Source organism: Microtetraspora glauca, assembly GCF_040656155.1.
GTDB lineage: Bacteria > Actinomycetota > Actinomycetes > Streptosporangiales > Streptosporangiaceae > Microtetraspora > Microtetraspora glauca.
In genome coordinates, this window is sequence record NZ_JBFALK010000023.1 from 1 (window position 1) to 57,671 (window position 57,671).

General features: G+C 70.7%; 47 protein-coding genes (1 of these 47 running past the window's edge). 7 read left to right on the forward strand and 40 right to left on the reverse strand.

Annotated features, from left to right (window positions below):
- Positions 1-661: 661 nt before the first annotated feature.
- A complete protein-coding gene (gene tyrS, locus AB0I59_RS33615) occupies positions 662-1,927 on the reverse strand; it encodes a tyrosine--tRNA ligase (RefSeq protein WP_061257249.1) in 1,266 nt (421 codons plus the stop codon).
- 243 nt (positions 1,928-2,170) lie between these two features.
- Here tyrS and AB0I59_RS33620 point away from each other — a divergent pair, with 243 nt between their 5' ends.
- Positions 2,171-2,557: an arsenate reductase family protein gene (locus AB0I59_RS33620; RefSeq protein ID WP_061257248.1), complete on the forward strand. Its 387-nt coding sequence runs from the start codon at positions 2,171-2,173 to the stop codon at positions 2,555-2,557.
- A gap of 31 nt (positions 2,558-2,588) precedes the next feature.
- Here the strand turns inward: AB0I59_RS33620 and AB0I59_RS33625 are convergent, their stop codons facing one another.
- The 9 genes from AB0I59_RS33625 to argC form a co-directional block, all read right to left on the reverse strand.
- Entirely contained in the window at positions 2,589-3,620 is a 1,032-nt protein-coding gene (locus tag AB0I59_RS33625; protein ID WP_358139318.1) for a DNA-3-methyladenine glycosylase, read from the reverse strand.
- Positions 3,602-5,041 carry an argininosuccinate lyase gene (argH, locus tag AB0I59_RS33630; protein WP_358139321.1) on the reverse strand — a complete coding sequence of 480 codons (1,440 nt, stop codon included), beginning with the start codon at positions 5,039-5,041 and terminating at the stop codon, positions 3,602-3,604. The genes AB0I59_RS33625 and argH overlap by 19 nt, the downstream gene beginning before the upstream one ends.
- Positions 5,042-5,103: 62 nt before the next feature.
- Positions 5,104-6,303 (reverse strand): argininosuccinate synthase, encoded by a 1,200-nt coding sequence (locus AB0I59_RS33635; protein ID WP_358139324.1) that lies wholly within the window; start codon positions 6,301-6,303, stop codon positions 5,104-5,106.
- A 160-nt stretch (positions 6,304-6,463) separates the two neighbouring features.
- Positions 6,464-6,970 (reverse strand): arginine repressor, encoded by a 507-nt coding sequence (locus AB0I59_RS33640; RefSeq protein WP_061257245.1) that lies wholly within the window; start codon positions 6,968-6,970, stop codon positions 6,464-6,466.
- Entirely contained in the window at positions 6,967-7,986 is a 1,020-nt protein-coding gene (gene argF / locus AB0I59_RS33645) for an ornithine carbamoyltransferase (RefSeq protein ID WP_358139328.1), read from the reverse strand. Before argF ends, AB0I59_RS33640 begins: the two co-directional genes overlap by 4 nt.
- The gene (locus AB0I59_RS33650) at positions 7,979-9,124 is read right to left on the reverse strand and encodes an acetylornithine transaminase (RefSeq protein WP_358139531.1); all 1,146 of its coding nucleotides are present in this window, start codon (positions 9,122-9,124) and stop codon (positions 7,979-7,981) included. The genes argF and AB0I59_RS33650 overlap by 8 nt, the downstream gene beginning before the upstream one ends.
- Positions 9,125-9,192: 68 nt before the next feature.
- The gene (gene argB / locus AB0I59_RS33655; RefSeq protein ID WP_358139330.1) at positions 9,193-10,149 is read right to left on the reverse strand and encodes an acetylglutamate kinase; all 957 of its coding nucleotides are present in this window, start codon (positions 10,147-10,149) and stop codon (positions 9,193-9,195) included.
- Positions 10,146-11,300, reverse strand: coding sequence for a bifunctional glutamate N-acetyltransferase/amino-acid acetyltransferase ArgJ (gene argJ / locus AB0I59_RS33660; RefSeq protein WP_358139333.1), 1,155 nt, complete (start codon positions 11,298-11,300; stop codon positions 10,146-10,148). The genes argB and argJ overlap by 4 nt, the downstream gene beginning before the upstream one ends.
- Before the next feature lie 79 nt (positions 11,301-11,379).
- The gene (gene argC / locus AB0I59_RS33665; RefSeq protein ID WP_061257242.1) at positions 11,380-12,402 is read right to left on the reverse strand and encodes an N-acetyl-gamma-glutamyl-phosphate reductase; all 1,023 of its coding nucleotides are present in this window, start codon (positions 12,400-12,402) and stop codon (positions 11,380-11,382) included.
- Positions 12,403-12,596: 194 nt separating this feature from the next.
- On the opposite strand from argC, the gene AB0I59_RS33670 reads away from it, so the two are divergent.
- The 3 genes from AB0I59_RS33670 (at position 12,597) to AB0I59_RS33680 (ending at position 16,271) form a co-directional block, all read left to right on the forward strand.
- On the forward strand, positions 12,597-14,261 hold the full coding sequence (locus tag AB0I59_RS33670) for a class I adenylate-forming enzyme family protein (protein ID WP_358139337.1): 1,665 nt from the start codon (positions 12,597-12,599) through the stop codon (positions 14,259-14,261).
- A 227-nt stretch (positions 14,262-14,488) separates the two neighbouring features.
- A complete protein-coding gene (locus AB0I59_RS33675; RefSeq protein WP_061257240.1) occupies positions 14,489-14,857 on the forward strand; it encodes a nuclear transport factor 2 family protein in 369 nt (122 codons plus the stop codon).
- A 106-nt stretch (positions 14,858-14,963) separates the two neighbouring features.
- The gene (locus tag AB0I59_RS33680) at positions 14,964-16,271 is read left to right on the forward strand and encodes an MFS transporter (protein ID WP_358139340.1); all 1,308 of its coding nucleotides are present in this window, start codon (positions 14,964-14,966) and stop codon (positions 16,269-16,271) included.
- Between the two features lie 25 nt (positions 16,272-16,296).
- Here the strand turns inward: AB0I59_RS33680 and AB0I59_RS33685 are convergent, their stop codons facing one another.
- The 18 genes from AB0I59_RS33685 to AB0I59_RS33770 all read right to left on the reverse strand — a co-directional run bounded on the left by AB0I59_RS33685 (position 16,297) and on the right by AB0I59_RS33770 (position 40,718).
- A complete protein-coding gene (locus tag AB0I59_RS33685; protein ID WP_358139343.1) occupies positions 16,297-17,817 on the reverse strand; it encodes a DUF2079 domain-containing protein in 1,521 nt (506 codons plus the stop codon).
- A 109-nt stretch (positions 17,818-17,926) separates the two neighbouring features.
- The gene (locus tag AB0I59_RS33690; RefSeq protein ID WP_435831152.1) at positions 17,927-21,055 is read right to left on the reverse strand and encodes a penicillin acylase family protein; all 3,129 of its coding nucleotides are present in this window, start codon (positions 21,053-21,055) and stop codon (positions 17,927-17,929) included.
- A gap of 280 nt (positions 21,056-21,335) precedes the next feature.
- Complete coding sequence (locus AB0I59_RS33695) at positions 21,336-23,897, reverse strand: phenylalanine--tRNA ligase subunit beta (RefSeq protein WP_061257238.1); 2,562 nt, start codon at positions 23,895-23,897, stop codon at positions 21,336-21,338.
- The gene (gene pheS / locus AB0I59_RS33700; RefSeq protein ID WP_061257237.1) at positions 23,897-24,997 is read right to left on the reverse strand and encodes a phenylalanine--tRNA ligase subunit alpha; all 1,101 of its coding nucleotides are present in this window, start codon (positions 24,995-24,997) and stop codon (positions 23,897-23,899) included. Before pheS ends, AB0I59_RS33695 begins: the two co-directional genes overlap by 1 nt.
- A 131-nt stretch (positions 24,998-25,128) precedes the next feature.
- Positions 25,129-26,223, reverse strand: coding sequence for a sensor histidine kinase (locus AB0I59_RS33705; RefSeq protein WP_358139350.1), 1,095 nt, complete (start codon positions 26,221-26,223; stop codon positions 25,129-25,131).
- A gap of 97 nt (positions 26,224-26,320) precedes the next feature.
- Positions 26,321-27,160, reverse strand: coding sequence for a TrmH family RNA methyltransferase (locus AB0I59_RS33710; RefSeq protein WP_358139353.1), 840 nt, complete (start codon positions 27,158-27,160; stop codon positions 26,321-26,323).
- Positions 27,161-27,225: 65 nt separating this feature from the next.
- Positions 27,226-27,606, reverse strand: coding sequence for a 50S ribosomal protein L20 (gene rplT / locus AB0I59_RS33715; RefSeq protein WP_061257234.1), 381 nt, complete (start codon positions 27,604-27,606; stop codon positions 27,226-27,228).
- A 24-nt stretch (positions 27,607-27,630) separates the two neighbouring features.
- Positions 27,631-27,825, reverse strand: a complete 195-nt coding sequence (gene rpmI / locus AB0I59_RS33720; RefSeq protein ID WP_061257233.1) for a 50S ribosomal protein L35 — start codon at positions 27,823-27,825, stop codon at positions 27,631-27,633.
- Positions 27,826-27,957: 132 nt separating this feature from the next.
- The gene (gene infC / locus AB0I59_RS33725) at positions 27,958-28,641 is read right to left on the reverse strand and encodes a translation initiation factor IF-3 (RefSeq protein ID WP_435831153.1); all 684 of its coding nucleotides are present in this window, start codon (positions 28,639-28,641) and stop codon (positions 27,958-27,960) included.
- A gap of 180 nt (positions 28,642-28,821) precedes the next feature.
- Positions 28,822-29,667, reverse strand: coding sequence for a shikimate dehydrogenase (locus tag AB0I59_RS33730; RefSeq protein ID WP_358139357.1), 846 nt, complete (start codon positions 29,665-29,667; stop codon positions 28,822-28,824).
- Positions 29,664-30,818, reverse strand: a complete 1,155-nt coding sequence (gene mltG, locus AB0I59_RS33735) for an endolytic transglycosylase MltG (RefSeq protein WP_061257230.1) — start codon at positions 30,816-30,818, stop codon at positions 29,664-29,666. The genes AB0I59_RS33730 and mltG overlap by 4 nt, the downstream gene beginning before the upstream one ends.
- Positions 30,819-31,433: 615 nt before the next feature.
- A complete protein-coding gene (gene ruvX / locus AB0I59_RS33740; protein WP_228647077.1) occupies positions 31,434-31,928 on the reverse strand; it encodes a Holliday junction resolvase RuvX in 495 nt (164 codons plus the stop codon).
- Between the two features lie 31 nt (positions 31,929-31,959).
- The gene (gene alaS / locus AB0I59_RS33745; RefSeq protein ID WP_061257228.1) at positions 31,960-34,632 is read right to left on the reverse strand and encodes an alanine--tRNA ligase; all 2,673 of its coding nucleotides are present in this window, start codon (positions 34,630-34,632) and stop codon (positions 31,960-31,962) included.
- 1 nt (position 34,633) lies between these two features.
- Entirely contained in the window at positions 34,634-34,882 is a 249-nt protein-coding gene (locus tag AB0I59_RS33750) for a hypothetical protein (protein WP_358139362.1), read from the reverse strand.
- Positions 34,879-35,256 (reverse strand): DUF948 domain-containing protein, encoded by a 378-nt coding sequence (locus AB0I59_RS33755; protein ID WP_061257226.1) that lies wholly within the window; start codon positions 35,254-35,256, stop codon positions 34,879-34,881. The genes AB0I59_RS33750 and AB0I59_RS33755 overlap by 4 nt, the downstream gene beginning before the upstream one ends.
- 205 nt (positions 35,257-35,461) lie before the next feature.
- A complete protein-coding gene (locus tag AB0I59_RS33760; RefSeq protein ID WP_358139537.1) occupies positions 35,462-36,757 on the reverse strand; it encodes a replication-associated recombination protein A in 1,296 nt (431 codons plus the stop codon).
- A 31-nt stretch (positions 36,758-36,788) separates the two neighbouring features.
- A complete protein-coding gene (locus AB0I59_RS33765) occupies positions 36,789-37,235 on the reverse strand; it encodes a DUF2231 domain-containing protein (protein WP_061257225.1) in 447 nt (148 codons plus the stop codon).
- Positions 37,236-37,439: 204 nt separating this feature from the next.
- Positions 37,440-40,718, reverse strand: a complete 3,279-nt coding sequence (locus AB0I59_RS33770; RefSeq protein ID WP_494410554.1) for a S41 family peptidase — start codon at positions 40,716-40,718, stop codon at positions 37,440-37,442.
- A gap of 149 nt (positions 40,719-40,867) precedes the next feature.
- Here AB0I59_RS33770 and AB0I59_RS33775 point away from each other — a divergent pair, with 149 nt between their 5' ends.
- Positions 40,868-41,731, forward strand: coding sequence for a peptidylprolyl isomerase (locus AB0I59_RS33775; protein WP_358139369.1), 864 nt, complete (start codon positions 40,868-40,870; stop codon positions 41,729-41,731).
- Positions 41,732-41,853: 122 nt separating this feature from the next.
- On the opposite strand, the gene aspS is transcribed toward AB0I59_RS33775, so the two are convergent.
- From aspS to AB0I59_RS33790, 3 genes are read right to left on the reverse strand one after another with little or no spacing between them, the layout of a single operon-like run.
- Positions 41,854-43,614: an aspartate--tRNA ligase gene (aspS, locus tag AB0I59_RS33780; protein ID WP_061257222.1), complete on the reverse strand. Its 1,761-nt coding sequence runs from the start codon at positions 43,612-43,614 to the stop codon at positions 41,854-41,856.
- Positions 43,611-44,867 carry a histidine--tRNA ligase gene (gene hisS / locus AB0I59_RS33785; RefSeq protein WP_061257221.1) on the reverse strand — a complete coding sequence of 419 codons (1,257 nt, stop codon included), beginning with the start codon at positions 44,865-44,867 and terminating at the stop codon, positions 43,611-43,613. Before hisS ends, aspS begins: the two co-directional genes overlap by 4 nt.
- Positions 44,867-45,571, reverse strand: coding sequence for an MBL fold metallo-hydrolase (locus tag AB0I59_RS33790; RefSeq protein ID WP_061257220.1), 705 nt, complete (start codon positions 45,569-45,571; stop codon positions 44,867-44,869). The genes hisS and AB0I59_RS33790 overlap by 1 nt, the downstream gene beginning before the upstream one ends.
- Positions 45,572-45,728: 157 nt before the next feature.
- On the opposite strand from AB0I59_RS33790, the gene AB0I59_RS33795 reads away from it, so the two are divergent.
- Both AB0I59_RS33795 and AB0I59_RS33800 read left to right on the forward strand, forming a co-directional pair.
- Positions 45,729-46,562, forward strand: a complete 834-nt coding sequence (locus tag AB0I59_RS33795) for a peptidylprolyl isomerase (protein ID WP_061257219.1) — start codon at positions 45,729-45,731, stop codon at positions 46,560-46,562.
- A gap of 60 nt (positions 46,563-46,622) precedes the next feature.
- On the forward strand, positions 46,623-47,852 hold the full coding sequence (locus tag AB0I59_RS33800) for a DUF349 domain-containing protein (protein WP_061257297.1): 1,230 nt from the start codon (positions 46,623-46,625) through the stop codon (positions 47,850-47,852).
- A gap of 111 nt (positions 47,853-47,963) precedes the next feature.
- Here AB0I59_RS33800 and AB0I59_RS33805 read toward each other — a convergent pair whose 3' ends face one another.
- From AB0I59_RS33805 to AB0I59_RS33845, 9 genes are all read right to left on the reverse strand, one after another.
- Positions 47,964-50,150, reverse strand: coding sequence for a RelA/SpoT family protein (locus tag AB0I59_RS33805; protein WP_061257296.1), 2,187 nt, complete (start codon positions 50,148-50,150; stop codon positions 47,964-47,966).
- 245 nt (positions 50,151-50,395) lie between these two features.
- Positions 50,396-50,902 (reverse strand): adenine phosphoribosyltransferase, encoded by a 507-nt coding sequence (locus AB0I59_RS33810; protein WP_061257218.1) that lies wholly within the window; start codon positions 50,900-50,902, stop codon positions 50,396-50,398.
- Between the two features lie 98 nt (positions 50,903-51,000).
- Complete coding sequence (secF, locus tag AB0I59_RS33815; RefSeq protein ID WP_358139374.1) at positions 51,001-52,053, reverse strand: protein translocase subunit SecF; 1,053 nt, start codon at positions 52,051-52,053, stop codon at positions 51,001-51,003.
- Positions 52,053-53,777, reverse strand: a complete 1,725-nt coding sequence (secD, locus tag AB0I59_RS33820; RefSeq protein ID WP_358139377.1) for a protein translocase subunit SecD — start codon at positions 53,775-53,777, stop codon at positions 52,053-52,055. Before secD ends, secF begins: the two co-directional genes overlap by 1 nt.
- Before the next feature lie 42 nt (positions 53,778-53,819).
- Positions 53,820-54,245 (reverse strand): preprotein translocase subunit YajC, encoded by a 426-nt coding sequence (gene yajC / locus AB0I59_RS33825; RefSeq protein ID WP_358139379.1) that lies wholly within the window; start codon positions 54,243-54,245, stop codon positions 53,820-53,822.
- 304 nt (positions 54,246-54,549) lie between these two features.
- Entirely contained in the window at positions 54,550-55,605 is a 1,056-nt protein-coding gene (gene ruvB / locus AB0I59_RS33830; protein ID WP_061257294.1) for a Holliday junction branch migration DNA helicase RuvB, read from the reverse strand.
- Between the two features lie 55 nt (positions 55,606-55,660).
- Positions 55,661-56,281, reverse strand: a complete 621-nt coding sequence (gene ruvA / locus AB0I59_RS33835) for a Holliday junction branch migration protein RuvA (RefSeq protein WP_061257215.1) — start codon at positions 56,279-56,281, stop codon at positions 55,661-55,663.
- Positions 56,282-56,363: 82 nt separating this feature from the next.
- Positions 56,364-56,945: a crossover junction endodeoxyribonuclease RuvC gene (ruvC, locus tag AB0I59_RS33840; protein ID WP_061257293.1), complete on the reverse strand. Its 582-nt coding sequence runs from the start codon at positions 56,943-56,945 to the stop codon at positions 56,364-56,366.
- 109 nt (positions 56,946-57,054) lie between these two features.
- Positions 57,055-57,671 carry the 3' portion of a GNAT family N-acetyltransferase gene (locus AB0I59_RS33845; protein WP_061257214.1) on the reverse strand. It continues 541 nt past the right edge of the window, so only the last 617 of its 1,158 coding nucleotides appear in the window; its start codon lies off the right edge, out of view; the stop codon is at positions 57,055-57,057.

Sequence of the window (57,671 nt, forward strand, 5' to 3'; positions counted from 1 at the left end):
CACACCCGAAAGCGCAGGATAGGACGGGGTTGTGCATCATGCACTGGCTTTTAGCACACTGTTGAGTTCTCAAGAAACGGACGCGACCACCATCAAGGCCAGCCATGACGGCCGATCCCTCAGGGGCATCGATCTCGCTTTGTTCTCATCCCGAGAGCTCCTGCCGATCACCGGCTGGAACCCACCATGGGATCCGATCCCCGTTCTCCGGGGCAACCGTTCCAGACTACCTCACCGTCCGCTCCTTGTCCAACCAGCCTGGCGGGCTGAGATCTGGACACGTTACGAACCGGCCGGATGCGGCTCGAGAGCCGGACCCCTGTGGCGTGTCGGAAGTGGCTGGCCCGTGAAGACCCGTCCGCCTCGCGGCGTCCCGGTCTCTCGGGGCGATGAGAACATTAGGCAACACCCGGCCTATCGTCAAATCCGTCCGATTTCGGCTAAACCGCAGGTCAGAGGCTTGATCGGACGTTGCGCGGCGGCTCCGCCACCAGACTGTTACCACCGTCACAGCCACTTTTGACCCGTCAGACGGCCGTCACCGCCCGCGTGCGGCTCGCGTCTTGCCGGTCGCGCCCGGCCCGCAAACGCCGTACGGCACGGCCTCGGGCCGGGACCCGTGAAGCCGTGCCGTACGAAATGAGATGGAACCGAGACGAGGTCAGGCGACCTCGACGCCGCCGACGGTGCGCTTGCCGCGGCGGAGCACGAGGAACCGGCCGTGCAGCAGGTCCTCCTGGGCCGGCGTGTACTCCTCATCCGTGATCTTCACGTTGTTGAGGTACGCCCCGCCCTCCTTGACGGCACGCCGGGCGGCCGACTTCGACTCGACCAGGCCGCTCTCGGCGAGCAGGTCGACGTACGTCATCCCGAGCGCGGGAACCGTCGCCTTGGGCACCTCGGCCAGCGCGGAGTCGAGGGTCCTGGCGTCGAGCTCCTCCAGCGATCCTTGACCGAACAGGGCGCGCGACGCGGCGATCACCCTCGCGAGCTCGGCCTCGCCGTGGACCATGGTCGTCAGGTCCTCTGCGAGCGCTCGTTGCCCGGCACGCGCGGCCGGACGCTCGGCGACGTCCTTCTCCAGCTCGGCGATCTCCTCGCGGGTCCGGAAGGTGAAGACCTTCAGGAACCGCACGATGTCCCGGTCGTCGGCGTTCAGCCAGTACTGGTAGAACGCGTACGGCGAGGTGAGCGCCGGATCGAGCCAGACGGCGCCTCCGGCGGTCTTGCCGAACTTCGTGCCGTCGGCCTTGGTGATCAGCTTGCCGGTGAGCGCGTGGACGTGGGCGCTCTCGACGCGGCGGATCAGGTCCACCCCCGCCGTGATGTTGCCCCACTGGTCGCTGCCGCCGAGCTGGAGCGTGCACCCGTGCCGGCGGTAGAGCTCCAGGTAGTCGTTGGCCTGGAGGATTTGGTAACTGAACTCGGTGTAGCTGAGCCCCTCACCGCCGAGCCGCGCGGACACGGACTCGCGGGCCAGCATGCGGTTCACCGGGAAGTGCTTTCCGACGTCGCGCAGGAAGTCGATCGCGGACAGCTTCGCGGTCCAGTCGAGGTTGCTGACCATCGTCGCGGACGTCGGCCCCTCGTCGAAGGAGAGGAAGTTCTCCACCTGGCCGCGGATGCGGCTCACCCAGTCGGCGACGATCTCCGAGGAGTTCAGTGAGCGCTCGGTGCTGCGGCCGCTGGGGTCGCCGATGAGCCCTGTGGCGCCGCCGACCAGCGCGATCGGCCGGTGCCCCGCCCGCTGGAACCGGGTGAGGATCAGCAGGGTGGCGAGGTTTCCGACATGGATGGACGGCGCGGTCGGGTCGAAGCCCGCATAGACCGTGATCGGACCCTCGGCCAGTGCCTTGCGCAGCGCGTCGGCATCGGTGGTCTGCGCGATGACATCGCGCCATTCGAGCTCATCGAGGATGTCGGTCACGATCCTGGCTTTCGGTTCGATGGATGTACGGCTTTCGCCCCCGTACAAGCCTGCCTGATCACAAAACCCTATCGCCACTCGATACGTGGCCGGTCCTGGCGAGCCAGGAGGTCACGTGCTCCTGAGCCTCACGGGGACGGGGCGCCGACCGGCTTCCTGCCCGGGGTGTCCCGGCCGCCCGGAGGTGGCGAACCATCGCCGGGTTCCGCGACCACGGCGGGGCGTCGCCGGAAGAATGGCGTCATGGAAATCTGGATCAACCCGGCCTGCTCCAAGTGCCGCTCCGCGTTGTCCCTTCTGGACGAAGAGGGCGCTCAGTACACGATCCGCCACTATCTGGAGGAGCCGCCGACCGTACGGGAACTCGAGGAGATGCTCCGGCGCCTCGGCCTGGAGCCCTGGGACATCGCCCGCGTCGGTGAGCCCGTTGCGGCGGAACTCGGCATGGCCTCGTGGCCGTGCGACGAGCGGAACCGCGGCCGGTGGGTCGAGGCGATGGCCGCCCATCCGGTGCTGATCCAGCGGCCGATCATCACCGCGGACGACGGGACGGCGGTCGTCGGCCGATCCCCCGAATCGGTCCGATCGGTCCTGCCCCGGGCCGAGCACCCGGCCGGCGAGCCCTCCTGAACGTCGAGCCCTCCTGAACGTCGCCGCCCGATCAGCGCACGTCGGGCTGGGGTCCCCCGGTCCGGCCACGCCGGCGCGGTACGTGGGGACGGTAGGGCGAGACCGTGGGATCGCCGTCGATCCAGAATCGCCAGGGTGTCTCCGCTCCGGCGGAGACACCCGTGCGGGGCCCCGTCCTGATGAGCGCCGGATCGACGGCGACGCCGGAGAGGACCCGGATCGGCCCGTCGGCGCAGCAGTCGAGTCCGTTGTGCCGCCGTTCCAGATCGAGGGCGACGGCCAGTCGGGCCGGACCCCTGGCCAGGTCCCGGTCGGGGATGCTCCGGCGTCCGCCGGACCGGGTACGGCTCTCGCCCGCCTCAGCCCTGTCCACATCGGCCCTGTCCACATCGGCCCCGCCCGCATCGGCGCTGTCCACATCGGCGCTGTCCGCGCCGGAGGAATCGGAGACAGCGGAAGCGGCCGAAGTCTCGGAAGCAGACGAACGAGAGCGGGACGCGCCGATCGAGAGGCGGCGGCAGCGGGCGGAGTCGGCCCCCGCGATCACCTCGCCGGCCCGCAGGAGCACGGCCGAACCGCTGCCCTCCGGCAGGCAGACGAGATTGGCGCAGAAGTGCATGCCGTACGTGAAATAGACGTATAGGTGGCCGGGATGGCCGAACATCACGGCATTGCGGGGCGTCCGCCCGCGATAGGTGTGCGAGGCCGGGTCCCTGCCCGGCCCGCCGTACGCCTCGACCTCGGTGAGCCGTACGGCCACGGGGCCGTGCACGATCACCCGGCCGAGCAGGTCCGGTGCGACCAGGTGGGACGGCCGGTCGAAGAACTCACGGGGCAGCGCCGTCCCCGCGCCCGGTGCGAGATCGCCGGGCAGGACGATCTCGCGGGCGTCGCCCGGCGCGGAGTGCCGCCCGTGGAGGACCGGGCTCGGCGGCACGGCGCCGTCGGGTGCCACGCCGTCACGCGTGGCACCCCCGGGCATGGAGAGCCCGGAAGCCGGCGGACGGGAGCCGGTCTCCCGCGGAACCGGGCCGGAGGGCATGGTCAGCTTCCGCTCGCCCACGCCGCCTGGACGTCGACGGCCTCGCGCAGGGCGACGAGCTGGTCCATGACCCGGTCGGGAGCGGTGCCGCCGTAGGCCTTGCGGGCCGCGAGGGCGCCGGCCACGTTCAGCACGTCCCTGACATCCGGCGTGAAGTGCGGCGAGACCTTGGCCAGCTCGTCGTCGGTGAGCTCGCCGAGGTCCTTGTCGTTGACCTGGCACCAGACGACCAGGTGGCCGACGGCCTCGTGCGCGTCACGGAAGGCCACACCCTTGCGGACCAGCAGCTCCGCCAGGTCCGTCGCCAGCGCGAACCCGTCGGGGGCGCTCGACTCGAGCTTGGCCGTGTTGACCCGCATGGTGGACACCAGACCCGACACCGCGGGCAGGACCAGGAGCAGCGTGTCGACCGCGTCGAACACCGGCTCCTTGTCCTCCTGCAGGTCACGGTTGTAGGTGAGCGGCAGGCCCTTGAGCGTCGTCAGCATGGTCATGAGAGCGCCGATCAGCCGCCCGCTCTTGCCCCTGGCCAGCTCGGCGACGTCGGGGTTCTTCTTCTGCGGCATGATCGACGAGCCGGTGGAGTAGGCGTCGTCCATCTCGATCCAGCGGAACTCCTGCGAGGCCCACAGGACGATCTCCTCGCCCAGGCGGGACAGGTGCACGCCGATCATCGCCGCGCAGAACAGGAACTCGGCGGCGAAGTCGCGGTCGGCCACCGCGTCCATCGAGTTGGGCGCGGCGGCGTCGAAGCCCAGTTCGGCCGCGACCGCCGTCGGGTCGAGCGGCAGGGAGGACCCGGCGAGGGCGCCGGAGCCGAGCGGGGAGATCGCGGCGCGCCGATCCCAGTCGCGCAGCCGGTCGATGTCCCGCGTCAGCGGGTGCACGTGGGCGAGCAACTGGTGGCCGAACGACACCGGCTGGGCGTGCTGCAGGTGGGTCATGCCGGGAGCGGCGGTCGAGGCGTGCTCCTCGGCCTGGCTCATCAGCGCGGTCTCCAGCTCGACCAGGCGCGAGACGATCGTGCGGACGTGGTCGCGCAGATAGAGCCGCAGGTCGGTGGCCACCTGGTCGTTGCGGCTGCGGCCGGCCCGCAGCTTCCCTCCGAGCGTGCCGAGCCGTTCGAGCAGCCCGCGCTCAAGGGCGGTGTGCACGTCCTCGTCGGCGACCGTCGGCCGGAACTCGCCCGCCTTGCAGGCCCGCTCCAGGTCGTCGAGGGCGCCGAGCATGCGCTCGAGCTCCTCCTCAGTCAGCAAGCCGGCACGGTGCAGCACCCGGGCGTGCGCGCGCGAGGCCAGCAGGTCGTACGGCGCAAGCCGCCAGTCGAACTGCACGCTCACCGACAGGCGGGTGAGCGCGTCCGCCGGCCCTCCCTCGAACCTGCCGCCCCACAGCCGCATCGGCTTGTTGTCCGCCACCGTCGTTCTCCCTCCGAGTTTCATCCGCGACCTTAACCGACGTGCGCCCCGGCTCCGCACCAGAGCCGGGGCGCACGGCGAACCCTCTAGCCCTGGCGGGCGTCGCGGGCAGCCGCGATCTTGCTGGGCAGCGACCAGAGCTGGACGAAGCCCTTGGCCAGCGACTGGTCGAAGGCGTCGCCGGTGTCGTAGGTGGCCAGCGAGAAGTCGTACAGCGAGGCGTCGGAGCGCCGGCCGGTGACGACGGCGCGGCCGCCGTGCAGGACGAGCCGGATGTCACCGGACACGTGCTGCTGGGCGTCGGCGATGAACGCGTCGAGGGCGTTCTTGAGCGGCGAGAACCACAGGCCGTCGTAGACGAGCTCGCCCCACCGCTGGTCGACCGAGCGCTTGAACCGGGCGAGGTCGCGCTCGACGGTGACGTTCTCCAGTTCCATGTGCGCGGTGATCAGCGCGACGGCGCCGGGGGCCTCGTAGACCTCGCGGGACTTGATGCCGACGAGCCGGTCCTCCACCATGTCCAGCCGGCCGACGCCCTGCGCGCCCGCACGCCGGTTCAGCTCGGCGATGATCTCGAACGGCGACAGCGCCCGGCCGTCGAGGGCCACGGGAACACCCTTGACGAAGGTGACGACGACCTCGTCGGCCTCACGCGGCACGGTCGGGTCGGCGGTGTAGTCGTACACATCCTCGATGGGCGCGTTCCAGATGTCCTCGAGGAAGCCGGTCTCGACGGCGCGGCCCCAGAGGTTCTGGTCGATGGAGTAGGGCGACTTCTTGGTGACGTCGATCGGCAGGCCCTTCTCCTCGGCGAAGGCGATGGCCTTGTCGCGGGTCCAGGCGTAGTCACGCGCCGGGGCGATGACCTTGAGCTCCGGGTTCAGCGCGGCGAGGCCGGCCTCGAACCGCACCTGGTCGTTGCCCTTGCCCGTGCAGCCGTGCGAGACGTGGGTGCCGCCGAACTCCTTGGCCGCAGCGGCCAGGTGCTTGACGATCAGCGGCCGGGAGAGGGCGCTGACCAGCGGGTAGCGGTCCATGTAGAGCGCGTTCGCCTGGAGCGCGGGGACGCAGAAGTCCCGCGCGAACTCCTCGCGGGCGTCGACGACGACGGCCTCGACCGCGCCGCAGTCGAGCGCGCGCTTCCGGATGACCTCCATGTCCTCGCCGCCCTGGCCGACGTCGACCGCGACGGCGATGACCTCGGCGCCGGTCTTGTCGGCGAGGAACGGGATGGCCACGGAGGTGTCGAGGCCGCCCGAGAAGGCGAGTACGACCCTGTCACTCATGATCTTTCTCCAATTGCGTGGTCACGATTAATGTTTTCACAGGTCACAACGCCTACCGGCGCTTCTCTTCATGATCGCGGGCGGAGCGTCGCCCGACCCTGCCGCGCCGTACGGGCCGCTCTACGGACCGCTGTGCGGGCCGTGCGCGGTCGCGGCGGCGTCACCCGCGGCGGTCGGCCAGTTTCAGCAGGGCGGCCGCCAGAGCGTCTCCCCCCAGAGGGTCGCGGCTGATCACCAAGATCGTGTCGTCGCCCGCGACCGTGCCGAGGATCGACTCCCAGTCGGCGTGGTCGATGGCCGAGGCCAGGAACTGCGCCGCCCCCGGCGGAGTGCGCAGGATGACCAGGTTGGCCGACGCCTCCGCCGACACCAGGAGCTCCTCGGCGATCCCGCGAAGCCTGGCGTAGGGGTTCTCCCCCATGCCCGTCCGGTAAAGCGGGATCCGGCCGCCTCCCTCACCGGGCACCGCGTATACCAGTGTCCCATCGTCGGCCCGGAGCTTCAGCGCGCCCAGCTCGTCCAGGTCGCGCGAGAGCGTCCCCTGGGTCACCTCGACGCCGCCCTCGGCCAGCAGCCGGGACAGCTCGGGCTGGGACCGGATCTTGTTCCTGGTGAGCAGGTCGACGATCCTGGCGTGCCGCGCCGCCTTCGTGAGGGGGATGGTCACGACGCCCCCAGCTCCGACGAGCCTTCCCCCGCAGCCTGCCCGCTGCGCGTCACCAGCCAGTGCAGGAGCGCCTTCTGGGCGTGCAACCGGTTCTCGGCCTGGTCCCAGACGACACTCTGCGGGCCGTCGAGCACCTCGGCGGTGATCTCCAGCCCCCGGTAGGCGGGCAGGCAGTGCAGCACGATCGCGTCCGGAGCCGCCCGAGCGAGCAGGTCCGCCCCGAGCTGGTACGGCGTGAACGCCGCCACGCGTTCGTCCTTGCCCTCCTGGCCCATCGACACCCAGGTGTCCGTGGCGAGCACGTGCGCCCCGGCGACCGCCGCCGCCGGCTCGGTGATCGCCGCGACCGATCCGCCCGTGGTGGCGGCGATCTCGGCCGCCCGGTCGAGGATCACCGCGTCCGGCAGGTAGCCGGCCGGCGCCCCGATCCGTACGTGCATCCCGGCCGTCGCGCCACCCAGGAGGTAGGAGTGGGCCATGTTGTTCGCCCCGTCGCCCAGGTACGCCAGGGTGAGCCCCTTGAGCATGCCCTTGTGCTCGCGGATCGTCTGCAGGTCCGCCAGGATCTGGCACGGGTGGAACTCGTCCGTCAGCGCGTTGACCACGGGAACGGACGACGCCGACGCCATCGCGTCGACACGCTCCTGCCCGGAGGTCCGCCACACGATGGCCCCCACCTGGCGCTCCAGGACGCGGGCGGTGTCCTCGATCGGCTCGCCCCGCCCCATCTGGGACGAGCCGCCGTCGATGACCAGCGGCAGGCCGCCGAGCTCGCCGACGCCGACCGCGAACGACACCCGGGTACGGGTGGACGGCTTGTCGAACAGCACCGCCACCGTGCGCGGCCCCGCGAAGGGCCGGTAGCCGTAGCGGTCCTTCTTCATCGCGTCGGCCAGGTCGAGCACCTGCGCCTGCTCCTCGGGCGTCAGGTCGTCGTCCCGCAGGAAGTGCCTGACCCGCGCCGGGTCCACGCCCTGGTTCACCCGCGCGTCCTCGGCAGGTCCGTGACTAGTCATTGGCGGCCTCCAGGATGCCGGGAAGCGCGTCCACGAAGGACCGCACCTCGGTCGATGTGACGACGAGTGGGGGCGCGAGCCGTACGGCGTCGGGCTGCAGCGCGTTGACCAGGAAGCCGGCCTCCTGCGCCGCCGCCTGGACCCGCGCCGACCGGTCCGCGGTGAGCACGGCGGCCAGCCACAGGCCGCGGCCGCGCACGCCCTTGAGCAGCGGGTGCCTGATCGCGGCGATCCCGTCCCGCAGTTCCTGTCCGACGGCCCTGACGTGCGCCAGCAGGTCCTCGCGCTCGATGGTGTCCAGTACGGCGAGGGCCGCGGCGCACGAGACGGGGTTGCCGCCGAACGTGGAGCCGTGGTCGCCCTTGTCGAAGATCGTGCCGGCCGCGCCGATGCCCACGCAGGCGCCGATCGGCATGCCGCCGCCGAGGCCCTTGGCCAGGGTCAGCAGGTCGGGGAGCACGCCGTCCGCCTGGTGCGCGAACCAGTGACCGGTCCTGCCGATCGCCGACTGGATCTCGTCGGCCACCAGGAGCGCGCCGGTCGCGGAGCAGATCTCCCTGGCGGCTCTGAGGTATCCGTCGGGCGGCGGCACGACGCCGGCCTCGCCCTGGGTCGGCTCAAGGAAGACCGCCGCGCAGTCGCCGGTCACCGCGTTCTTCAGCGCGTCGGCGTCGCCGTACGGGACGAACCTGACGTCGATCGGGAACGGGCCGAACTGGTCGCGGATCGACGGCTTGCCGGTCAGCGACAGGGCGCCGAGCGTGCGGCCGTGGAAGCCCATCTCCGCCGCGACGAAGTAGCTCCGGCCGTTGGCCTTGCCGTACTTGATGGCCAGCTTGAGCGCCGCCTCGTTGGCCTCGGTGCCCGAATTGGCCAGAAAGACCCTGGCGGGCGCGCCCAGCAGGCCGCCCAGCCGCTCGGCGAGCAGGACCTCGGGCTCGTGCAGGAACAGGTTCGAGGTGTGCGCCAGCGTCGCCACCTGCCGGGACACCGCCTCCACCAGCGCCGGGTGCGCATGCCCCAGGGAACTGACCGCGATGCCGCCGATGAAGTCGAGATAGCGCCTGCCGTCGACGTCCCACACGGCGCTGCCCTCGCCGCGCGCCAGCGCGACCGGCGGCACGCCGTAGTTCGGCATGAACGCCGCCTCGAAGCGCTTCCTGAGCGCCTCTCCGGCCGGGGTCCGGTCCGGATTCGTCGCCTCGCTCACGCGTCCCCCTTGATCGGAATGGTGACCTGCATGCGCCGCCCCACCAGTGCGGACACGGGCTGAGCGGGGGTGGAGTCGGGCAGGACCATGGTGCCGATGCCCTCGTCCGTGAAGATCTCCAGCAGCACGGAGTGCGGAACCCGGCCGTCGAGCACGTGCGCCTGCGGGACGCCGCCCCGCACCGCCGTCAGGCACGCCTCCATCTTCGGGACCATGCCGCTCGACAGCGACGGCAGCAGCTCGGCCAGCTCGGACGCGGCGATCCTGCTGACGACCTCGCCGCTGTTCGGCCAGTCGGCGTACAGACCCTCGACGTCGGTGAGCACGACCAGCTTGGACGCGCCCAGCGCGACCGCGAGCGCGGCGGCGGCGGTGTCGGCGTTGACGTTGTAGATCTCGCCGTCCTCGCCGCGCGCGATCGACGACACCACGGGGATCCGCCCGTCGTCCAGCAGGGCCTGTACGGCTCCCGCCTCGACCCCGACGATCTCGCCGACCTGGCCGATGTCGACGGCGACCCCGTCCACGAGGGCGTGCTTGCGCTCCGCGGTGAACAGGTGGGCGTCCTCGCCCGACATGCCGACCGCGAACGGTCCGTGCCGGTTGATCAGGCCGACCACGTCGCGGTTGACCTGGCCGACCAGGACCATCCGGACCACCTGCATGGCCTCGGGCGTGGTCACCCGCAGGCCCGAGACGAAGTGGCTCTCGATCCCCAGCAGGTCGAGGTGCCGCTGGATCTGCGGGCCTCCGCCGTGCACGATCACCGGCCTGAGCCCGGCGTACCTGAGGAAGACCACGTCGTCGGCGAACTTCTCGCGCAGGTGCTCCTCGGTCATCGCGTTGCCGCCGTACTTGATGACGACGGTCGCGCCGTGGAACCGCGCCATCCAGGGCAGCGCCTCGATGAGCGTGTGCGCCTTGTCGAGCGCGCCGTTCAGCCGGGGCGTCATGACGAGTACGCCGAGTTCTCGTGGACGTAGGCCGCGGTGAGGTCGGTGGTGTGGATCGTCGCCGAATGCGGCCCCGCGGACAGGTCGATCGTGATCGTCACGTCGCGGGGGCGCAGGTCGACCTTGGACCTGTCGTCGCCCACCGCGCCGCCGCGGCAGATCCAGATGCCGTTGATGGCCACGTTGAGCCGGTCGGCGTCGAAGACGGCGTCGGTCGTGCCGACTGCGGACAGCACCCGGCCCCAGTTGGGGTCCTCGCCGTGGATCGCGCACTTGAGCAGGTTGTTCCTGGCCACCGCCCGGCCGACCGTCACGGCGTCCTCGACGCCGACCGCGCCCACGACCTCGATCGCGATCGCCTTGGACGCGCCCTCGGCGTCGACCAGGAGCTGCCGGGTGAGGTCGGCGCAGACCGTGGTGACGACCTTCTCGAACTCGGCGAGGTCGGGCCGCACCCCGGACGCGCCGCTGGCCAGCAGCAGCACGGTGTCGTTGGTGGACATGCAGCCGTCGGCGTCCAGCCGGTCGAAGGTGACGGCGGTCGCCTTGCGCAGCACCGCGTCCAGCTCCTCCGAGGTGACCTCGGCGTCGGTGGTGATGACGCACAGCATGGTGGCCAGCGACGGCGCGAGCATGCCCGCTCCCTTGGCCATGCCGCCCACCATGTAACCGCCCTCGCCCCTGCGGAAGGCGATCTTGCTGACCGAGTCGGTGGTCCTGATCGCGTCGGCGGCGGCCAGGCCGCCGTCCCGCGAGAGCTGGGACACGGCCGTGTCGACCCCGCCGAGCAGCGCGTCCATCGGGAGCCGCTCGCCGATCAGCCCGGTCGAGCAGACGGCGATCTCACCCGCCGAGTCCTCCAGCGCCCCGGCGACCTTCTCGGCCGTGGCGTGCGTGTCCTGGAAGCCGAGCGGTCCGGTGCAGGCGTTGGCGCCGCCGGAGTTGAGGATCACCGCCTTGACCCGGCCGCCGGCCAGCACCTGCGCCGACCACAGCACCGGCGCGGCCTTGACCCTGTTGGCGGTGAAGACACCCGCGGCCGCGCGCGACGGCCCGTCGTTGACGACGAGCGCGAGGTCGCGCGCGCCGCTCGCCTTGATGCCCGCGACGACGCCCGCCGCCCGGAACCCGAGTGGAGCCGTGACGCTCATACACCCTCCTCGCCTCGCGGCGCGGGGCCGCACTCGCATGTCATGTGTGGATCGGTTCGCTGGTCGTGCCGTCGCCGGATCACGGGGCGAGCCCGTTCAGGGGGAGGCCGAGCTCCTCGGGAAGGCCGAGGGCCAGGTTGACGCTCTGGACGGCGCCGCCCGCCGTGCCCTTGGTGAGGTTGTCGATGGCGGCGACGGCGACGACCCGCCCGGCGCGCTCGTCGAGGGCGACCTGCAGGACGGCGGTGTTGGCTCCGGCCGTCATCGCGGTCGCCGGCCAGGTCCCCTCGGGCAGCAGGTGGAGGAACGGCTCGTCCTTCACCGCCGTCTCGTACGCCTCCCGGAGCGCGGCGGCGGTGAGGCCGGGGGCGGCCGGTGCCGTACAGGTGGCCAGGATGCCGCGGCTCATCGGGGCGAGCGTCGGGGTGAAGGAGACCCGGACGGGCCCTCCCGCGACCTTCGCCAGGTTCTGCTCCATCTCGGGGGTGTGCCGGTGGACGCCGCCCACGCCGTACGCGCTGACGGAGCCGATGACCTCGCTGCCGAGAAGGTGGGACTTGGGCGCCCTGCCCGCGCCCGAGGTGCCGCTGGCGGCGACCACGACCACGTCGGGCTCGACGAGCCCGGCGGCGAAGGCCGGGAACAGGGCCAGCGTCACCGAGGTGGGGTAGCAGCCGGGGACCGCGATCCTGCGGGCCTCGCGCAGCACCTCGCGCTGGCCGGGCAGCTCGGGCAGGCCGTACGGCCAGGTGCCCGCGTGCGTGCCTCCGTAGAAATGGGTCCAGTCCTCGGCGCTCTCCAGCCGGAAGTCGGCGCCGCAGTCGACCACGACCGTGCCCTCGCCGAGCTGGGCGGCGATGGCGGCGGACTGGCCGTGCGGGAGCGCGAGGAACACGACGTCATGACCGGCCAGCGCCTCGGCGGTGGTGTCCTGGATGACGCGGTCCGCCAGGGCGGGGAGGTGGGGCTGGTGCTCGCCGAGGCGCGTCCCCGCGCTGGATCCGGCGGTCAGCGCACCGATCTCGAAGGACGGGTGACCGAGCAGCAGCCGGAGCAGCTCGCCTCCCGCGTAGCCGCTCGCTCCCGCAATCGCCGCCCTCATCGGCCCCCCTGCATGTTCATGCGAATATGCTCATTCTCTTGCTCTAGAAGAGTATGCATCCGTCAGCATGATCATGCAAATCGACACGCGCACGAACACACGCGGCGGATCTTTGCGTTCGCATCCCTGGCCTACGTACCTACCGGTCGGTATCGTGACTTTTCCGGTTACCAACGCGGCTTGGAGTGCACTCCATGGCTATCACGCATGCCCAGGTACAGGCCCAGCTCACCGCGCCCGGCCAGCTCTTCGAGATGGAGGAGGTGGAGGTCGGCGGAACGACGATCCGCGCGTGGAAGCACGCCCCCAAGACCTTCCGGGATCTGCTGGAGATCAGCCGTTTCCACGGGGAGAACGTCTTCCTCATCTATGAGGACGAGCGGATCAGCTACGAGGAGCACTTCCGCCGCGCGGCCACCCTGGCCCGGCGTCTGGTCGACGACTACGGCGTGCGCAAGGGCGACCGGGTCGCCCTCGCGATGCGGAACTACCCCGAATGGGTCGTGTCGTTCTCCGCGATCCTGGCCGCCGGGGCGGTGGCCGTACCGCTGAACGCTTGGTGGACCGGCCAGGAGCTCGCGTACGGCCTGACCGACTCGGGGGCCCGGCTGCTGATCGCCGACGCCGAGCGGGCCGAGCGGCTGAAGGACGAGGAGGCCGCCCAGGTACCGATGATCGTCGCCCGAGGTCCGGGGGCGAACCTCGACGAGGTCATGGGAGAGGTGCGGGCCGACGTGACCCTCCCCCCGGTCGAGCTCGGCCCCGACGACCCCGCGACGATCTTCTACACCTCCGGGACCACCGGCCGCCCCAAGGGCGCGCTCGGCACCCACCGCAACCTCGGCCAGGCCCCCATGACCGTCGCGTACGCGATGATGCGCGCCACCGCGCTGGCCGGCAAGGACCCGGCGGAGGCCGCCTCGGTCCGGCGCGTAACACTCCTCGCCGTTCCGCTCTTCCACGTGACCGGCTGCTTCGCCGTGCTGATCACCACCATCTTCAGCGGCGGCGGGCTCGCCCTGATGTACAAGTGGGACCCCGAGCGGGCGCTCCAGACGATCGAGCGCGAGAAGGTCACCGTCCTGACCGGCGTGCCGACCAACGCCTGGCAGCTGCTGTCCCACCCCGCGTTCGGCCGGTACGACATCTCCTCCCTGACCTCCATCTCGTACGGCGGCGCGCCGGCACCCCCCAGGCTGCTGGAGCGGATCACCGAGCTGCTGCCCGACCGGACGCCGTCCAACGGGTACGGCATGACCGAGACGACGGCGCTGGCCATCTACAACGCGGGCAAGGACTACGCCGCGAGGCCGGACAGCATCGGGCTCCCGCTGGCCGTCACGGACGTGAGGATCTGCGATCCCCTCGGCGACGAGCTCCCCACCGGCGAGGTCGGCGAGCTGTGCATGCGCGGCCCCATCGTGATCAGCGGCTACTGGAACCGGCCGGAGGCGACCGCCGAGACCTTCGTGAACGGCTGGCTGCACACCGGCGACCTCGCCCGCGTGGACGAGGAAGGCTTCGTCTACATCGTCGACCGGGCCAAGGACATGGTGATCCGCGGCGGCGAGAACGTCTACTGCGCCGAGGTCGAGGCTGCCCTGTTCGAGCATCCGGGGGTCGACGACGCCGCCGTAATCGGCATACCGCACGACGAGCTGGGCGAGGAGGTGGGCGCCGTCGTGCGCCGCGCGCCCGGATCGGATGTCTCGGCGGCGGAGCTCCAGGACTTCCTGCGCGGCCGCGTCGCCGCGTTCAAGGTGCCGGGGACGTTCTGGTTCCTCGACGAGGAACTGCCCCGGAACCCGGGAGGCAAGATCCTCAAGACCGTGCTGCGGCGGCGGGTGCTCGCCTCCTGAGACTCCTGAGACTGCTGAGACTCCTGACACTGCTGAGACTCCTGACACTGCTGAGACTCCTGACACTGCTGAGACTCCTGAATCGAGAGTCCAGTTGCGACCGCCGCGGAGGTCGCCTGCGCGGTTCGTAACGAGCCGGATTACCTTCCGGGTAATCGACCGGGAACACGACGTCGTGGGACCTTTCCCGTGTCAGAGACGACACGAACGAAACCTAAGGAGTCCCGATGACCGACTTCCGCGCCCTGGTCGACCGTTACATCGCCGCCTGGAACGAGACCGATGCCGCGGCCCGGGCCAAGGCCGTGGCCGATCTCTGGACCGAGGACGGCACCTACACCGACCCGCTGGCGGCGGTCCGGGGCCACGAGGCCATCGCGGCGGTGATCGCGGGAGCCCAGGAGATGTTCCCCGGCTTCGTCTTCACCCCGGGCGAGGTCCTCGACGGCCACCACGACATCGTGCGGTTCACCTGGAACCTGGCTCCCGAGGGCGCCGCCGAGCCGGTCGTGGTCGGCTTCGACGTGGCCGCGCTTGACGACGCCGGGCGCATCCGCGACGTCCACGGATTCCTGGACAGGGTGCCCGCCATGTGAGCGGGGCCAGGTCCCCCGGAGCGCCGCGTCCGGGGGCCCTGGCCCCCGTCTCGGCGGGTGAAAACCGATTGCCCGGCGGGGCCGCGATCAGCGATGATGCCGCTCCGTGTCAGAACGTTCCGATCGATCGCTCCTGGCGCTGGCCCGCCGGATGCGCGTCGACGTCAGCCCGCTGCGCGAGTCTCGCGACTTCCGCCTCCTGCTCGGCTCGGGCATGATCACCCTGGTCGGCACCGTCTTCACCATGGTGGCCGTGCCGTACCAGGTGAAGCAGCTCACCGGGTCACCCGTCGCGGTCGGCCTGGTCAGTCTGGCCGAGTTCGTGCCCATGGTGGTGTGCGGGCTGTGGGGCGGCGCCATCGCGGACGCGCTCGACCGGCGCAAGATCGTGATCTACTCCGAGGTCGGGCTCTGCGTCACCACCGCCATCCTGCTGGTCAACGCCCTGCTGCCCGAGCCGCGGGTCTGGGTGCTCTACGTGGCGGGCGCCCTGTCCGCCGGGTTCGGCAGCGTACGCGGGCCGAGCGAGCAGGCGATGGTCAACCGCGTGCTCAAGCTCGACCAGATGACCGCCGCGTTCGCCCTCCAGGGGCTGGTGCGCAACAGCGCCATCATCGTCGGTCCGGCCGTGGGAGGCGTGGTGGTCATCTCACTCGGCCCGGCCGCGTCGTACGGCGTCGACGTGGTCTCGTTCCTCATCTCCCTGGCTCTGCTGGTCCGGGTGCGCCCCGTACCGCGGCCGGAGGAGGCGACCCCCGCCTCGCTGCGCTCCCTGGTCGAGGGCGTCCGCTACGCCGGGAAGCGTCCCGACCTGATGGGCACCTATCTCGTCGACATCGCCGCCATGGCGTTCGCCAGTTCCAACGCGCTGTTCCCGTTCCTCGCCGACGACCTGGGGGCGCCGCAGGCCCTCGGCCTGCTGTACGCCGCCGGAGGCGTCGGGTCGGTGATCGCCTCGCTCACGTCGGGATGGACCTCCCACGTGCGTCGGCACGGCCTCGCCGTGATCGTGTCGGCCACCTTGTGGGGCGTCTCGGTGGCGATCGCCGCGCTCATGCCGAACGTCTGGCTGGTCTTCCTGTTCCTCGCCGTCGCCGGCGGCGCCGACATGGTGAGCGGCCTCTTCCGGGGCACGATCTGGAACCAGACCATCCCGGACGAGTACCGGGGCCGCCTGGCCGGCATCGAGCTGCTCTCCTACTCCACCGGCCCGATGCTCGGCGACGTACGCGCGGGGCTCATGGCCGGGTGGGGCGGCGCCCGCTTCTCCCTGGGCGCGGGCGGTCTGCTCTGCATGGGGGCGGTGGCCCTGATGGCGGCCGTGCTGCCCCGGTTCCGGAGCTACGACGCCCGCACCGACGAGTACGCCCTCGCCGAGCGTGCCCGCCGCGCCGAACAGCCCAGCACCGCCTGACCGTGAGGCCGAGCGGGGCGCCTCCTCAGGTCACGAGGCGCAGGACGACGATGTCCTCCCGGTCGAAGACCAGCTGGTAGCCGTCCCGGACGTAGTCGTCGATCACACCGCGGAGATCCTGGCCCGCCGAGGCGATGATCCACGGCGTCCTCCGGTGGCGATAGTCCCACCACAGGACCGTGTCGCGGCCGGACAGATGGGGGCCGAAGTCGTTGCTCGCCTCCACCACCACGCCCTCCGGGATCAGCGCGAGCGCCTCGTGCCGCGCCGCCGCCCGCGCGTCCGGCGCGTAGAAGTCCGGACGGAGGAGCTCGTTGAACGGCCGGTGCGGCACCAGGGTCAGCGCGACGGCGCAGATCGCCACGGCCCACAGGAGGCCGAGCCGTTCCGGCTCCCGGGCCCGCCCGGTCCGGCGGAGCCATCTGATCAGGCGGGCCGTACCGTCCACCCCGGCCAGGAAGAGGATCGCGACGGTGAAGGCGTCGTAGTGCCAGGCGGTGGACCACCAGTTCGGCGCGTCGGCGAGCATCCGCTCGGCGATGTGCGGGAGCGCCGCCAGCGCGATCGGCGACAGGAGGCAGAGGAACAGCGTCGGCCACAGCAGCAGGGCGGTCGTGTCGATCTTGGCCTGGTCTCCGACCAGGACGCCGAGGACCCGTAGCGGGTCGGTGACGGCCGTGCGGACCACCTCGGGAAGGTCCGCGCCCAGATGCGAGAAGTACCAGCGCTCGTCGGTCCGGCCGCCGGCCAGCGGGATCAGCACCTTGCGGATGAGTTCAAGCGCGGCCACGCCCGCGACCACGACGGCCGCGCCCAGGCGCCGCCGCCCGGTGACGAACAGCCACGCCCCGACGCCCATCACGATCAGTCCGGCGTCCTCCTTGGTCAGCAGCAGCCCGGCCAGCGCGAGGAGGCCCGGCAGCCGCTTCCCCGCGTGCAGGCGCTCGATCGCGGCGGCCGTCAGCACGGGGACGAAGGCCACCTCGTGGAACTCCACGCTGACGGTCTGCGCGATCGGCCAGGACAGCGCGTACGCGACCGCGACCAGATAGGCGGGCGCCGTGCCGAGCAGGCGGCGGGTGAACATCCACAGGAACGGGATGGCCAGCGCGAACAGCAGGGCCTGGGCGACGATCAGCGTGGCGGGACCGTCGTGCACCCAGTACAGCGGGGCGAGCACGGCCAGGATCGGCGAGAAGTGGTCGGCGAGCTGGAGGTAGTCCGTCCCCCGGTCCATGGTGACGCCCAGGAGGGGAATGGCCGGCGGCCGGAAGTGGGCGTAGCCCCGCACCGCCTGATCGAAGATCGTCAGATCGTACGTGCCGGTGCGGAAGGTGCGCAGCTTGGTCAGCCCGTGGAGGGAGTACACGCTCGCGGCCAGGGCGCAGGCGATCGCCACCATGACGGGATGGCGCGGCCATTCCCGGGGCGGCGGGATCGACGGGATCGCCCGGAACACCGGCAACCGCGAGAACGCCGACAGCACCGGCTTCCCCGGGATCGCGGAGTCCACTGGACGGTCGAGCGTGCGGATCCTCCAGGCCATGCCGGGAGATTACGGGCAAGTCTCGGCTGTCTGCCAGCCCCGGACCGGACAGGCCGCAGAACCTGCGGTGCCGGGCCGGGGCGGCTGAAACGTTCACGACGGGCGGCGCCTACCGCCCGTAGATCTCGAACTCGTAGAGCGAGTATCCGTAGGACGTGCCGCGCGTGACGCCCTGCATGCGGACGTAGCGGGCGTTCACCGGGCTGAAGGTGACGTTGTCCACGCCCCCGTCGCCCGTGGTGGTGGAGTAGACCGTGCTCCAGTTGCTCCCGTCGGTGGACGTCTGGATGGTGTACGCCTTGCCGTACGCCGCCTCCCAGCGCAGGATCACCCGCGCCACGCTCGTGACCGATCCGAGGTCCACCTGGACGTACTGGTTGTCGCTCGACGCGCTCGACCAGCGGGTGGTCGGGTCACCGTCGTTCGCCTTGCCCGCCGGGTAGAGGAGGTTCTGCTTGCTGGACGCGCTCGCCGTGCCCCCGAGCGCGGCGTTGGCGATCGAGTCGCCGCGCCGCGCCGGGAAGGAGACCACCTGCTGGTAGGTCGGGCGGTTCTGCCAGGAGATCAGCGACTGCTTGATCCCGCCGAGCGGCGACTGCCGTACCGCGTCCGCGCACCACTGGTCACCGGCGGAGCACGCGTCGTCGGCCGGGTAGGTCACCGCCGCCGTCTCGGCCAGCGCGGCGGACAGGCTGTCCAGCAGGACCGTACGGCACGCCTGCACGGTGGCCCCGCAGTATTTCGCCGGAAGCGCGCCCTGCACGGTGTCCCCCAGCACGTTGCGGATGTCCTTGTCGACGTAGCCCCACCAGCCGTACTGGAACGAGGAGCCCTTGTGCGTCTGTGCCTCGTTCGCCGAGGTGGCCAGGGTGGAGACGTCCCCCTGCTGGTGCCCGGAGGGCGACTCGTTGATCTGCAGGGTGTTGATCAGCGACTGGTAGAGGCCGTCGCCGAGTCCGGGCCGGAACTGCGCCCGCACCAGCTTGGGCCACCAGGCGTCGAAGACGCGGATGGCGTCCGCGTGGGCGTACGTCTTGCTGCCCGCGGCGGTCTCGGCACGCCGGGCTCCGGCGGCCGCCCAGGCGGACAGCTTGGAGACGGCCGAGGCGAGCGCCGGGTCGGTCACGGTGCCGCTGTCGATGACGCGGAGCAGGTTGGGGAGGACCTTCCAGCCGCGCAGGTCGGTCGTCGCCGCGCCCGCCATGATCTTCACGACGCCGGCCCGGTCGAGCGTCCCGGAGGCGAGCGCGGCCTTCACCGGCGCGTCCAGGAGGTCGGCCCGGTGCACCGAGCCGAAGCTGAAGTTGCCGTCGGCCGCTCCGTAGTCCTTCGCCTGCTTGTTGTTCCAGCTCACGAAGTAGTCCTGGTTGACCGCCTGCGGGTGGGTGTTCGCCGCCTCGTACGTCGCGGTGTTCACCGCCGGGTCGTATCCGGCCCACTCGTGCGCGGCGTCGGCGGCCATCGGCAGGTTCGGGTCGGAGACGGCCGACCGCACCGGGCTGTTGCCGGACATGAAGTACGCCGAGTCGGCCGAGTTCACGTAGAACCAGTTGAACGCGAAGCCGATGTTCGCGGCGGAGTTCTGGAACGCCGCGGCCGAGCCCATCTCGGCGGGGTCGTTGAACATCTGGAAGCCGATCGCGGAGTCCGGTTCATGCCGGTAGGTCGAGCGCAGCGACGTGAAGGCCGTCGGGGTCCCGCCGACGGTGCCGCGCCATGTCACCAGGCCGTACTTGGTGCGCTTGATCACCAGGTCGTACGATCCGGCGGCCGTCGAGTCCGCCGTGGTCGGCTTCCAGGAGTTCTTCTTGCGCAGCGTCTCCATCGCGGTGCAGGTGCCGTGGTACAGGTAGTGGTCCGACGCCGTGGTGGCGGTCCCGCCGTTGGGGTCGCACAGCGTGATCGCGTAGGTGTCGGTGATGTCCTGCGTGCTGGAGGTGGCGCTCCAGGCGTAGTCGGCGCCCCGGCCGAGCAGCACGTACAGGTTGAGCCCGGAGAACGCCGCGCCGCGCGCCCGGATGCCCGGTCCGGACAGCTCCTCAAGCATGAGCAGCTGCGGGGAGAAGTAGCCGGTCTGCGGGCCGAAGACCGCGATGGGGTGGCCGGTGCCCGACTTGGCGGCGGAGACGACGATCGCGTTCGACATGCCCGGCTTGGCGTTGTCGACGGTGAGGCCGTCGAGCGGGCTCGTGGCGGCGGTCGTCGCCGAGGTCGCCGTGCCCGTCTCGTTCTCGGTGATGTCGACCGGCGCGGTCGACGCGTCGGGCAGCACCACCCCGGTGGCCCCGGCGGGGGCGGCTCCGGACGGGAAGCTCTGCCCGCCGTGCAGGGTGAGGACGGTCTCCGGGTCGTTCTGCCCGCGGAACGCCGCCCAGACCTGGTCGCCCACGGCGGCGCCGTACTTGGCCCGCGCGACGACCCGGACCAGGGCCGACTGCGTCTCGTTGCCGCCACCGCCGCCGAAGAGGCCGCCGATCACACCGGAGATCGCGACCAGGTCGGTCATGGTGAAGTCGACCGGCCCGCCCGCGTTGGTGATCGCGTCCATGTGTCCGGTCAGCACGTACTCGCCGGGGCAGTTGCGCTTGGACATGCAGACGTCGATGTAGGCGTTGATGCCGTCGATGTAGTTCCGTACGTCGGAGTAGAGCTGCGCGCCTCTGGGCCCCGAGTCCCGCAGCCGGTCGATCTGGGCCTGCAGATCGGCCTCCGTGTACGGAGAGTTGCGCCAGACGCTCTGCTCCAGCTCCCGGTTGCCCTGGGCGCCTCCGGCGAACGGGGTCAGCTCGCCCCTGCCGACGTGCCGCATCAGGTCCATGACCCAGAGGCGGTCCTGCGCGCCCGCGTAGCCCGCGCCGAACATGGTGCCCTCACGGGTGGTGCCGGTGATGTGCGGCACCCCGGTCGCCTTGTCCCGGACGATCGTGACGTCCGAGCGGGGGCTGACCGTGCTCTCGACCTGTCCGGCGGGTACGCCGAAGGAGGCGTCGTTGAAGAACGAGGCGATCTGCTCGTCGGTCAGCCCCGTGTAGCCCGAGATGAGCCCGGCGTACTTGCCGAGCTGGTCGGCGCTGTGCGCGGGGCGGGTGCCGACGGACTGGTTGCCGAGGATGTCGACCAGCGTGGCGTTGCCGTTCTGGCCCGGCGGGAGGACGTCCGCGCACTGGCCGAGGCAGTAGTCGTCCGAGACCGTGGCGGCCGCGGCCGCCGAGGCGGCGGAAGACGTGGAGGCCGCCATAGCGGCTGAGGCTGCCGGGGACGCCGGTAAGCCGGTGATCACGAGGGCGGACACGGCGACGGCCGTGAGCGCCCCTCGAAGGCGCGCGTGCATGGGGGAACTTCCCTTCGCGAGAAGCCGGAGGGTGAGGGGTGACATTCGCGCGCACGAATATGAGGGCTGCTCAGCTCTGGACGATACCCGTTGGTAACCCCTGCATCAATGGGCGAGTTTCGGCTCCCGAACACGGCGATGCCCGCCCGGCTCGGGGCCGGGCGGGCATCGCCAGAGGTGACTCGGTTCAGGCGCCGCGGAGCTGGGCTCCGGTCCGCTCGCCCGCGAGCGCCACCGCCGCGTCGCGGGCCGCGGTGGTCTCCTCCACCGTGAGCGTGCGGTCCGGAGCGCGGAAGCGCAGCGAGTACGCCAGGGACTTGTGGCCCTCGCCCACCTGCTCGCCCGTGTACACGTCGAACAGCCGGACGGACTCCAGCAGCTCACCCGCTCCCTCGCGCAGCGCGGCCTCGACCTCCGCCACGGTGACCGTGACGGGGACGATCAGCGCGACGTCCTGCGTGGCCACGGGGTACGCGGACACGGCGGGCGCCTGCACCGGCCCCTGCGGGGACAGCAGCGACAGCTCCAGCTCCATCGCGGCGGTACGCGGCGGCAGGCCGTACGCCTCGACGACGCGCGGGTGCAGCTCACCGGCGTGCCCGACGAGCACGTCGCCCGCGTACAGCGCGGCGCACCGGCCGGGATGCCAGGGCTCGTGCCGGTCGGCGCGGACGTCCAGCTCGATCCCGGCCTCGCGGGCCACGACGCGGGCCGCCTCCACGGCGTCCGCCCAGGACGCCTGACGGCCCTCGCCCCACCAGCCGGACCGCTCGAACTCACCGGCCAGCACCACGGCGACGCGGACCGGCTGCCGGGGCAGCGCGGTCTGGATCAGCGCCAGCTCCTCCGCGGTCGGCATACGGTCGACCGGCAGCACCGGCGCCGTGGCCGGAGCGTCCGGCTCCGGCCGGTAGACGAGACCCGTCTCGAACAGGGCCACGTCACCGAAGCCGCGGCCCACGTTCCGGACCAGCGTCTTCAGCAGGCCGGGCAGGAGGGTGGTCCGCATGAGCGGCTCGTCCTCGCTGAGCGGGTTGACCAGCCGGGTCGCCCGCCTGCGCGCGTCCTGCGTGGGAAGCTGCAGGTTGTCCAGGTCGCGGACCCCGATGAACGGGTAGCACAGCACCTCGACGTAGCCGGAGTAGGCCAGCGCCCGGCCGACCCTGCGGCGCAGCCGCTGCTCCTCTGTCAGCCCCGCCCCTGCCGGGGCGGCGGGCAGCACCGAGGGCAGGTGCTCGTATCCCTCGAGGCGGATGACCTCCTCCGCCAGGTCGTTCGGGTCCGTGAGGTCCGGCCGCCAGGACGGCGGGGTGACCGTGAGCGGGTCGTCTCCGCGTACGGCCAGCTTGTCGCGCAGGTCGCCGCTGGACACCACGCCCGTCGCGGCCACGCCCTGGCCGTCGCCGGAGACGGCGTCCTCGGCGACCACGCCTTCGGCGACCACGCAGCCGATCTGCTCCAGCCTGCGGATCACCGTCTCCCGCGTGTACGGCACGCCCGCGACACCCCCGGGGTGGCCGGAGGGCATGACGATCCGGACCGGCGCCACGTCGACCTCGGCGTGCGTGACGCCCGGGTCGGCGGTGCCGGAGCCCAGCTCGACCAGGAGCTGGACGGCACGCCACGACGCCGCCAGCGGCAGCTCCCGGTCCACGCCCCGCTCGAACCGCTTGGACGCCTCGCTGACCAGGTCGTGCCTGCGGGACTCCCTGGCGATGCCCGTGGCCGAGAAGTGCGCCGCCTCGATCACGATGTCGGTCGAGGAGTCGGAGATCTCGGTGTGGAGCCCGCCCATCGTGCCGGCCATCGAGATCGGCCCCGTGTCGTCGGTGATGAGGATGTCCTCCTCATGGAGCTTCCGCGTCACGTGGTCGAGCGTCTCGAGGGTCTCCCCCGGCCTGGCCCGCCGTACGACGATCTCGCCGGACAGGCGGGACCGGTCGAACGCGTGCAGCGGCTGGCCCAGCTCCAGCATCACGTAGTTCGTGACGTCCACGGCGAGCGAGACGGGTCGCATGCCGGCGCGGGCGAGCCGTACGCGCATCCAGAGCGGGCTCTCGGCGGCGGGGTCGAAGCCGGTCACCGACCGCAGCACGAAGCGGTCGCAGGCCGTCGGGTCGCCGATCGACGCCGGGTGGGCGCCGCCCTGCGCGGCGGGCGGCTCGATCGCCGCCGGGTCGCGGAACGGCACGCCGAACGCGATGGCCGCCTCGCGGGCGACGCCCCGGATCGACAGCGCGTATCCGCAGTCCGGCGTGATCTCCAGCTCCAGCACCTCGTCACGGAGGCCGAGGAGCTCGACGACGTCCGTCCCGAGGGGCGTGTCCTGAGGAAGCAGCAGGATGCCCGGCGAGGACTCGGCAATGCCGAGCTCGGCCTCCGAGCAGATCATGCCGTCCGACTGCCGCCCGTAGGTCTTGCGCGAGCCGATCTCGAAGCCCCCGGGCAGGACCGCGCCGGGAAGCGCGACGGGAACGACGTCGCCCTCGGCGAAGTTGGTGGCGCCGCACACGATCTCGCGCGGCGCGGCCTCCCCCACCTCGACGAGGCAGTGCCTGATCGGCTTCTTGAAGCCGCTGAGCTCCTCGATGACGACGACCTGGCCGACGACCACGTTCTTGATCTCGTGGCCGTAGGACGCGATCGCCTCAAGCTTGAGCCCGGCCGAGGTGAGCTTGTCCGCCACCTCCTGGGCCGTGACGGCGGGGAGATCGACGTACTCCCGCAGCCATGAAAGCGGGACCTTCATCAGACCTCCATTCCGAACGGCAGGGTGAAGCGGATGTCGCCCTCGACCATGTCACGCATGTCCTCGGCGTTGTTGCGGAACATCAGGGTGCGCTCGATGCCCATCCCGAAGGCGAAGCCCGAGTAGACCGACGGGTCGACGCCGCAGGCGATCAGCACGCGGGGGTTGACCATGCCGCAGCCGCCCCACTCGATCCAGCCCTCCGACTTGCACGTACGGCACGGCGGGTTGCCCGGGACGGCCGACGCGCCGCGGCAGACGAAGCAGCGCAGGTCCATCTCGGCGGACGGCTCGGTGAACGGGAAGTAGTTGGGCCGGAACCGGGTGGTGATGCCCTCGCCGAACATGACCTCGGCGAACCGGTCCAGCGTGCCCTTGAGGTGGGCCATCGTGAGCCCCTTGTCGACGGCGAGCCCCTCGACCTGGTGGAACACCGGGGTGTGGGTGGCGTCCAGCTCGTCGGTACGGAAGACCTTGCCCGGCGAGATGACGTACACCGGCAGGTCGCGCGCCAGCAGCGCGCGGATCTGCACCGGCGACGTCTGGGTGCGCAGCACCTTGCCCGAGGCGGTGCTCTCGACGAAGAACGTGTCGTGGTCGGAGCGGGCGGGGTGGTCCGGCGCGATGTTCAGCGCGTCGAAGTTGAACCACTCGCCTTCGAGCTCGGGTCCCTCGGCCACCTCGTAGCCCATCGCGACGAACGCGTCGGCGACGCGCTCCTGCAGCGTGGTGAGCGGGTGGCGGGCGCCACGCGGCCCGCGGTCCCACGGCAGGGTGACGTCGACGGTCTCCTCGACGAGGACGCGCGCGTCCCGCTCGGCCTCGAGCTCGGACTGACGGGCGGAGAGCGCCTGGCCGATGGCCTTGCGCGCGCCGCCGATGCGCTTGCCCGCCTCACTCCGCGCCTGCGGCGGCAGCGCGCCGATCTCGCGGTTGGCCAGCGCGATCGGCGAGCGGTCGCCGGCGTGCGCGAGACGTACCTGCTTCAGTTCGTCGAGGTCGCGCGCCGCGGCGATCGCGGCGAGGGCGTCGGCCTGTGCCCGCGCGACCTCGTCGGCGTGCAGCGGCGTCACCTCGACCGGGTCATAGGTGTTCGACAAGAGAGAGCTCCGTATCCAGGGCTTAAGCGTGCACGAGTCTAGTGCCGCCAACGTCAAGATTCGCCCCCGCGAAGATCGGCGACAGGGGCGCCGGCGCGGTCGGCCCACCGGGTCTGAGGTCGGCTCTGAGATCAGGCGAAGTCAGGGGTCCCGGTGGGCACGGTAAATCGGAACTCCGCGCCGCCGCCGGGCGCGCGCTGCACGCTGATGGTGCCGCCGTGGGCCTCGACCAGGCCCTTGACGATGAAGAGGCCGAGGCCGGTGCCGCCCCGCCTGCGGCCGTTGCCGCGCCAGAACTGCCGGAAGACGCGCGTGACCAGCTCGGGTGCGACACCCTCACCTTGGTCGCGCACGGACACGGCCACTCCCCATTCGACGGCTTCGACCACTATCGTCACCGTACCGCGCCCGTGGCGCACCCCGTTTTCCAGCAGGTTGCCGAGAATCTGGTCGATCTTGTCCTGATCGAGCCAGGTCTCGGGTAGTTCGCCGCGCACGTCGAGCCGGAACCGGTCGGCGGACTCGCCCGCCGCGACCCTGCCCGCGATGAGCCTGCGGGCTCGCGCCGGGATGTCCACGACCTGGCGGTGGATCTCCAGCCGTCCGGACTCGATCCTGGACACGTCGAGCAGGTCGGTGATCAACCGGGTGACGCGGTCGGCGTCGGCGTTGACCGTCTGCAGCATGACGAGCTTCTGCGCGTCGGTGAAGCGTTCCCACTTGGCCAGCAGCGTGGCGGTGAAACCCTTGACGCTGGTCAGCGGAGATCGGAGTTCGTGCGCGACGGTGGAGACGAGGTCGGCCCTGCTGCGCTCCAGGCGGGCCCGGGCCGAGGCGTCCCTCAGCGTGATGACGACGCGGATCACCGGGCCGGCGCGTTCGGGACGGCGGACCAGGCGAGCCGCGACGAGTAACTCCTGGCGTCCCGGCAGGTGCATCGGGCGCTCGGGCTGGCGGGTCCGGGTGACCAGGCCGCCGTGCGGGTCGAGGCACTTCCACCAGTCGCGGCCCTCGGGGTCGCGTAACGGCAACGCGTCGGTGATGTGTTTGCCGACCGCCGCCCCGCGGGTCACTCCGGTCAGCCGTTCCGCGGCCCGGTTGACGAGCAGGACCACGCCTTCGGAGTCGGCCACGACGAGCCCGTCAGGGAGATCGTCGGAACAGACGTCCGCACTCCCGCCGGCGGCCGGTTCTCCGGCGCTCCGGGGAGTGCCCTCACCACGCACGAGACCGCCTCCCTCGATCCTGTGAAAGCCCGCCGGATGGGGACCCGCGCGTGCTCCAAGGCCGACAATAGCGGGTTTCCCGTTCTAGTCGGCCGCGTCAGACCGCGGGAGTAGATGGATCTTCCACATGATGTAAGGTCTGCCGCTGGGCCCGGGCCGAGGCGTACAGGCAGACGGCGGCGGCGGTGGCGAGGTTGAGACTCTCCGCCCGCCCGTAGATCGGGACCCGCACCACCTCGTCGGCGAGTTCGAGCAACTCCGGGGGCAACCCCCACGCCTCGTTGCCGAAGAGCCATGCCGTGGGCGCGCCGAGATCCACGTCGTCGAGGGTCGCCTTGCCCGTGCCGTCCGCGGCGAGGATCCGCAGCCCGGCGTCCCGCACCTGCCGTACGGCCTGCGCCACCGGGGTGCCGGTCGCGACGGGAAGGTGGAACAGGCTGCCCGCGCTGGCCCTCACGCACTTGCCGTTGTACGGATCGACCGAGGCGTCGGTGAACACGACGGCGTCGGCTCCGGCGGCGTCGGCCGTACGCAGGACGGTGCCGGCGTTGCCGGGGTCGCGCACGTGGGCGAGGAGGGCGACCAGCCGGGCGGTGGGCGGCACCGCCTCGGACAGCGGGACGTGGACGAACCGGCAGACGGCCATCAACCCCTGCGGGGTGACGGTCTGGGCGAGCTCGGCCATGACCTCGCCGCTGACCCGGAAGACGGGGACCCCGGCGGCGGCCGCCGCGCCCACGATGTCGGCGTGCCTGGTCTCGGCCTCCGCCGTGGCGAACAGTTCGACCGTCACGCCGTCGAGCGTGAGGGCCTCACGGACGGCCTGCGGCCCCTCGGCCAGGAAGGCCCGGTCGCGGTCCCGGAAGGCGCGCTTGGTCAGCCGCCGCGCGGCCTTGACCCGCGGGGACCTGATGTTGGTGAGCTCGGATCCGGCCATGCCTTCCCCCGTCAAAAGGGGCCCACCGGATGCCGGTGAGCCCCTCGAGTATTGAATTGCCCGACTCAGGCGACCGGCGCGTTCACGTCGGCCGGAAGAGCCTTCTTGGCGGCCTCGGCCAGCGTGGCGAAGGTCTGGCTGTCGTTCACCGCGAGGTCGGCGAGGATCTTACGGTCCACCTCGATGCCGGCGAGACGCAGGCCCTGGATGAACCGGTTGTAGGTGATGCCGTTCGCGCGGGCCGCCGCGTTGATGCGCTGGATCCACAGGCGCCGGAAGGTGCCCTTCTTGTCCTTGCGGTCCCGGTACGCGTAGGTCATCGAGTGGAGCATCTGCTCCTTGGCCTTGCGGTACAGCCTGGACCGCTGACCCCGATAGCCACTCGCCCGCTCGAGGACGACCCTGCGCTTCTTCTTGGCGTTGAGCGCCCGCTTCACGCGTGCCATGTTGTTCAGTCTCCCCGGGGTCGGTTACTTCGCGAGCAGCTTCTTGATCTTCTTGGCGTCGGCGTCGCTGATCACGACGTCACCCTCGAGCCGACGCGTGCGGGTGGACGGCTTGTGCTCGAAAAGGTGCTTCCGGTTGGCCCGCCGGCGAACGATCTTGCCGGAGCCGGTCACCCGGAACCGCTTCTTCGCACCGCTGTGCGTCTTCATCTTCGGCATCTCAGCCGTCTCTCCCTCATTGGTCCGTGCCGACGGCCCGGGCCGGTAACCCGAGCCGGCGGCATGCCTGGCTCTGCGAGACCGTCCCGGTCTCGGCTTCTCCATGCGTGTCTGATCACTCAGACGAGCGCGTCACTCCGCGGTCGCGGACTCCTGCTCCCCGAGGGGGGCGTCCTGCTCCGCTGACTCTGAGCCGCGCTGTGCCTTGGCGGCGGCCTTCTCGGCCTTGGCCTCGGCCTTCTTCTTGTGCGGGCCGATCACCATGATCATGTTTCGGCCGTCCTGCTTGGGCTGTGACTCCACGAAACCCAGCTCGGTGACGTCCTCGGCGAGCCGCTGCAACAGCCGGAAGCCCAGCTCCGGCCGGGACTGCTCGCGGCCCCGGAACATGATCGTGACCTTGACCTTGTCGCCCGCCTTGAGGAAGCGCACGACGTGACCCTTCTTGGTCTCGTAGTCGTGCGGATCGATCTTCGGCCGGAGCTTGATCTCTTTGATGATCGTGTGCGCCTGGTTGCGGCGGGCCTCGCGCGCCTTCATGGCCGACTCGTACTTGAACTTGCCGTAGTCCATGAGCTTGCACACGGGCGGCCTGGCCGTCGCCGCGACCTCGACGAGGTCGAGATCGCTCTCCTGGGCCAGCTTCAGTGCATCGCCGATCGAGACGATGCCGACCTGCTCGCCGTTCGGGCCGACGAGGCGAACCTCCGGCACGCGGATACGATCGTTGATGCGGGGCTCGGTGCTGATGGGACCTCCAAAGGACTTCCGCTTGATGCTCGACCGTGCGGGAAAACATAAAACCCCGCACGTCACGCATGCGGGGTCACTGAGCTCTCACTCAGAAAGCTCTGGTTGTGATCCTTGACCCGTCCGCCTTTCGGCCGATCAGGTGGGAGGAGGACCTCCGCTTGCGCGTCCAGCCGGCATGCCGGACCGATCGAATGACAACATTACCACAACCCGGCGACCACCCCGGATATTCCACCCCGGGGGTCACCCGGCCTCGGCGGCCCGCCTGAGGATCTCGGCCTCGCCTGCCGCGCGCATCTCCTCGACGGGCACGTCCGCCCGGCCGGTCATCAACTCGACCTGCATGACCGCCTGGTGCAGGAGCATCGGGAACCCGCCGATGACGACCCCGCCCCGAGCCTGTACGGCCGCCGCCAGCCTCGTCGGCCACGGCGAGTAGACCACGTCGAAGACCGCCTTCGCCCGCGCCGCCTGCGCGGCGAAGGCGTCCGCGGCCCCCGAGGGCAGCGTGGAGACGAGGAGATCGACGTCCGCGTCGAACTTGTCGAACTCCTGCACCTCCACCGAGACCCCGAGCCGGTCGGCCACCTCCACGGTCTCCCCCGCGCGGGCGGGGTCGCGCACGACCAGGAACACCTCCCGCAGCCCCATCTCCCGCAGCGCCGCGATGGCCGAGGCCGCGGTGGCGCCCCCGCCGAGGATGGTGGCGGAGCCGGGAGCGGTCACCCCCGCCTCGGCGAGCGCCTGGACGATGCCGTACACGTCGGTGTTCTCCCCGTGGCGGCCGCCGTCGCGGAAGACCACCGTGTTGGCCGCGCCCACCTCGACCGCCAGGCCGGAGACCGTGTCCAGCAGCGGGAACACCACACGCTTGAGCGGCATCGTCAGCGACAGCCCGGCCCACTCCGGCCCGAGCCCGGCGACCAGGCCGGCGAGTCCCTCCTCCGCGCACTCGATCGCGTCGTACCGCCAGCCGGACAGGCCGAGCTCGGCGTACGCCGTGCGGTGCAGGATCGGCGAGAGCGAGTGGCGGATCGGGAGGCCGAGGACCGCCGCTCTGCGTGGCTCGGCTCCGCGCGCTCCGGTCATCCGTTGTTCCGGTTGAACTCTTCGCGGAGCTTCCAGAACTCCGACTCCTTGTCGGTGAACTTGGTGATGCCCTTCTTCGGGTCGACGGTCACGAAGTACAGCCAGTTGCCGTCGGCGGGCTTGAGCGCGGCCTCGATGGCGTGGTCACCCGGGTTGTCGATCGGCCCCGGGGGCAGACCGGGCCGCGTGTACGTGTTGTACGGCGAGGTGCTCTTCAGGTCCGCGTGGGTGGCGGCGATGCCGTACTTGTTCAGGCCGTACATGACCGTGCTGTCCATCGCCAGGTTCATCTGCGGGTTCCGGCTGAGCCGGTTGTAGATGACGCGGGCCACCTTGCCCATGTCGTCCTGGTTGCCGGACTCGGCCTGCACGATGCTCGCGATGATCATGATCTCGTGCGCCGAGTAGCCGAGCTGCTTCGCCTGGCGTTCCAGGTCGAGCCGCTGGGCGGTCTGGTTGTAGCGGTCGACCATCTTGGTCAGGATCTGGGCCGCGCTGAGCTTCGGCGAGATCTCGTACGTCGCGGGGAAGGCGTAGCCTTCCAACCGTCCCTTGGCGTACCGGGGAAGGCCGAGGTCCTTCTTCGCGGCCTTCTTGAACTCCTCGACCGGCTTGCCGGTGGCCGTGGACAGCTCGGTGAAGATCTTGCTGAGCCGCAGGCCCTCGCGAATGGTCAGCCGGTTGAGCACGCGATTCTTGGGATCGAGCATGGTCACCGCGGCCTCCGCGGACATGCCCTTGCGCAGGGTGTACTCGCCCGGCTGCAGGGAGGAGCTCTTGCCCGCCGCTCCGATGGCGTTGACGAACGCCCGCGCGCTGGCCACGACGCCCTGCTCCTCTAGCTCCTGGGCGACGTCGGAGGCGGTGGCCCCCTCCTTGACCTCCACGATGATCTCGCCGGTGCCGGTGCCGGTGAAGTCCTTGGGGACGATGACGTCGCGGAACCAGTTGAAGCCGAGGTAGCCGGCGCCGCCGAGGACACCCGCGACGACGACGATGGCGATGACGCTCGCGGCGAAGCCCTTGCGCCGCTGGCGCGTCCGGCGCTTGCGGCTGCGGCGGCGCTGGCTGCGGGAGGGGCCACGGGAACGGCGTCGGGACGGCCCGTCGTCGTCGGAGCCCAGCAGGAAGTCCATATCGAGATCATTCATAGTGCGCTGGCCAATCTCTCGGTACGGCGTACCCCGCGTCAAGCGAGTGTGCCGAACCGAGGGGGTTCCGGCGTTCGATTACGCGCCCGCCCCTGCTACGAGCGGGCGTGGGCCCCCAGATCCGGGTGAACCGCACCCCGCGCGAGGGAACGGCGACCCGGGCCGCCAGGGGGCCAGGACGATCCTTCCGGGCTCGGATGGTCATGTCCTAGATGGTCCCTAGGTACGTGTTCAACTCTTCCCGGTATTTCACAAACTCGCCCTCTTTGTCAGTGAATTTGATGATCCTATGGTGAAGATCGGCTCTGACAAACCGGTACCAATCGCCCGTTTTGGGGGCGAAGTGCACCAAGTATGGCATTATTCCGGGATTAATCGCCCACCCAGGGGGAAGGGCCGCACGGGCCGCACGGCGGCGGATCACGCGGAGCGATCTCAGGGACATCACCTGGTCCCGGCGCTGGTCGGACCGGCGCGTGCCGGTCTGACGCGACCCGGAGCGACGGGTCCGACGCGACCTGGGCGGAAAGCGGTGGCGTGTGACGTCGCACCGCGTGGTGGCCGGGTCACCACCGGGAACATCGGAACGGGCGGCCCGAACCGCGACCGCGGGCATCAGCCGGCTCCGCCGCCCGCTTCCTCGCCGCCGGCTCCGCCCGGCGGTCCGAGGGGACGGCCCGGCGGCCTCCCGGTCGAGCGCTCGGAGTCGAGCGCGGCCTGGAGCAGCACCACGGCCGCCGCCTGGTCGATCACGGAGCGCTGGTTCTTCGCCTTCACGCCACTGGAACGCAGCCGCTGCTGGGCGGTCACCGTCGTCAGCCGCTCGTCGAAGAGGCGGATCGGGATCGGCGCGAGCCGCTCGGCGAGGAGGACGGCGAACTCCCGCGCCGCCCCGGCCGCGTGGCTCTCCCGCCCGGAAAGGGATGTGGGCAACCCCACGACGACCTCGATCGCCTCGTGCTCCGCGACGATCGCGGCGATCCGTTCCACGTCACCCCGGCCGCGCCGTACGGTCTCGACCGGCGTGGCGAGCAGACCCGAAGGGTCGCTGCGCGCCACGCCGATGCGTACCGATCCGGCGTCGACGCCGACTCGTACACCCTGCCTCATGATGGCCGGTTCTCCCCGAGAGACCAGACCGTCAGGTGAGGGACGAGGAGATCGTCTCCTCCACGGCGCGCAGCGCGTCGCCGATCGCCTCGGGCCGGGTTCCACCGCCCTGCGCGACATCGTCCTTGCCGCCACCGCCACCCCCAAGCGCCTTGGCGGCGACGCCGACCAGCTGCCCCGCCTTCAGGCCACGGCCGCGTCCCGCCTCGTTCACGGCGGCGACGACGACCGGCCGGTCTGAGGGAACACCGGCGACGACGACCACCGCAGCGCGGTCGCTCGGGAATCGGCCGCGCACGTCGAGGGCGAGTTTACGCAGGTCATCGGGAGAAGTGCCAGCGGGCGCGCGATGCGTGACGACGGAGACGCCGTGCACGTCCACCGCTCCGGCGGCCAGTTCACCCGCGACCGCGAGCACCTGCGCCGAGCGGAGCTTCTCCAGCTCCTTCTCGGCCGTGCGCAGCCGGGTGACGATGCCCTCCACCCGCTCCGGCAGCTCCTCGCGGCGCGCCTTGAGCTGCTCGCTGAGCTGGGCCACCAGTACGCTCTCGCGGGCCAGGAAGCGGAAGGCGTCCAGACCGACCAGCGCCTCGACCCGGCGCACGCCCGCGCCGATCGACGCCTCACCGAGGACCTTGACCAGGCCGAGCTGGCCGGAGCTCGCCACGTGGGTGCCGCCGCACAGCTCGCGGGAGTAGTCGCCGACCTCGACCACGCGCACCTCGTCGCCGTACTTCTCGCCGAACAGCGCGAGCGCGCCCATGGCGCGGGCCTCGGACTGCGAGGTGTAGTACGCGTTGACCCGGAGGTCGTTGATCAGGACCGCGTTGACCTCGTCCTCGACGTCGCGCAGGACGCTCGGCGCGACCGCTCCGGCCGCCGTGAAGTCGAACCGGAACCGGCCGGGGGAGTTCTCCGAACCCGCCTGCGCCGCGGACTCGCCGAGCGCGTTGCGGAAGCCGCGGTGAACGAGGTGGGTCGCGGTGTGACTGCGGGAGATCGCGCGGCGCCGCTCCAGGTCGATCTCGGCCTGTGCCTGCTCGCCGACCCGGATCTCGCCGGTGCGGACCTTGCCGCGGTGCACGACGAGGCCGGCGATCGGCGACTGCACGTCGGTGATCTCGACCTCGGCGCCCGCGGTGCGGATCACGCCCTGGTCGGACAGCTGGCCGCCGCCCTCGGCGTAGAACGGCGTGCGGTCGAGGACGATCTCCAGGGTCGTCCCCTCCCCCGCCGCCGGGACTGCGCCGCCGTCGACGATCAGGCCGATGACGCCCGCCTCGGCCGTCGTGTGGTCGTAACCGAGGAAGTCGACCTTGCCGGCCTTCTCCAGCATGCCGCTGAAGACGGAGATGTCGGCGTTGCCGGTCTTCTTGGCCGCGGCGTCCGCCTTGGCCCGGTCCCGCTGCTCCTTCATGAGGCGGCGGAAGCCCTCCTCGTCGACCTTGAGACCCTGCTCGGAGGCCATCTCCAGGGTGAGGTCGATCGGGAACCCGTAGGTGTCGTGCAGCTGGAACGCCTGGTCGCCGCTCAGAATCGGCGCGCCCTTGCGCTTGGACTCCTCGACGGCCGCGTCGAAGATCGCCGTACCGGTGCGGAGCGTGCCAAGGAAGGACGCCTCCTCCGCGTCGATGACGGTGTGGATGTTGGCCGCGTCGCTCTTCAGCTCGGGATACAGCTCGCCCATCACGTCGATGGTGGTCGCGGTGAGCTCGTGCATGTAGCGGTCCTCGCCCGCGCCGAGCAGGCGGAGGTTGCGGATGCTGCGGCGCAGGATGCGGCGCAGGACATACCCGCGGCCCTCGTTGGAGGGCAGGACGCCGTCGGCGACCAGCATCACACCGGCGCGCGTGTGGTCGGCCACGACCCGCAGCGACACGTCCGCGCGGCTGTCACGGCCGTACTTGGTGTGGGTGAGCTCGGCCGCCCGGTCGAGGATCTTGTACGTGGTGTCGATCTCGTAGATGTTGTCGACGCCCTGCAGGATCGCCGCCATGCGCTCCAGGCCCATGCCGGTGTCGATGTTCTTGCTCGGCAGTTCGCCCGCGACGTCGAAGTCGACCTTGTTGCGGACCTCGCTGAGCTGGAACTGCATGAAGACGTTGTTCCAGACTTCGAGGTAGCGGTTCTCGTCGGCGACCGGGCCACCCTCGCGGCCGTACTCGGGACCGCGGTCGTAGTAGATCTCCGAGCACGGGCCGCCGGGACCGGGCACGCCCATGTGCCAGTAGTTGTCCGCGAGGCCACGGCGCTGGATGCGCTCCAGCGGGACACCGACCACCTTGTGCCAGATGTCGGCCGCCTCGTCGTCGTCCTGGTAGACGGTCACCCAGAGCCGCTCCTCGGGGAAGCCGAAGCCGCCCTCGGACTCGGGCTTGGTGAGCAGTTCCCAGGCGTACGGGATCGCCTTCTCCTTGAAGTAGTCGCCCAGGGAGAAGTTACCGAGCATCTGGAAGAACGTGGCGTGCCGCGTGGTCTTGCCGACCTCGTCGATGTCCGGGGTGCGGATGCACTTTTGGACGCTCACCAGCCTCGGCGCCGGCGGCTTGCGCTGGCCGAGGAAGTAGGGCTTGAAGGGCACCATGCCCGCGGGGACGAGAAGCAGCGTCGGGTCCTCGGCGACAAGGCTGGCCGAGGGCACGACGGTGTGCCCGCGCTCTTCGAAGAAGCGCAGGAAGCGGCGGGCGATCTCTGCCGACTCCATTTCAGCGGCCATCCTTTACGTCGTAGTTTCTGTCAAGACTTTCGAGTCCCATGCGGGCGCGCAACTCAGTTTCCCGGTCCCGCGCCAGCGCGCGGACGTCCCCGGCGAAGTCCACGAGCTCACCGGCGAACCCGGCCGCCCGGCCGACGGCGCGTCTGGCCACGTTCTCGGGCCGCATCGCCTGAAGCTTACGCATCGTCCAGACGGCGAGGCACACGCCGACCGCGATGTAGAAGAACCGGCGGATCACGGACGCCGCCCCCCGATCGCGCGGCGGTCCCGCCGGGCCAGCGCCTCGCGGACGCCGTACCCCAGCGCGGACAGCTTGATCATCGGCCCGGCGAACAGCATGGCCGCGACACCGGTGATCTTCACCATGTTGCCGCTGACGTCCTTGACGTTCTCCGTGATCGCCTCGACCGCGACCAGTTGGCGGTTGGTCTCGTTGACCGTCTGGCCGACGTCCTCCAGGAGGGGCACCACCCGATCGCTCAGCTCGGACACCACCTTGGTGGTCTCGGTGAGCAGGCGGGCCAGCCTGACGAGCACGACGGCCATGAAGCACACCAGGATCGCCCAGAACATCGCGACGATCAGACCGGCGACCTCTCCCGCGGTAAGCATGTGCGGATCCGTCTCCTCGGTAGGTGGCAGGCGCGTGTCTCTGCTCGAACCCGCGCCGCGCGGCTTCGGCGCGGCGGATTCGGCTGGAATGGCAAGACCCTACCGCGAACGCCGGGTACGCCGAGGCCCACCACGCCCTTCCCGGCCCCCGCCCGGCCCCTCCGGCCGCCAGGCGTCCGTCAGGCGCGACCTTCGGGTACGGCCCTCACGTACGGCCGTCGCCCCTGAGGAAGTCGCGGATCCGCGTCCAGCGCTCGGCGAACCGCGCCTCCGCGCCGTGCTTGGTGGGCTGGTAGTAGCGCCGGTCCCTGAGCTCCTTGGGCGCGTAGTCCTGCCGGACCAGGCCGTGCTCGAAGTCGTGGGGGTACTGGTAGCCCTTGCCGTGGCCCAGCTTGCTCGCGCCGGGATAGTGGGCGTCGCGCAGGTGGGAGGGGATCTGCCCGATCAGGCCGCGCCGTACGTCGTCGGCGGCGGCGCCGATGGCCGAGACGACCGCGTTGGACTTGGGCGCGAGCGTGCAGTGGATCACCGCCTGGGCGAGGTTGATGCGGCCCTCGGGAAGCCCGATGAACTCCACCGCCTGCGCGGCCGCCACGGCGACCTGGAGGCAGGTCGGATCGGCCATGCCGACGTCCTCTGAGGCGAAGATCACAATCCGGCGGGCGATGAACCGGGGGTCCTCCCCCGCCTCGACCATGCGGGCCAGGTAGTGCAGGGCGGCGTCGGCGTCCGAACCGCGCATGCTCTTGATGAACGCGCTGATCACGTCGTAGTGCTGGTCGCCCTGCCGGTCGTAGCGGACCGCCGCCTTGTCGACCGCCCGCTCCACGACCTCGACGGTGATCTCGTCGGACAGCAGCGCCGCCGCCTCGAGGTAGGTCAGGGACCGGCGGGCGTCGCCCCCGGCGAGCCGTACGAGCTGGTCGAGGGCGTCGGGGTGCAGTGTGGCGCGCCCGCCGAGGCCGCGCGGGTCGCCGACCGCCCGCTCCAGGACGGCCCGCACGTCGTCTTCAGTCAGCGACTCCAGGGTGAGGAGCAGCGACCGGGACAGCAGCGGCGAGATGACCGAGAAGAACGGGTTCTCCGTGGTGGCGCCGATGAAGGTGACCCAGCGGTTCTCGACCGCCGGGAGCAGCGCGTCCTGCTGGGCCTTGTTGAAGCGGTGCACCTCGTCGACGAAGAGGACGGTCTGCCGGCCGCTCATGCCGAGCTCGCGGCGGGCCTGGTCGATCGCGGCGCGTACGTCCTTGACGCCGGCGGAGACGGCGGAGATCTCCACGAACCGGCGCTTGGTGGCGCCTGCCACGACATAGGCGAGTGTGGTCTTTCCCGTGCCCGGCGGCCCCCACAGGAACAGGGACATGGGGGCCTCGCTCTCGACCAGGCGGCGCAACGGCGTGCCCTGGCCGAGCAGGTGGCGCTGTCCGATCACCTCGTCCAGACCGCGCGGTCGCATCCGGACGGCCAGCGGTTCCTGGCCTCTGTGGGCCTCCTCGGCCATCGAATCGAACAGACTGTCCACAACCTCGACTCTAGCCGCCCCAGACCGCCGTCGCCCCGCTGTGCCCGGCGCGTACGACGTAGTAACCGGCGACGACCGCGAGGACCACGGAAGCGGCGGACAGCACCGTGCCGGCGGCCTTCGGCCACTTCCTGGCGCCGAAGACGAGCAGGAGGGCCACGAGGCCCAGTGCGGCCGTACTGATCAGCAGGGGGTTGGCGAAGCTCTCGTGCGCGGCGACGGCGGGCGACGTCCGCCCCTCGAAGAGATTCCTCTCGAACGCCTCGCCGCTCTCCTTCGCCACGAAGACGGCGACGGGAGCGCCGACCGCCGTCAGGACGAGCATCCAGTCGAACTTCCCGCGGAACCTCGGCAACGCGGCGTGGGCGACCGAGAGGAGGGCCAGCAGCGGTGTCAGCACGACCGCCGCGTGGACGAGCAGGGGGTGGACGGGCAGGCCGAGGATCTCGTCGAACATGGGCGTCACTCCTGGCTTCGTGATCGTGGCAGGGTTGTTCCTCACCCTGATACGGATGCGATCACGGCGAGGTTCTCAAAGAGATCTGAGAACAATCTGAATTTCTCCCCTCCCTGGAGGGAGGGGATTACCACCCTCACAGATCGGCCTTCCCGCGTCACCACCGGTCGCCCGCGTGCGCGCGACCCGCGGCCCGCGGCCCGGTCAGGTGACGGTCCTGCCCCTCCTCGGACGGGTCGCGGGGTCGGGCGGCGCGGCCGCGGGCGCGTCCGCGAGCTTCTCCAGCGCCAGCCGCACCGCCGTGTCGAGCTGCGGATCGGCGCCGGCGGCCCAGTCCGCGGGTGTGTTCAGCACCTCCACGTCGGGCGTGGCCCCCCGGTTCTCCAGCTCCCAGCCGTACCCGCGGATCCAGTTCGCGTATCCGGGGACGGTGAAGGAGGTGCCGTCGCCCAGGCGGTGCCATCCGTCGTAGCCGATCACACCGCCCCACGTCCTGGTCCCCACCACCGGCCCGAGGCCGAGGGTCTGCGCGGCTCCGGTGATGATGTCCCCGTCGGAGCACGTCGCCTCGTCGCACACCACGACCACCGGACCCCGAGGCGCGTCCATCGGATAGCTCTGCGGCCGCAGGTGGCGGCTCATCTCCCAGCCGACGATCCGCCGCGACAGCTTCTCCAGCACGAGCTGGGAGGTGAACCCCCCGCGGTTGCCCCTGAGATCGACGACGAGGACGTCCCGCACCAGCTCGCGGCCGAGGTCCCGGTGGAGTTGCGCCCAGCCGGACGCGTCCATGTCGGGGACGTGCAGATAGCCCGCCCTGCCCCCGCTCAGCCGCCGCACCCGCTCCCTGCGCTCCGCCACCCAGGCGTGGTAGCGCAGCGTCCGGTCGTCCCACAGCGGGACCACCGCCACCCGGAACACCCTGTCGCCCGACTCGACCGTGAGCTCGACCGGCCGGCCCGCCGTGTCCACCAGCAGAGGGGCCGGGCCCGTACGCGGGTCGACCGGGCGGCCGTCCACCGCGAGGACCGCGTCGCCGGGCCGTACGCCGGAACCGGCGAGCGGGGACCGGGCCTGCGGGTCGGAGGACTCCGCGGGCAGGATCCTGCGGACCCGCCAGAGGCCGTCGGTGTCAGGGGCGAGATCGGCGCCCAGCATCCCGACGGGCCTGAAGGACCCGCCGGACGGCCCCGGCCGCACGTACGCGTGCGAGGACGCCAGCTCGCCCAGGGCCTCGCCGAGCACGTCGGCGAACTCGTCGGCGCCGGAGACCCGGTCCAGCCAGGGGCGGTACGCGGCGAGCACGGCCGGCCAGTCGACGCCCGCGAGGTCCGCCACCCAGAAGTGGTCGCGCACCAGCCGCCCGGCCTCCGCGTACGCCTGCCGCCAGCGGCTCCGCGGATCGACCTCGACCCTGATCCTGCGCAGGTCCACCTCGGCCGGGTCTCCGGCCCCGCCGGTGACCTTCATGGCGTGGCCGTCGATGTACGCGACGCGCCCGCCGTCGCCGCTGACCGAGAAGGCGTCGGCGTTCGCGACCTCCTCGCACGCGCGCTTCCCGAGGTCGAACCGTTCGAGGACCGTCCGTGGCCGCGTCCCGTTCTGCCCGGTGCCCAGGGAGCCTCGGAGCGGGTGGCGCAGCCAGGCCAGACCGTCCTTGACCGCCTGGAGGCTCGAGTAGTGGGCCTCGGGGACCGGCAGGGCGACCACCCGGCTCGCCATCCCCTCGGTGTCCACGACGATGTCCACGCGGCCGCCCTCCTCCGGCTCGGCCGGGCGCCCGTCCACGGAGGGCGCGAACGGCGAGGGCGTGCTGCGGGCGAGCGGCAGCAGGAAGGGCCGGGAGCCGACGGGGAAGGCCAGGTCGAAGCTGTGCACGTCGAAGATCGGGTCGAAGCCCCGCATGGACAGGAAGGCGAGATATCTCCCGTCGGGTGTGAACACCGGCTCGGTGTCGCTGAACCGGCCGTCGGTGACCTCGACGATCACCGGAACCGCGTCCGTGCCGTCCGCACGGTCAGCGCCCTCCGCGCTGTCCGTCCTGGCCGCGCCTTCCGTCCTGGCCGCGCCTGCCGTCCTGGCCGCGCCTTCCGTCCTGGCCGCGTCTTCCGCGACGGACGCGGACGGCCTGGGCACCCGGGCCATCCGGATCGCGCGCAGCAGGCCCACCTCGGGATGCGACCAGGCAAGCCAGGCGGAGTCGGGCGAGAACCTCGCCCCGCTGAGCGGGCCGCACGCCGACCGCGCCAGCTCCGTCACCTCGCCGCTCGCCACGTCCACGAGCAGGAGCCCGCCGTCGTGGGTGGTCACCGCGATCGTGCCGCCGTCCGGCGCTCCGGTGATCTCCAGCACGCGCCCGAGCCGGCCGCCGGCGACACTCCTGACCGTGCCGCCGGGCTCCACGAGTTCGATCCCGTCCTCGCCGCCGGCGTCGCTCACCCATGCGACCGGCCCGTTGCCGCGCCGCGGTGTCTCCTCCCCGTCCTGGCCCCGTAAGGAGCCGAGCACGATGGGGAGCCTGGCCCGGACTCCCGGACGTGCGGTCAGGCTTCGCGCCGGCCCGTCCTCGTGCGTCAGCCACACCACCGTGCCCGCCACCTCCACGGCGCTGGCCCGGCCGGTGGCGTCGCACGACAGGTGCTCCACGGACGGCGGCGCCGCGTACGGCCGCCAGCCCGCTCCCGCGCCGCCCAGCGTCACATCGAGGCGCTCCGGGCGGGCGTCGAGGCCGGGGAGAAGCCACAGCTCCCCCGCCCGGCTGTACACGATCCGCCGCCCGTCGGTGCTCGCCTGGCGGGCGTAGAAGTCCTCGTGCCAGGTGTGCCGTACGAGATCGGAGCCGTCCGGGGCGCAGGAGTAGACGTTGCCGACCCCCTCGTGGTCGGAGAGGAAGGCGATCCGGCCCCCGACGATCATCGGTGCGGCGATCTGGCCCTCGTGGCCTTCGAGCAGGCGCCGCCCGTTGAGCCAGAGCCTGCCGGTGCCGCCGCCCCGGTAGCGCTTCCAGTGCGCCGGGTCGTGTCCCGCCGCCCCGGTGAGCAGCAGCGCGTCCCCCTCCGCCACGTGCAGGTCCTCGACCGGCCCGTACGGCTGCCGCGTCGCCGGACCGCCGTCGTCCGGGACCGCGTACGCCCAGGTCCAGAACCCGAAGGGCTGGCCCTGCCCGCTGACGACGGCGACGGTGTGGTCGTCCAGCCAGCCCCGCGACTCCGTGCGGTAGTCCCCCCAATAGGTGAGCCGCGTGACGGGCCCGCCTCCGATCGGGACCACGTGGATCTCCGGGTCGCCGTCGCACCGGCTCGTCCAGGCGACCCTCGCGCCGTCGGGAGAGAACCTCGGGTGGCTCACCCTGGCCCGGTCGACCGTCAGCCGCCAGGCCCTCCCGCCGTCGAGTGGAGCGATCCAGACATCGTCGTCCGCCACGAAGGTCAGGGATTGCCGGTGAACGTGGGGAAATCGGAGGTAAGGCCCACTTGTCACCACGTAATCGTAACGGGATGGTTCTTTACCGCAAGATCGTGATTTCTGCTACTTGAGATACCTGTGAGTCTCCTGCTTACGCGAACCCGACAGGATCGCCGATAAAGTGACGCATCGCAGTGGTCAAAACAGGTAAAAGGGAAGGCATAACGGTGACCGACACGGACCGGCAGCAGCACCCGGCTTGGCGCAAGGGCAAGGCCAGGCGCACCACCTTCGGCGTCGGCCTCGGTGTGCTCGCACTGGTGGGCGGGCTCGCGGCGTGCAGCGAGTCCAAGGACATTGCCGAGGCGCCCCCTTCGGCCTCGCCTTCCGAGGCTCCCTCGGCCATCCCGTCGGATCTCCCGAACGCGACGCCCAGTGTCAAGCCCACGGACCTGCGCAAGGTCACCTGCGAGTACCGCAAGGACGACACCGGCAGCCCGGCGAAGTTCGTCGGGCTGCCGCCGAAGCGGCTCAGCAAGGCGGTGATCAACGCCAAGGCGATGACGATTTACACCAACCTCGGCAAGATCGTCCTCGACATCGCCCCCGGCGACACGCCCTGCACGGTGAACTCGTTCGCGTTCCTGGCCAGCAAGAAGTACTTCGACAACACGGTCTGCCACCGCCTCACCACGATCGAGACCAACGGCCTCGGCCTGCTGCAGTGCGGCGACCCCCAGGCCAAGGGCGACGGCGAGAACCCGACCGACGGCACCGGCGGCCCCGGCTACCTGTTCCCCGACGAGAACCTCGGGCCGCAGTACGCCCGCGGCGTGGTGTTCATGGCCCAGGCAGGCGACGCCGCCAACTCCAACGGCAGCCAGTTCGTCATCTCCTACACCGACGAGAACGCCCAGCTTCCGCAGGCGTACACGCCGTTCGGCATCGTCCGCCAGGGCATGGAGATCGTGGACAAGATCGTCAAGGGTGGGGTCAACACCGCCAAGGACGGCGTGGACATCACCAGCGACGACGGCGGCTCGAACGCACCCAAGATCAAGGTTGTGATCAAGACCGTCAGGGTCTCCTGACCCCGCGCTCGCGGGACGGGAAACGGCCCCTGGCGCCCGGCGATTCGCCGCCGGGCACCAGGGGCCGTTCCCGTATGGGAGACCGCGTCCGGAGCGCCCCGAGGGGCGTCTCCGGCGCCGTGTCAGGCCTGCGGGGCCGCCTCGCTCTTGGGCTTGGCGTCCACACCGGCCTCCTTGCGCTGGTCGGTCGTGATCGGCGTGGGCGCGCCGGTCAGCGGGTCGAACCCGGAGGCGGTCTTCGGGAACGCGATCACGTCACGGATCGACTCGCCTCCGCTGAGCAGCATGCAGACGCGGTCCCAGCCGTAGGCGATGCCCCCGTGCGGCGGCGGGCCGTACTTGAACGCCTCCAGCAGGAAGCCGAACTTGCTCTCCGCCTCCTCCTTGGAGATGCCCAGCACGTCGAAGACCCGCTGCTGCATCTCGGCACGGTGGATACGGATCGAGCCACCGCCGATCTCCATGCCGTTGCAGACCATGTCGTACGCGTACGCCAGGGCCTCGCCGGGGTTGTCCTGGAAGTTGTCGGCCCACTCGGGCTTCGGACCGGTGAACGGGTGGTGCACCGCGGTCCAGCCGGTCTCGCGGCCGACCTCGTCGACGACGGGCTCGAACATCGGGGCGTCGACGACCCACAGGAACGACCACTGGGACTCGTCGATCAGATCGCAGCGGCGGCCGATCTCCAGCCGGGCCGCGCCGAGCAGCTCCCGCGAGGGGCCGGGCAGACCGGCGGCGAAGAAGACCGCGTCGCCGGGCTGCGCACCCGTGGCCTTGGCCAGGCCGGCGATCTCCGTCTCGGACAGGTTCTTGGCGACAGGACCGCCGAAGCCGTCCTCCTGGACCAGCACGTACGCGAGGCCGCGGGCGCCGCGGGACTTGGCCCACTCCTGCCAGGCGTCCAGCTCCTTGCGGGTCTGCCCGGCGCCGCCCGGCATCACCACGGCACCGACGTACGGCGCCTGGAACACCCTGAAGGTGGTCTCCGCGAAGTATTCGGTCAGATCGACCAGCTCGACCCCGAAACGCAGGTCGGGCTTGTCCGAGCCGTACCGCGCCATCGCCTCGGCGTAGGTGATCCGGGGCAGCGGCGTGGGCAGGTCGTAGCCGATCGTCTCCTTCCAGATGCGGCCGATCAGGGCCTCGCCGAGCTCGATGACGTCGTCCTGGTCGACGAACGACATCTCGATGTCGATCTGGGTGAACTCCGGCTGCCGGTCGGCGCGCAGGTCCTCGTCGCGGAAGCAGCGCGCGAGCTGGTAGTAGCGCTCCAGGCCGGAGACCATGAGCAGCTGCTTGAACAGCTGCGGAGACTGCGGAAGGGCGTACCAGTTGCCCGGCTGGAGCCGTACCGGCACCAGGAAGTCACGGGCCCCCTCGGGGGTGGAGCGGGTGAGGTTCGGCGTCTCGACGTAGACGAACCCGCGCTCCTTCATGACCTCGTTCGCCAGGTACGTCGCCTGCGAGCGGATCTTCAGGGCGTTCGCGATCTGCGCCCGGCGGATGTCGAGGTAGCGGTACTTCAGCCGCGCCTCCTCGGACACCCCGGTGCTGCCCTCGATCGGGAACGGCAGCGGCGCGGCCTCGCTCAGCACCTCGACCTCGGAGGCGACGACCTCGACGGCGCCGGTCGGCAGGTCGGGGTTCTCGTTGCCCTCGGGGCGCACCCGGACCTCGCCCGTCACCTTGACGCAGTACTCCGAGCGCAGGTCGTGGGCGTGGTCCTCCTCGCGGAAGACCACCTGGGCGGAGCCGGAGGCGTCCCGCAGGTCGATGAAGACGACACCGCCGTGGTCCCGGCGTCGGGCCACCCAGCCCGCCAGCGTCACCCGCTGGCCTGCATGCTCCCTACGAAGCGTCCCTGCTTCGTGACTGCGGATCACGAGAATTTCCCCTTCAGGATGTCGACGACCTCGGCGATCGGCACCGCGGTCTGCTCGGCTGTGGTCAGGTCCTTGAGCTGTGCGGCTCCCGCCTCGAGATCTCGGTCGCCGAGGATCAGGGCGTACCGGGCGCCGCTGCGGTCGGCGGCCTTCATCGCGCCCTTGACGCCGCGCCCCCCGAAGGCCATGTCGACGGACAGGCCGGCCCGGCGCAGCTCGGCCACGAGCGTGAACACCCGGCGCCGCGCCTCCTCGCCGAGCGGTACGGCGAAGACGTCCATCGTGCCCGGCCGCTCGGTGAGCAGGCCCTCCGCCTCCATCGCGAGGACCGTGCGGTCCACCCCGAGCGCCCAGCCCACGCTGGGCAGCGGGGGTCCGCCGATCATCTCGCTCAGCCCGTCGTAGCGGCCCCCTCCGCCGACGGCCGACTGGGCGCCGAGCCCGTCGTGCACGAACTCGAAGGTCGTCCTGGTGTAGTAGTCGAGGCCGCGTACCAGCCGGGGGTCGTCGGTGTAGGAGACGCCCACGTCGGACAGCAGGCCGCGGACCTCCTCGTGGTAGGCCTTGCAGGCCCCGCACAGGTGGTCGGTCACCAGCGGCGCGTCCGCGAGCTGGGACTGGACGTCGGGACGCTTGTCGTCGAGCACCCGCAGCGGGTTGATCTCGATGCGCTGGCGGGTCGGCTCGTCCAGGTCGAGCCCCCGCAGGAACTCCTGCAGCGCGGCGCGGTACGCGGGACGGCACTCGCGGCAGCCCAGCGAGTTCAGCAGCAGCCGCACGTTCCGCAGGCCCAGCCCGGCGTAGCCGTCCACCGCGAGCACGATCAGCTCGGCGTCGAGCGCCGGGTCCTCACCGCCCAGCGCCTCGGCGCCCACCTGGGAGAAGTGGCGGTACCGGCCCTTCTGGGCGCGTTCGTAGCGGTAGTAGCTGCCGGAGTACCACAGCTTGACGGGCAGCGGGCCGCCCGGCAGGCCGTGCTCGATCACCGCGCGCACCACGGACGCGGTGCCCTCGGGACGGAGCGTGATGGACCGCCCGCCCTTGTCCTCGAACGTGTACATCTCCTTGGTCACGATGTCGGTCGACTCGCCGACACCGCGGGAGAACAGCCGGGTGTCCTCGAAGGCGGGCGTCTCGATGTAGCCGTAGCCCGCCCGGCGAGCCGGCGCGGACAGCGCGTCGCGTACGGCGAGGGCCCACTCGGAGCGCGGCGGCATCCAGTCGAAGGTGCCCTTCGGCGCTTGAAAGCTCATTACAGTCCCCTGGTCGGGCCGGCGTGCGGCGCGTCCCCGCCCGAAGCCTGCTCCTCGTGCAGGCCCCTGAGATAAGGGTTGGTCGCGCGCTCGCGGCCAATGGTCGTCTGCGGTCCGTGACCGGGCAGGACCGTCGTCTCGTCCGGCAGCGGCAGGCACACGGTGGCCAGGCTGCGCAGGATCGTCGCGTAGTCACCGCCCGGAAGGTCGGTACGGCCGATGGAGCCGGCGAACAGCAGGTCTCCCGAGAACATGATCTCAGGTACCCGGAACGTCACCGACCCCCTGGTATGGCCGGGCGCGTGGTCGACCGTGATCTCCAGACCCGCGAGTTTCAGCGTCGCGCCGTCCGACAGCTCCCTGACGTCGTCGGGCTCGGTGAACTCCAGGCCGCCGAACAGCATCTGCCTGGTCTGCAGGGACAACCCCTTGGCCGGATCCGACAGCAGTTCGCGGTCTTCGGGGTGGATCCACGCGGGGACGTCACGCGCTCCGCAGACGGGCACGACCGACCACATGTGGTCGATGTGGCCATGGGTGAGCAGCACCGCGACCGGCTTCAGCCGGTGCTCGCGCAAAACCTCGTCGAGGCCCTCGACAGCGTCCTGACCTGGGTCGATGACGACGCACTCCTCGCCTGCGGCGGGAGCGACGACGTAGCAGTTGGTCTGGAAGGACCCTGCGGGAAACCCGGCGACGAGCACGGAATCGGCCTCTTCGTCTCAGAAGATGTATCAAGGAATGCGCGAGCGAATGTAACCGAAGGGTACCGGTGCGGGTCGGCGGGCTGCGAACCAATACCCGTGTGCCGATACGATTCGCCCACCTCAATAGTCATTCTTGGACAGTCGGGAGGACGAAGTGGCCACCGGCAAGGACCGCCAGAAGCAGCTGGCCCGTGAGCATTACCAGCGGCAGGCGCAGGCGAGACTTGAGCGGCAGCGCAGGTCTCGGCGCACCGCGCTCATCGGGACGAGCACCGCCGTCGTGGTCGTGATCGGCGCGGCCGTGGGCGCGGTCGCGCTGATGGGAGGCGGTGACGACGCCACCGCGACGGCCAAGCCGACCACGGCGGCGGCGGAGCCCAAGGCGTACGACCCGTCGACGGGGACGTGCACCTACGTCGCGTCCGCCCCAGGAGAGCAGGTCAAGAACGTCGGCACGCCGCCGGAGAAGATCAGCACCGCGCCGGCGACCATGACGATCAAGACGAACTACGGCGACATCGTCGCCACGCTCGACTCCGTCAACGCGCCCTGCACGGTCAACTCGTTCAAGTTCCTCGCGTCGAAGGACTACTTCGACAACACCAGATGCCATCGGCTGGGCACCACGTTCCCCATCCTGCAGTGCGGCGACCCGCTCGCGAAGGCGGACGGCAAGAACGCGACCGACGGCCAGGGCGGCCCCGGCTACCGGTTCGTCGACGAGAACCTCGCGGGCGCCAAGTACAACCGCGGCGTGCTCGCCATGGCCAACAGCGGCCCCGCCACGAACGGCAGCCAGTTCTTCATCGTGTACGGGGAGACCGGCCTGAGCGCCGACTACACACCTTTCGGTACGGTGACGAAGGGGCTGGAAATCCTGGACAAAGTGGCCAAGCGCGGGATCATCGCTGGAGCCCAGAACGACGGAACGGGCGCACCCAAGCAGCCCGTCGAAATCAAAGACGTGACAATAACCAGCAAGAGCTGACGTAATACAACCAAGGGCACAGTGAAGCCCTGGAGGCTGATTCGAGTGCGGGAGGACACCGTGACCACCGACCCGTGGGGCCGGGTAGACGACGACGGCACCGTCTACGTGCGTACGGCCGAGGGCGAACGAGCCGTCGGGTCCTGGCAGGCCGGTGAGCCGGAAGAGGCTCTCGCCTACTACCACCGCAAGTACGAGGAACTGGCCGGGCAGGTCCAGCTCCTCGAACAGCGGGTGAGGGGCACCGACCTGCCGCCCGCGCAGGCGGAGGCGAGCATCCTGAAGCTCCGCGAGGCGGTCGCCGAGGCGCATGCGATCGGCGACCTGGGCGCGCTCCAGGACCGCCTCGGCGCACTCAGCGACCTCGTCGGCAAGCGCCGGGAAGAGGTGAAGGCCGCGCGCGACCAGGCACGGGTCCAGGCCCGCGAGGTCAAGGAGCGGATCGTCGCCGAGGCGGAGCGGATCGCCGAGGACGCCACCCACTGGAAGTCCGGCGGCGAGCGCCTGCGGCAGCTCGTGGACGAGTGGAAGGCCGCCGAGCGGATCGACCGCGCCACCGAGGCGGGCCTGTGGAAGCGCCTGTCCGCCGCCCGTACGGCGTTCGCCAAGCGGCGCAAGGCGTACTTCTCCTCGCTCGACGAGCAGCGTGACGCGGTGCGCGGCGCCAAGGAGCGCATCGTGGCCGAGGCGGAGGCCCTGGCGGCCTCGACCGACTGGAACGCGACGGCCGCCGCCTACCGCGAGCTGATGCGCCAGTGGAAGAACGCCGGCCGTGCCTCGCGCGAGGTGGAGGACGAGCTCTGGGGCAGGTTCAAGGGCGCCCAGGACCAGTTCTTCCACGCCAGGTCGGCCGTCTTCGCCGAGCGGGACGCCTCGTTCGCGGCCAACGCCGAGGCGAAGGAGGCGCTGCTCGCCGAGGCGGGCAAGCTGCTGCCCGTCACGGACGCCAGGAGCGCCCGCGGCGTCCTGCGCGGCATCCTGGAGCGCTGGGAGGCGGCCGGCCCGGTGCCGCGCGAGCAGCGCGACCGGCTCGAAGGCGGCCTGCGCAAGATCGACGACGCCGTCCGCAAGGCCGAGGAGAACGAGTGGCGCCGCTCGAACCCCGAGGCCAGGGCCCGCGCGCAGGACACGGTCAGCCAGCTCCGCAAGTCCATCGAACAGCTCGAGACCCGGCTGTCCAAGGCGCAGGCCGCGGGCAGGGACAAGGACGTCAAGGAGACCGAGGAGGCCCTGACCGCCCGGCGTTCGTGGCTTGAGGAGGCCGAGCGCACGCTCGCCGAGTTCTCCTGATCCGGCTCGTTCACACGTCGACCCCCGCCGCGCGAACGCGCGGCGGGGGTCGACGTGTGAACGAGCCAGTGCGCTCATTCGAGTGGTTCGAGTGGTTCGAGGTGCGGCCGGTCAGTTCGTCACGCGGTAGACGTCGTAGACGCCCTGGATGTTGCGCACCGCCTTGAGCACGTGGCCGAGGTGCTTGGGATCGCCCATCTCGAAGGTGAACTTGCTCACCGCGACGCGGTCCCTGCTGGTGGCCACCGTGGCGGACAGGATGTTCACGTGCTGGTCGGACAGGGTCCGGGTGACGTCCGACAGGAGCCGGGGCCGGTCCAGTGCCTCGACCTGGATCGCGACGAGGAAGACCGAGTCGTCTCCCGGCGCCCACGACACCTGCACGAGCCGGTCGGGCTGCTCGTTGAGCTGCTCCACGTTCGGGCAGTTGTTCCGGTGGACCGAGACCCCGTGCCCGCGCGTGACGAAGCCCACGATGTCGTCTCCGGGGACCGGCGTACAGCACCGCGACAGCCGTACCCACACGTCCGGGTCGCCGGCGACGTTGACACCGGCGTTGGAACCTCCCCTGGGGCGTCCTCTGAGCTTCGTGGGGACCGCCGCCTCGGCGATGTCCTCCTCTGCCCCCTCGACGCCTCCGAGGGACTGCACGAGCTTCTGGACGACCGCCTGGGCACCGGAGTGGCCCTCGCCCACCGCCGCGTAGAGCGCGGACACGTCGGGGTACCTGAGGTCGCGGGCGAGCGCGAGGAGCGCCTCCCCCGACATCAGGCGCTGGAGCGGCAGCCCCTGCTTGCGCATCGCCCGCCCGATGGCCTCCTTGCCGGCCTCGATCGCGGTCTCCCTGCGCTCCTTGGAGAACCACTGGCGGATCTTGTTGCGGGCCCGGCCGCTCTTGACGAACTTCAGCCAGTCGCGGGACGGTCCGGCGTCCGGGGACTTGGAGGTGAAGATCTCCACCGTGTCGCCGTTGCCCAGCCGGGACTCCAGCGGCACCAGGCGGCCGTTGACCCTGGCTCCGATGCAGCGGTGCCCCACCTCGGTGTGCACGGCGTACGCGAAGTCGACGGGGGTGGCGCCCTCGGGCAGCGCGATCACCTGGCCGCGCGGCGTGAAGACGAACACCTCCGAGACCGACAGGTCGAAGCGCAGCGACTCCAGGAACTCGCCCGGGTCGGAGGTCTCCTTCTGCCAGTCGAGGAGCTGGCGCAGCCAGGCCATGTCGTTGACCTGCTTCCCCTTGGCCGCCGGGCCGGGGGCGCCGTTCATCTCCTCCTTGTACTTCCAGTGGGCGGCCACGCCGTACTCCGCCCGGTGGTGCATGGCGCGGGTGCGGATCTGCAGCTCGATCGTCTTGCCCTCTGGCCCCATGACCGTCGTGTGCAACGACTGGTACATGTTGAACTTGGGCATCGCGATGTAGTCCTTGAACCGCCCGGGCACCGGCCTCCACTGGGCGTGGATCGTTCCGAGGGCCGCGTAGCAGTCGCGCACGGTGTCCACCAGTACGCGGATGCCCATCAGGTCGTAGATCTCCTCGAACGCGACGTCCTTGGCGATCATCTTCTGGTAGATCGAGTAGTAGTGCTTCGGGCGGCCCTTCACCGTCGCCCTGATCTTGGCCTCGCGCAGGTCGCCGGAGACCTTCTCGATCACGTCCTGCAGGAACAGGTCCCGGCGCGGCGCGCGCTCGGACACCATCCGGGCGATCTCGTCGTACCGCTTCGGATAGAGCATGGCGAACGCGAGGTCCTCCAGCTCCCACTTGATGGTGTTCATGCCGAGCCGGTGGGCCAGGGGCGCGAAGATCTCCAGCGTCTCGCGGGACTTCTGCTGCCGCTTGTGCTCGGGGAGGTAGCGCATCGTGCGCATGTTGTGCAGCCGGTCGGCGAGCTTGATGACCAGCACCCGGATGTCGCGCGCCATGGCGACGACCATCTTCCTGACGGTCTCCGCCTGCGCCGCGTCGCCGAACTTGACCTTGTCCAGCTTGGTGACGCCGTCGACGAGCAGGGCGATGCTCTCGCCGAAGTCGGCGCGCAGCTCCTCGAGGCTGTAGGCGGTGTCCTCCACGGTGTCGTGCAGGAGCGCGGCGCAGAGCGTCTCGTCATCCGTGCCGAGCTCGGCCAGGATCGTCGCCACGGCCAGCGGGTGCGTGATGTAGGGATCGCCGCTCTTGCGCTTCTGGTCGCGGTGGTGGTGCGCGGCGACATCGTACGCGCGCTCGATCAGCCGGAGGTCCGCCTTGGGATGGGTCGCGCGAACCGTCTTGAAGAGCGGTTCCAGAACCGGATTCATAGCACCCCACTGCCCCCCGAACCGCGCCCGCCGGCGTCGCACGGCAGGCGCGGGTCTCTCCTCCGCGGCCTCCGATGCGTCGCGCGCGGCTACGGTCTCCTCGGCCTCGGCGGGCCGGGATTCGCTCCGGGCCCGCACGCCGTCGGGCACGACCACATCACGGGGCACACAGACTCCTCACGTCGAGTCCAGGCTCCCCAGTGTATCCGCGTCGTCTGCCCGCTTTTCGCCTGGATGCGCCCGAATCAGACGACCACCAGGGAACGGACCTCCAGACCAGGCAGCCGGTCACGGCCGGAGAGGAAGGACAGCTCCATCAGGACGGACACCGCGACGACGTGGGCGCCCGATCTCCTGACCAGCTCCACCGTCGCGTTCGCCGTGCCGCCCGTGGCGAGCACGTCGTCCACGATCAGCACCCGCTCACCCGGAACGAAGGCATCGGTGTGCACTTCCACCGTCGCGGAGCCGTACTCCAGATCATAGTTCGCCGCGAGCGTCTGGGCAGGCAGTTTGCCCTTCTTGCGTACGGGGACGAACCCGGCTCCCGCCCGGTACGCCACCGGGGCGGCCAGGATGAAGCCGCGTGCCTCGATGCCGACCACCTTGTCGAACGTCAGGCCGCTTCCCAGCTCATCCACGACCTGCACGAACGCGCCATGATCGGCCAGCAGCGGGGTGATGTCCTTGAACAGGACTCCCGGCTTCGGGTAGTCGGGAACGTCCCGGATCAGGGAAACCCACTCAGTCATTTCCAACCCACTTCATGAGGACGGCGCCCCCGCGTCCCTCCCATGATGCCGGGCATCCCGGGAGGCGGCACAGGAGCGCCGTCACCGTCTCTGTCTGACTAACGCTTCTTGCGCTTTCCGTCATCCGTGGTCGCGACCCCGTTCTGGGATCCCGCCACCACGGGCTGCTTGGCGCTCGCGGCCGCCGCCTTGGCGACGGACGCCTCCCGCTGGGCCACGCGTTCGGCGAGCTTCCGCCACTGCGGCTCGCGCTCCTTCAGCGTGACCAGGATCGGCGTGGCCACGCAGAGCGAGGAGTAGGTGCCGACGATCATTCCGACGAAGAGCGCCAGGGAGAGGTCCTTCAGCGTCCCGGCGCCGAGCAGCGTGGTCCCGATGAACAGGATCGCCGCCACCGGCAGGATCGCGACCAGCGAGGTGTTCAGCGAGCGGATCAGCGTGTGGCTGAGCGCGTTGTTCGCGGCCTGCGTGTAGGTCATCTTCGCGCTCGTGCCGAGCTTGCCCGTCACCTCCTTGATCATGTCGAAGACGACGACCGCGTCGTACAACGAGTAACCGAGGATCGTGAGGAAGCCCAGCATGGTGGCCGGGGTGACCTCGAAGCCCGACCAGGCGTAGATGCCGGCCGTGATCACGAGGTCGTGCACGAGGGCCACGATGGCGGCGAGCGCCATCCGCCACTCGAACGCGAGGCTGAGGTACAGCATGATCGCGAGCATGAAGACGGCCAGGCCGATCCATGCCTTCTGCATGACCTCGCCACCCCAGGTGGCACCGATGACCTGGGTGCTGACATCGTCGGCCTTGAGGTGGTACTTGTCCGCGACGGCCTGCTGGACCTTGGGAACCTCGTTGGTGTCGAGGCTCTCGGTGGTGACCCGCCAGTTCGGCCCGGCCTCCTGGACGATGACCTGGTGGACACCCGCGTCCTTGATGGTCGTCCTGACCTCCTCGACGCTCGAGTTCGTGGCGCGGGGGAAGTCGAAGACCGACCCGCCCTTGAACTCCACGCCGAGGTTGAGGCCGTGGACGACCATGCCGACAATGGAGACGATCATCAGCAGGGCCGAGAGGCCGTACCAGAGCTTCCGCTTGCCGACGAAGTCGATGTTGATGTCGCCGCGGTACAGGCGGCTGATAATGCCCGGCATCACGCCTCCTGCAGGTGCTCGGCACCGCTGTTGGTACGGCCCATGCGCTCGGCGTCGAGACCGGACAGCTTGTGGCCCTTGGAGAAGAACTTCATCCTGGCGGCCAGCGACATGAGGGGCTTGGTGAACAGGAAGACCACGACGATGTCGATGAGCGTGGTCAGGCCCATGGCGAACGCGAATCCGGCGACGCCGCCGACCGCGAGGAAGTAGAGCACCACCGCGGCGATGAACATGACCGCGTCGGCGACCAGGATCGTCCGCTTCGCCCGCCGCCAGGCGACCTCCACGGCGGCGCGGAGGGTGCGGTGGCCTTCCTTCATCTCGTCACGGATGCGTTCGAAGTAGACGATGAACGAGTCCGCGGTGATGCCGATCGAGACCACGAGGCCGATGATGTGCGGCAGCGACCATCGGAAGCCGACGTTCGCGCTGAGGACGGCCACCGAGAAGTAGGTGACGATCGTCGCGATGCCGAGGCTCGCGATGCCGATGGCGCCCAGACCTCGGTAGTAGAGCAGCAGGTAGAGCATGACGATCAACAGGCCGATGGCGCCGGAGACGAGACCGCCGCGGAGCTGGTCCTGGCCGAGTGTGGACGAGACCGAGACGACGGAGCTCTGCACGAACTTGAGCGGCAGCGCGCCGTACTTGAGCTGGTCGGCCAGTTCGGTCGCGCTCTGCTGGTTGAAGCTGCCCGAGATCTCGGTCTTGCCGCCGGGGATCCGGCCGTTCGAGGCGGGAGCCGTGATCACCAGTCCGTCGAGGACGACGCCGATCTGGTTGCGCGGCGGCTGCGCGCCGAACGCCTTGGCGGTGAGGTCGCTCCACTGCGACGCGCCCTGGCTCTTGAAGTCGAGGTTGACGACCCACTCGCCGGTGTCCTGGCGCACGCCCGCCGACGCGGTGGTGATCTGCGAACCCTGGACCGCGGCCTTGTCGAGGATGTACCTCGCGCTGCCGTCCTGGCTGCAGGCCACGATCTGCTTGTTCGGATCGTCCTGGGCGCCCTGGCCCCTGTTCTTCGCGGTGCAGTCGATCGTCCGGAACTTCTGCAGCGCGGCCGGGTCGATGCCGCTGAGGTCCTGCCCGGCGAGCGGGTCCTCCTCGCTCGGCGCGACCGACGGGGTGGGCGACGGGGTCGCCTTGGCTCGTGTCCCCGCGCCGGTCTTCTCACCGGTCGCGGTATGCGACCTGGCGCGCCTCGTCACGGTGGGCGTCGGAGTCGGCTCGGCGAGAGCCTTCGACAGCGCGCGACCGGCGGGCGAGGTCCCGGTGGACGGGGTGACGGCGGACGGGCTCGGCGTGGCGGCCGTGGTGGGCAGTGTGGTCGGCGGCGTCGTGGCCGCGGCGACCGCGAGCACCTGGCGGAAGCGCATCTCCGCCGTGGTGGCGACCAGCTTGATGGCCTCGTCACGGCCGGCGCCGGGCACCGAGATGACGATGTTGTCGCCGGATCTGGCGACCTCCGCGTCCGAGATGCCGGTGCCGTTCACGCGGTCCCGGATGATGTTGACGGCCCGGTCGAGGCTCTCCTGCGGAGGCGCCTTGCCGTCGGTGGTCACGGGCGACAGCGTCACCGTCGTGCCACCCGCGAGATCGAGACCGAACTTGGGGACGAATGCCTTCTGCAAGGCGATCGTCGCCCCCATGGCGAGGATGATCGCCAGAAGAACCAGGAGCGTGCGTCCCGGCTTGATCTGGCTACTGGTCGGTGGGGCCACTGGTGGTCGATTCTTTCGTCAAGGGATCTTCAGTGAGCGTACTCAGGACTGCTTGGTGCTCGAATCCTTGGCGCCCCCGTCATCGGGGGTCTCGGTCACCGGCTCGTCCTTGTCTTTCTGAATGTCCTCATGGGCGTCCTTCTGAACGCCCTCTTCCGCCACGGACTGGGCAGAATCCGGCTCGGCGTCGTCAGCGTCCTCAACGGGAGTGACAACGCGGCCGATCGCCGCCTTGACCCATCGCGTCTCCACGCCAGGCGCGATCTCCAGGATGACGTCCTCGTCCTGAAGGCCCACCACGGTGCCGAACAGACCGGTGGTCGTCATGACCCGTGCGCCCGGAGCGAGCGAGTTCTGCATGGACAGCTGCTCCTGCTGCCGCTTGCGCTGCGGGCGGATCAGCAGGAAGTAGAACACCACTACCAGCAAGATCAGTGGCAGAAACGTCCCAAGCGGGTTGTTGCCCACGGGGGCCACCCTTTCCATTACGTGATGAACCGGCTTGACGCCGGAGGTCCAGTTTCGCGTTTGAGCGCGGCTGCCACGTCACTGAGAAGCGTCAGCGTAAGCGGCCAGTCAAGCCACGCAGTGTAGGCGAGCCGCTCGAAGAGCGGCAACGAACCCACGATATGGCACGCGGGAAAGTGCCCATTTCAGCGTCTTTGCAACCGATCTGTGACCATGCGCGGGCAGTACGCCCTTGGCGTCCGACTTCCATCCCCCCGATATTTCCGCCTCTTTCATGAAATGTACGGCTTTCACGCGCAGGCATTCAGGGCTCCGAGATGTTCTGCTGATCCTCCAGGAGCACCGGAACGGCACCGAAGGCGTCGGGCGGCGGCACCAGCCCGAGGTGCGCCCAGGCCGCCGCCGTCGCCACGCGACCCCGCGGGGTGCGGGCGAGCAGGCCCTGCCGTACGAGGAACGGCTCGGCCACGACCTCCACGGTCTCCGGCTCCTCCCCCACCGCCACCGCCAGCGTGGACAGCCCCACCGGACCACCGCCGAACTTGCGCAGCAGCGCCCCCAGGACCGCGCGGTCGAGCCGGTCGAGCCCCTCGGCGTCCACCTCGTAGAGGTTGAGAGCCGCGGCCGCGATCTCCCGTGTGATCACTCCTTCGGCCCGGACGTCGGAGAAGTCGCGGACCCGCCGGAGCAACCGGTTCGCGATGCGGGGCGTGCCGCGCGAGCGGCGGGCGATCTCGTGCGCGCCCTCACCGGGCAGCTCGACGGACAGCAGCCGCGCCGACCGGTGCAGGACCTGCTCCAGCTCCGCCGCCTCGTAGAAGTCCATGTGGGCGGTGAACCCGAAGCGGTCGCGCAGCGGCGCGGGGAGCAGGCCCGCCCGCGTGGTCGCCCCGACCAGCGTGAACGGCGCGATGTCCAGCGGGATGGAGGTGGCGCCCGGGCCCTTGCCGACGACGATGTCGACCCGGAAGTCCTCCATCGCGAGGTAGAGCATCTCCTCGGCGGGCCGGGCCATCCGGTGGATCTCGTCGATGAAGAGGACCTCGCCCTCGGCCAGCGTCGAGAGGATCGCGGCCAGATCGCCGGCCCGCTCCAGAGCCGGACCCGAGGTCATCCGGAGCGGCGCGCCCAGCTCTGCCGCGATGATCATGGCGAGCGTCGTCTTGCCCAGGCCGGGGCCGCCGCTCATCAGCACGTGGTCCGGCGGGCGGTTGCGGCGCAGGGCGCTCTCCAGCACCAGCGAGAGCTGCTCCCTCACCCGCCCCTGGCCGATGAACTCCTCCAGCCGCCGGGGCCGCAGCGCCGCCTCGATCGCGTGCTCGTCGCCCTCGGCGTCGGGCGACACCAGGTCTCGCTCCATGCTCACGACGGTCTCCCCGGGATCGGCGGGCGCGCTGAAGGTTTCACCGGACGGCTCACCGGACACTCAGCGCGCGCAGGGCCGACTTGAGTAGCGCGGCGACCTGGGGCGCCCGGCCGGCGGCCACTTCGGCGTCCGCCTCGGGGGCCACGGCGGCGACGGCCTCGTCGGCGTCCCTGGTGGAGTAGCCGAGGCCGACCAGGCCGGAATGGACCTGATCGCGCCAGGCGGGAACCGGAGCCCCGCCGCCCAGCGCGGCGTTGACCGCCTCGTCGGGCGTGCCCAGCTTGCCCTTGAGTTCGAGCACGATGCGCTGGGCGCCCTTCTGGCCGATGCCGGGCACCATGGTCAGCGCCTTGATGTCGGCGCTGGCGACGGCCACCCGCAGCGCGCTCGGCGTGTGCACGGCCAGCATGGCGAGCGCGATGCGCGGCCCGACGCCGCTGGCGGTCTGGAGCATCTCGAACACGGTGCGCTCGTCGTCGGAGGCGAAGCCGTACAGGGTGAGCGACTCCTCGCGGACGACCAGCGAGGTCGCGAGCCTGCCGGGCTCACCCACCCGCAGGCCGGCCAGCGTGCCAGGGGTGCAGTGGACCAGGATGCCCACCCCGCCCATCTCGATCACGGCGGCGTCCGGCCCGATGCCGGTCACCCGGCCCGCCACGGATGCGATCACTGCGCGCTCCCTCCCCCATCGGCCCGCCCGGCCTCGCGGTCCCCAGTCCTACCAGAGGATGCCGACATCCGATGCGCCCCGCTCATCGGCCGGCTCCGGGGTGGCGATAACCGGGCTGCAGCGCGATGTTCGCCCCCGGACCGCCTCTCTTGGCGAGGGCCTGCGCCTGGGCCAGGGCCAGCCGGTTCTGCACGCCCCCGCGCCAGACGTGGCAGATGGCGAGGGCCAGCGCGTCGGCGGCGTCGGCCGGCTTGGGCATGGCGTCCAGCCTCAGCAGCCGGGTGACCATGGTGCCGACCTGCTTCTTGTCGGCGTTGCCGTTCCCGGTGATGGCGGCCTTCACCTCGCTCGGCGTGTGCAGCGCGACCGGCAGGCCCCGGCGCGCGGCGCAGGTGATGGCGACCGCGGACGCCTGTGCGGTGCCCATCACGGTGCGCACGTTGTGCTGGGCGAAGACGCGTTCCACGGCCACCGCGTCCGGCCGGATCTCGTCGAGCCAGCGCTCGATCCCGGCCTCGATGGCGACCAGCCGTGAGCCGATGTCGTCATCGGCGGGCGTGCGGACCACCCCGACGGCGACCATGCGAAGCGCGGCGCCGGGACGGCCCTCGACCGCTCCGAGGCCGCATCGGGTCAGCCCCGGATCGACTCCCATCACCCTCAGCTCGGGCAATCGCACCGGCACGCCTCCCCCGGATCCGTTCTTCGCCGAACATGTGTTCGGCGAAGAACTCTACTCCGGGCGGGGGCGCTAGATCGCCGGTAACGCGGAATCAGAAGTAGTCGATCATGTACGCCGCGCAACGGAAGGCCGAGTCGAGCGCCTCGTCGTCCTCGGCGGAGCCGCCCGTGACCAGGCCGGTACGGCGCAGCGTGGCCGTGGGGACGCCGGCGAACAGCGCGGACAGGCCGCCGACCGTGAAGGTGGGCCCTCCCCCGTCCGCGACGGCGGTGGCGGTGCCCGATCCCGCGGAGACCTCCAGCCGCCAGGAGCCGGAGTTCGACGGGCGTTGCGCGTCCTCGACGTGGACGACGGCGTCCAGCGAGACTCCCGCCGGGAAGCCGCGCCGGGCGACGGCGGCGGGGAGGTCGATCAGGCGGAACATCCAGCGTGTCTGCCTGATCTCGTCCTGCGACCGCTCGCGGATCAGCCAGAGCAGGGGGTCCTGCGGCTCGACGCACGCCGTGACCGACTTGGCGATCGAGGAGGCCGTGCCGACCAGCGACCACAGGGCCCGCGTCGTCGCCTCGGATCCGGCCACGCAGCCGTCGACCTCGATGTCCTTGCCGCTCCACCGGTAGATCACGAAACCGTCGTCGGCGATGTAGCAGAAGTCGTCCTCCTCGGCCAGCCACAGGCGCCACGTGCGCTCGTCGTAGCAGAGCGGGC

What these genes read in the sequence shown, in the direction of transcription:
- AB0I59_RS33620 (WP_061257248.1), top strand. Translation starts at nt 2,171, where the DNA reads ATGGAAATCTGGATCAACCCGGCCTGCTCCAAGTGCCGCTCCGCGTTG.
- argH (WP_358139321.1), bottom strand. Translation starts at nt 5,041, where the DNA reads ATGAAACTCGGAGGGAGAACGACGGTGGCGGACAACAAGCCGATGCGG.
- AB0I59_RS33635 (WP_358139324.1), bottom strand. Translation starts at nt 6,303, where the DNA reads ATGAGTGACAGGGTCGTACTCGCCTTCTCGGGCGGCCTCGACACCTCC.
- argF (WP_358139328.1), bottom strand. Translation starts at nt 7,986, where the DNA reads ATGACTAGTCACGGACCTGCCGAGGACGCGCGGGTGAACCAGGGCGTG.
- AB0I59_RS33650 (WP_358139531.1), bottom strand. Translation starts at nt 9,124, where the DNA reads ATGCCGAACTACGGCGTGCCGCCGGTCGCGCTGGCGCGCGGCGAGGGC.
- argB (WP_358139330.1), bottom strand. Translation starts at nt 10,149, where the DNA reads ATGACGCCCCGGCTGAACGGCGCGCTCGACAAGGCGCACACGCTCATC.
- argJ (WP_358139333.1), bottom strand. Translation starts at nt 11,300, where the DNA reads ATGAGCGTCACGGCTCCACTCGGGTTCCGGGCGGCGGGCGTCGTCGCG.
- argC (WP_061257242.1), bottom strand. Translation starts at nt 12,402, where the DNA reads ATGAGGGCGGCGATTGCGGGAGCGAGCGGCTACGCGGGAGGCGAGCTG.
- AB0I59_RS33670 (WP_358139337.1), top strand. Translation starts at nt 12,597, where the DNA reads ATGGCTATCACGCATGCCCAGGTACAGGCCCAGCTCACCGCGCCCGGC.
- AB0I59_RS33675 (WP_061257240.1), top strand. Translation starts at nt 14,489, where the DNA reads ATGACCGACTTCCGCGCCCTGGTCGACCGTTACATCGCCGCCTGGAAC.
- AB0I59_RS33685 (WP_358139343.1), bottom strand. Translation starts at nt 17,817, where the DNA reads ATGGCCTGGAGGATCCGCACGCTCGACCGTCCAGTGGACTCCGCGATC.
- AB0I59_RS33690 (WP_435831152.1), bottom strand. Translation starts at nt 21,055, where the DNA reads ATGGCGGCCTCCACGTCTTCCGCCGCCTCGGCGGCCGCGGCCGCCACG.
- AB0I59_RS33695 (WP_061257238.1), bottom strand. Translation starts at nt 23,897, where the DNA reads ATGAAGGTCCCGCTTTCATGGCTGCGGGAGTACGTCGATCTCCCCGCC.
- AB0I59_RS33710 (WP_358139353.1), bottom strand. Translation starts at nt 27,160, where the DNA reads ATGGCCGGATCCGAGCTCACCAACATCAGGTCCCCGCGGGTCAAGGCC.
- rplT (WP_061257234.1), bottom strand. Translation starts at nt 27,606, where the DNA reads ATGGCACGCGTGAAGCGGGCGCTCAACGCCAAGAAGAAGCGCAGGGTC.
- rpmI (WP_061257233.1), bottom strand. Translation starts at nt 27,825, where the DNA reads ATGCCGAAGATGAAGACGCACAGCGGTGCGAAGAAGCGGTTCCGGGTG.
- AB0I59_RS33730 (WP_358139357.1), bottom strand. Translation starts at nt 29,667, where the DNA reads ATGACCGGAGCGCGCGGAGCCGAGCCACGCAGAGCGGCGGTCCTCGGC.
- mltG (WP_061257230.1), bottom strand. Translation starts at nt 30,818, where the DNA reads ATGAATGATCTCGATATGGACTTCCTGCTGGGCTCCGACGACGACGGG.
- ruvX (WP_228647077.1), bottom strand. Translation starts at nt 31,928, where the DNA reads ATGAGGCAGGGTGTACGAGTCGGCGTCGACGCCGGATCGGTACGCATC.
- alaS (WP_061257228.1), bottom strand. Translation starts at nt 34,632, where the DNA reads ATGGAGTCGGCAGAGATCGCCCGCCGCTTCCTGCGCTTCTTCGAAGAG.
- AB0I59_RS33755 (WP_061257226.1), bottom strand. Translation starts at nt 35,256, where the DNA reads ATGCTTACCGCGGGAGAGGTCGCCGGTCTGATCGTCGCGATGTTCTGG.
- AB0I59_RS33760 (WP_358139537.1), bottom strand. Translation starts at nt 36,757, where the DNA reads ATGGCCGAGGAGGCCCACAGAGGCCAGGAACCGCTGGCCGTCCGGATG.
- AB0I59_RS33765 (WP_061257225.1), bottom strand. Translation starts at nt 37,235, where the DNA reads ATGTTCGACGAGATCCTCGGCCTGCCCGTCCACCCCCTGCTCGTCCAC.
- hisS (WP_061257221.1), bottom strand. Translation starts at nt 44,867, where the DNA reads ATGAGCTTTCAAGCGCCGAAGGGCACCTTCGACTGGATGCCGCCGCGC.
- AB0I59_RS33805 (WP_061257296.1), bottom strand. Translation starts at nt 50,150, where the DNA reads ATGAATCCGGTTCTGGAACCGCTCTTCAAGACGGTTCGCGCGACCCAT.
- AB0I59_RS33810 (WP_061257218.1), bottom strand. Translation starts at nt 50,902, where the DNA reads ATGACTGAGTGGGTTTCCCTGATCCGGGACGTTCCCGACTACCCGAAG.
- secF (WP_358139374.1), bottom strand. Translation starts at nt 52,053, where the DNA reads ATGCCGGGCATTATCAGCCGCCTGTACCGCGGCGACATCAACATCGAC.
- ruvB (WP_061257294.1), bottom strand. Translation starts at nt 55,605, where the DNA reads ATGGAGCGAGACCTGGTGTCGCCCGACGCCGAGGGCGACGAGCACGCG.